The organism is Acinetobacter sp. YH12096 (genome assembly GCF_013419215.1).
Taxonomy (GTDB): domain Bacteria; phylum Pseudomonadota; class Gammaproteobacteria; order Pseudomonadales; family Moraxellaceae; genus Acinetobacter; species Acinetobacter amyesii.
In genome coordinates this window covers 1-57,671 of sequence record NZ_VPAM01000020.1, presented here as the reverse complement: position 1 = coordinate 57,671, position 57,671 = coordinate 1, and the positions used below count along the sequence as shown (strand labels likewise).

Genomic DNA, 57,671 nt, shown 5'->3' with positions numbered 1-57,671 from the left:
TGTGCACAGTTTGGTATTGATCCTTCAGATTGCTTATATATGGGTGATGACTGGCCGGATCTTTCAGCCTTTGCTATTGCAGGGATGAAAGTGACCGTACCAAATGGACATTTAGAAGTACGTCGCCGTGCAGATCTTGTTACTCAGGCGATGGGTGGACGTGGTGCTGTTCGTGAAATCTGCGATATGCTTTTGGTTTCTAAAGGTGTATACCAGGAACTACTTGAAAAATATGCAAGTGCACCTTATTAATAAATTGATGCAGTCATTGGATTGAATCTCCGCTTATGGATACTAAAGTTTTATATGTGACAGCTGTGGTCATTGCTGCAGTAAGCGGTGGTTTTTACTATTTCGGTGGAAAGGGTAATAAGCTTCAGGCAGACTCTTCGAAAAGTATGACTTACTCAGCTGAAAACATTAACCTGACACAGACTGATGAGCAGGGAAAATTGCATATTCGTGCGCAAGTCGATCGACTTGAGCAGGATTTGCAAAAGCAAACGTCTCATTTGGTCAATCTGAAAGCATCGACCTATCAAGATGGTGCTGTCGATGCCACGTTTTTTGCCAAACAAGCCAATGGTATGGACGATAACCAAAAAGTCGTGCTGAGTGACAATGTGGTTGCAACAAAATTGATGCGTGAAGGGCAAATGGAGTTTCGTACTGAGGAACTAACTGCTTTTCCAAAACAGCGTGAAATAGAAACGGACAAGACTGTAACGGTGATTTCACCACAAGCCGAATTTGTCAGCCAAGGTTTAAAAGCAAATTTAAACGACGGTCAATACGAATTTTTTAATATTCGAGGAAAGTATGAACCATAATTTTAATCGAAAAACTGCAAAAACTTTCCTAAAACGTACAGTGCTACTCGGTTCACTGGCGATATGTTCGGTTGCAGCTTTTGCTTTGCCTTCAGATCGTAATCAACCGATTTCATTGGTTGCCGATCGTGCAACATTTAACGAAAAAACCGGGATTACGACGTATACCGGTAATGTCATCATTGAACAGGGTTCGATGAAGCTTCAGGCAAACTCAATCGTTGCGAACTTAAACAGCAAAAAAGAGATCAGTACGATTACAGCAACGGGTGGGCCAGCACATTTCCAACAAAAAACTGACCCTGCCAAAGGCTTTGCAAAAGGTCAAGCGCAAAAGATCGTCTACAATGCTGAAACGGGTATTATCACCATGACGGGCGGTGCTTTGTTGCAACAAGATGGTGCGAGTATTCGTGGTAATAGCCTGAAATACAGTATGAATAAAGGCGATATCGTTGCTGAAGGTACACCAAACAAATCTGGATCTTCTTCAGGTCGTGTTCAAATCGTGATTCCACCGTCAAGCACTAAGTCCTTCCCAGGAGCACGTGATTAATGGAGCAAACCTCGCAAATTCAAACTTTATGTATTAAGCATTTAGCCAAAAACTACAGTAAGCGTTGGGTGGTAAAGGACGTGTCCTTTAGCATGCAAAGTGGTCAAATTGTGGGTTTACTTGGTCCAAATGGTGCAGGTAAAACCACAAGTTTCTATATGGTTGTTGGTCTAGTGCGTATGGATAAAGGTGAGATTCATTTAGATGATCTTGATTTGTCTGACTTGGCAATGCATGAGCGCGCACGTAAAGGTATTGGTTATCTACCTCAAGAAGCATCTATTTTTAGAAAATTAACGATTTCTGAAAATATCATGTCTATTCTAGAAACTCGTAAAGATCTGAATAAGCAACAGCGTCAGCAACGTCTAACAGAATTGCTTGCTGACTTTAAAATCACACACATCAAAGATTCTCTTGGTATGAGTGTGTCGGGTGGTGAGCGTCGTCGTGCGGAAATCGCGCGTGCGTTAGCGGCAGACCCTAAATTTATGTTGCTAGATGAACCTTTTGCAGGGGTCGATCCTATTTCAGTGGGTGATATCAAAGACATTATCCGAACATTGAAAGATCGCGGTATTGGTGTATTAATTACCGACCATAATGTGCGAGAAACCCTTGCGATTTGTGAGCATGCCTATATCGTGAGCGAAGGTTCAGTGATTGCAGAAGGTACTCCAGAAGAAGTCCTTGCGGATGAAACTGTACGTAAAGTTTATCTTGGTGATGATTTTACCGTTTAATTGAATAAAATAAGAAATTGCCCGTTGAATGGCGCTAGTTTGGTTCAGCGGGTTTATCTTATTGTCGGAAATGACAAAAACTGAGTAATTAATCTAAAAATTAACAAAAATATCAGTATACATTAAACTAAAAATACGATCTGCAAAAATCATGCGATTACGAAAGATGAATGGTCTTCAATCAAGCCTCCAGTATTGGGGGCTTTTTTGTGGATGTAAGTCTTTCAAAAAACGCTATAATGTCCTTTGATACAGGATCTAAAGACGATATGCCATTTACACTCGCCGCACAGTTTGAATATGAAGAAGACATTAAAAAAAGTCGTTTTCAAGCCATCGCAGTTCCTGTGGAAAATGAACAAGCCGTTAAAGAATTTCTCGAAGCCAATAAGGATATCTCAACAACACATCAGTGTTGGGCATGGAAAATTGGACATACCGTACGTTTTAATGATGATGGTGAGCCTTCAGGCACAGCAGGTCGGCCCATTCTAGCAACCATAGAAGGGAATGACCTAACCAACGTGTTGGTCTTGGTTAATCGCTGGTATGGTGGAATTAAGCTCGGGACTGGGGGCTTGGTACGTGCCTATGGTGGCTGTGCAGGTCAATGCCTGTTGCAGGCTGAAAAAATTGAACTTATTGAGAAGAAAAAAGTGCAATTTAGTTGTCAGTTTAATGAATGGGCAATTTTCCAATATGAACTCAATCAGCAGCAAATTGAATTTCAGGAAGACTATACAGCGCAGGGCGTAAATGTACTTGCATCATTGCAAATTCATCAAATCCAACCGCTACAGTTAAAGATTCAAGATGTAACTCGCGGACGCGAACAACTGCATATCGTCGAGGCTGATGAAGATGAATGAACAAGATCCATTATTGAAATATCGAGAGCAACATAAGCATCGTCTGAATTATATGCCTTGGTTGTATTGGTCACTTAAACCGAAAAATCGTGGTTGGGCCGAAGCTTGGCAACAGGAATATCAAGACTATCTCAAATCGATGGAAACCGTTGAAATTGGTGAAAACTGTTTTATATCGCCATTGGCTCATATTTTTGCCGAACCGGGACGTAAGATTGTTATTGGAGATAACAGCTTTATTGCGGCGGATTGCACTTTGCATGGCCCAATAGAAATAGGCAATGAAGTGGCGATCAATCATCACTGTATTTTAGATGGTGGGCGAGTGGGCATCAAAATTCACGATCAGGTTCGTATGGCGGCATATTGCCATTTATACGCTTTTGATCATGGAATGGATGTTAATCAACCCATTTATCAGCAGGCTGTACGATCACAAGGGATTGAGATAGAGCGTGATGTTTGGTTAGGGGCGCATGTTGGAATCAAGGATGGCATTCACATTGCTGAGCAGGCTGTGGTCGGTATGAACAGTATGGTGACGAAAAATGTTGAAGCACGTGCCATTATTGTGGGTAATCCTGCAAAATTCATTCGATATCGTGAATAAATAATCACCAAATAGGTCATAAATCATTTTTATGCTTACACAAATGCATGCACAGTGAAACAGAGTTGTGATAAGTTAAAAATAACAAACAACATTTTATAGCCAAGCAATAATAAAACGAGGGCTAATCATGAAACGAGTTATCGCCTGTATCGACTCTTCTCCATGCATTAATGCACTAGCTGATGCTGCTGCTTGGGTTGCTAAACAAACGCACCGTGAGTTGGTTTTACTACAAATACTAGATTACTATCCGGCAAGTTATCACTTAGGTGAAATCAGTGGAGTGATTGGGTTTGAAAGTAATGCTATGCTCTTGAAAGAACTCGCGGAGTTAGAACAAAAACAAAGTGATTTAGCGTTAGATTATAGTAATAACTTGCTCAAACACATTTCTGAAATGATCCAAGATAAGCATGGTATTCAAACCACCCATATTCAGGAAAAGGGCGACTTCTTAGAGCAAAGTTTTAATGTGTTGCAAGATGACGATATTGTTTTAATTGGTCGCGTGGGTGAACGTTCAGCAGAGCGCAATAAGCCGCTTGGTAGTAATGTTGAAAACTTTATACGTGGTGCAAGTTGTACAGTTATGACTGTAGGGCCAACGTTTAAACCACCGACTCGTTTTATTTTTGCCTATGAATATTCGCCTAAATGCGTTGAGTTAATGAAGCGTGTGGCACAAAGTGACCTACTCAAACTTTTACAATGTCATTTGGTCTATGTTGGAGATCACCCACAAATCTTGGATGATCCAAAAAATTATTTAACCAATACGGGGCTCGATGTGGTGACGGAATACCGCTATGGCGATGTTTCGGAAAATATTCTGGACTATCAACAAGAGCATGGCATTCAGTTAATCGTACTCGGGGCGTTTAGTCACAGTAAAATCCATCAGTTCTTCTTGGGCAGTATCACCACCAGTATTTTCAGAAATTCGAGTGTTCCATTGTTGGTTGTAAAATAAGTTGAGCAAACGAACAGAGTTGATTTAAAAACAATCAGAGTTATCCTCATAAATTGTGGATAACTCTGTGTGCAGTGTTTATAAGTAATTGTTTTGAAAATAAAATACTGTATTGATTATTTTTTATACCTTTACTCAAGATGTCTAAAAAACACCTCGATTAAGATTATTTAACGATTGCAATTGCAAAACCATCATGACCTTTACAACCTACAGTTTGAAGTGCCGTGCAGGATAAAATTTTCGGATGATTTTGCATAGCTTTGAACATATCACGAATACCTTCAATGCTTGGTTTATGGTTTTCAGCATTCAGAATCTCACCTGCACGAATCACATTGTCTAAAACAATCACTGTACCTGAATGAGATAAATTTAAGCTTAATTCTAAATATTCAGGGTAGCTCTGTTTGTCTGCATCGACAAAAATAAAGTCAAAAGGTTCGGTATCTTCAGGAAGGGCACGTAAAATATCTGCCGCACGACCACATTTCAGTTCTATCGTTTGTGCAAGCTTTGCATTATCAATATTTTCTTGACCGAGGGCAGCATGTGTATCACGACCTTCAATGGTCAGAATGTAACCATCTTCAGGTAAGGCACGTGCTAACCACATGGTGCTATAGGCTGCAAAAGTTCCAAGTTCTAAAACGCGTTTACACTTGTTCATTTGGATTAACATTTGAAGCAGCATGCCTTGATTAGCCGCTACAGCAAGATGATCAGGAAAGCCACGTTCATCCGTATGTTGAAGTGTTTGGGTCAATATTGGATCTTCAGGAATTAAATGTGAATCGATGTAAGCATCAATGTCTGTCCACATTTGTTGCATGTTGTCGCACCTCGTGATTGATGCAAGCATTTTAAACCTTTCCACCAACATCGCAATTTATTGTTCTATATTTGAATATTTTATGTACAAAAAAGACCTCCGAAGAGGTCTTGATATGACGATGTAATGTTTTAGTAATTACACATTGATGAGCGGCTTGAGTGATCAGGCCCCCAAGTACGGTAGCCTTGAGTATCAATATGAATTTGTCCGCTGGCATATAAACCAAGACCCATATTGAGACTTTGCCCATGTTGTGACCAAAACTGGCATAAACGGAACTTGGTGTTTTCAATATAACTATAGTCTTCGGGCTGCGGGTACGCAGGTCCAATACGGAAATCAATCGCAGAGTTGTATAAGTGACGAGATGAACTTGCACCACCGGCACACTGGTTCAAAGGCAAATCACGATAAACCGATGTCACTTCAAAGTCCGTTAAGATATTGGCAGCTACTAAATATTTAAAGACACGTAAGGTTGCAATTTGGTTTTGCCATAATTCACGGTTAGGTACCATATATTCTGAGCGACCACATTTTTGCCAGTCACGTGCAGTACGCATCAACTCAAATGATGGAATGATATTGCCTACACCATTTTTCTCTAAAAAGACTTCATAGTCTCGAACGCGACGTAAATTATCGACAGACGCGACCCACGAATTGTAGGCATAAGGCACCACTTTAGGCGGGGCTTGTCTGATGGTCGTCACTTTTTCTTGAGGTATGTAAATACGTTTACCGTCGGGAGTTGTAATAGTGTGACCTTGTTTTTGTGGTGTAGTTGTACAACCAATGAAAACAAGAGGGAATATTGCAACGGACAATAATCCCTTGAGTAAATGCTTCATTATAGAAATCAATTATTTATAAACTCGTTCTATTTTAATCCAATTTGATTGAGAAAATTTGAATAATTTGCAATGAAATGTGTGCTTTAAGTATAAAAAAAGATCAGCATGTGCTGATCTTTTCATGAAAGCGTAAAATTACTTTTCAAGATATTGTAATTTATCAGCTTTACCGTTCCATTCTTCACGGTCGGCAGGTTGATCACCAATTTGAGTGATGTTCGGCCATTTTTGAGAAAGTTCAGTATTAAGTTCGATAAATACTTCTTGACCTTCAGGTAACTCATCTTCAGAGAAAATCGCGTTAGCTGGACACTCAGGTTCACATAGCGCACAGTCGATACATTCATCTGGATTAATAACAAGGAAGTTTGGACCTTCATAGAAACAGTCAACAGGGCAAACTTCTACGCAGTCTTGATATTTACATTTAATACAGTTTTCAGTGACAACAAAGGTCATGGCGACAGCTACCTAAAAAATATGGTTCTAATAAACTAATGGTGTATTTTAGGCAAAAAATAGGGTAACTAACAATTCCTTTTATTGATAATTATTATATGCAGTGCTGTTAAAATCACTAAAAACTGAACAATTTATGTAAATTTCACAATGAATGAGAATCATACTCAAAAACTAATTAAATTACATCTGTTTATCGAACAATATTTTTATGTGCATTTTAAGCATGAAACATTTTAGAACATTAATTTTTTATCAATTTATTGCTGAATAGCCGCAGTAGTAGATAGCAAACATTCACTAATTTACGCGTTTGAATGGTGTCAATGCAAAGAACACCTTCATTGGTGTTCTTTGCATATCTCATCTATCGCTTCTGCTCAATTTAGATCTTAAGTAAATCCTTTAAAGCGTAAAGCTGTTGTAATGCTTCACGTGGACTTAAGTTATCGATATCAATATCTGCTAAGGCATCAAGTACGGGCGATGTTTTTTCAACTTCAACTACGCGTTCAATGACTTCAGGCTCTGCGAGTGCCGAGAATAGATCGGTTTGTACAGCCGTATTGAGTTGCTGTTTTTGCTGAGTTTCTAATATATGAAGGCGATTTTGCGCTTCTTTGATCACAGCTGCAGGAATACCTGCAAGCTTTGCCACCTGTAGACCATGACTTTGACTCGCTGGGCCTTGTTGAACTTTATGCAGTAAGATCAGGTTGCCATTTAGCTCACGAGCAGTCACATGATAGTTATCTATATTGGCGTCTTTGCCTAACTCGGTGAGCTCAAAATAATGCGTTGCAAATAGGCATAAACATTTAATGCGACGGGTGAGATCGAGCACACATGCCCACGCCAAAGATAAGCCATCATAGGTACTCGTACCACGTCCGACTTCATCCATCAGTACCAATGATTGATTGGTCGCATGATGTAGAATCTGTGAGGTTTCAGTCATTTCCACCATGAAGGTTGATTTGCCTGTAGACAAGTCGTCGGCAGATCCTATACGGGTAAATATCCGATCGATCGGCCCTAATACGGCAGATTGGGCAGGGACAAAGCTACCACAGTAGGCCAATAAGCTGATTAAGGCAGTTTGGCGCATAAAGGTCGATTTACCGCCCATATTTGGCCCTGTGATAATCGCCATGCGGTGATTAAAGTCCAAACTAGTATCATTTGGAGTAAATGCTGATTTGCTCAGAGATTCCACAACTGGGTGACGTCCGGCTTTGATTTTGATCCCAACTTCAGGGCTATATTCAGGACGTGACCAATTTCGTAATCGAGCTTGATGGGCAAAATTAGCCAGTAAATCAATTTGCGCTATAGCGGCGCTCATCATTTGTAAGTTGCCAATATCTGCACGTAACTCATCAAGTAATAGCTCAAAGAGCATTTTTTCGCGCGCTAATGCACGTGACTCACTCGAAAGCACCTTATCTTCAAAAGATTTCAGCTCAGGGGTAATGTAGCGTTCCGCATTTTTTAGAGTTTGGCGGCGAATATAATGATCAGGTGCTTGCTCAGCCTGTGCTCGAGTCAGTTCAATATAGTAGCCACTGACACGGTTATAGCCAATTTTTAAGGTTGAAATTCCGGTTTGTTCACGCTCTTTGATTTCGAGATCAATGAGGAATTGTCCTGCATGGTCACGAATTTTACGCAGTTCATCGAGTTCAGTGTCGAAGCCCTCGGCAATCACATTACCATCACGTAAAAGCACCGGCGGGTTTTCTACGATGGCAGACATAAGACGCTCATGTAAGCCGTGAAAATCACCCATTTCATCATTTAACTGAGCGATCAGCTTAGATTGATGTGCCTGAATGATCGGTTCAAGTGCATGTCGAAGATAGGGAATTTGTGCACAAGTTTGACGTAACTGAACAAGGTCTCGTGGTCGAGCACTGCCGAGCGCTACACGAGATAGCACTCGTTCAATATCGCCAATTTCCTTGAGAACTAAGCGGATCGGAGACTCATGATAGCCTTGCAGCATCGCTTGTGAAGCATCTAAACGCGCATCCAATAAAGCGGTATCTCGTAAAGGCTGCATTAAGGTACGACTTAATAGACGGCCACCCATCGCAGTTTGGCAATCATTGATCAGTTGGAACAGGGAAGTGCCATGTTCAAATAAAGGATCAATCAGTTCTAAGTTACGACGAGTGACGGGGTCGAGCGCCACGAAATCACTACTTTGTTCAAGTTGAATGCTGCGGATATGTGGTAAAGCAGTTTTTTGAGTGACTTTTGCATAGTGAATCAAAGCCGCAGCGGCAGCTTTCGCCAAAGGTAAATGGTCAATACCAAAACCTGAAAGTGTGGCTACTGCAAATTGGTCACACAGCGTTTTTTGCGCGTTATTTAAATTGAAGTCGACATTTGGACGCTTGGTAACAGGGCAGTCTAATTGACGTTTAATTTGCTCGACAATATTCGGGTCAATGAGATCTTCATCAATCAAAATTTCGCTCGGCATTAAACGTGAAAGTTCGATTGCCAATTGTTCCAGTTGATAGTCCATTTGCTGAACTTTAAAAATACCTGCACTGAGGTCTAGTAAAGCAATCCCGATTTGATTTTGTTGTAAGCAGATTGCGACTAAATTGGAACTTTGATGAGAGGCAATCAGTGCATCGTCTGTTAATGTTCCCGGGGTAATGATACGGACAATTCCTCGCTCAACTGGCCCTTTGCCAGTTACTTCACCAATTTGTTCGCAGATCACCACCGTTTCACCTTTTTTTACAAGGCGGGCTAAATAGCCTTCAGCTGCGTGGTACGGGACGCCAGCCATGGGAATGGGCTCACCATTGGCTTTACCACGATGCGTCAGTGTAATTCCTAAGAGTTTTGCTGCTTTATGCGCATCTTCAAAAAAGAGCTCATAAAAATCACCCATCCGATAAAACATCAGTGAATGCGGATTTTGCATTTTGACTGACATGTACTGTTGCATCATAGGTGTAAGTGATGATAGATCAATACTTGAATTTTCTATGTTCATACAATAAAAATACCTTTAAAAATAATGAGTTCTTCAATGATAATCATCTGCTTACATTCCTATTGCTGCTTAGGGGTAACGAGCAAGTCTTAAGGAATCCAATGCATAAGTATACCTTTTAGTATACCTTTTATTGGTGTATCTTATTTAAATCCTATCAGCATATGCATGCTGAAAAATCTGAGGGTGATTTTAGCAAAATTACCGAGTGCGAAAAGGTTAGAAGAACTATATGACTGTAAAAGATCCTACTTATAAAAAAAAAGTAGCGTTAACTGCTCGAGCTATTGAAAAAATGAAACCTGAAACTTTCTTAGTAGATATTGGTGAAAATGAAGGGTTAAGAGTTAATAAGGGGAAAACAGGTCTGACTTCATTTTCTTATCGCTTCAGAAGTCCTATTGATAACTCGTTAAAGAAAGTAAAAATTGGTATTTACCCAGATATGTCATTGGCTGAAGCTAGATTAGAGCTTCAAAAGATGAAGATCAAACGCAGAGCAGGTATTTGCCCAAGTCAGGAGCTAAAAGATCAGAAGGAACAAAAAAAGATTGAGCAAGAAAAACGAGATGAAACAAATGCCCAATTTACAGTCAAAGAATTGATTGATTTATATTTAACTAATGTAATTGAAGACCGTTATGTTTTAGATAGTAAAACAGGCAGTAAGAAGTTGATTCCAGGAGCGAGAAAACGTAAAGGACAAGATGAAGCTAGAAGAACACTATACGGCGATGCGGTTAGAGTATTAGGACATATAGCAGCTGATCAAGTGACGCGAAAAGATGTCGTAAATATGATTTCTAAAATTATTGAGCGTGGGGCAAATGTTCAAGCTGGGCGTGTACTAGCAGAATTAACGTTGGCTTATGACTACAGTATAGGATTGGAAAAATTTAAGGATGATTTTGCAAATCCGGCACTTTTGGCTAAATCGAGTTTAAAGCAAAGCAGGGTGAAGTTAACACACAAAAAGGGTAGCCGAGTATTATCAGATAAAGAAATTAAAAAAGTATTGGAATGGCTTCCAACATCAGGTTTCTCAGAAAAAGTTAGGCATATTCTTAGAATTACGTTATGGACTGGGTGCCGTACTGGGGAAGTTTGTGAGTTGAAATGGGCGGACATTGATTTTGAAAAAAATACGTGGCATTTAAAAGGAAGCAAGAATGGTACGGATAGGTATGTCCAACTTTCTAAACAATGCCTTGAATATATAAAAGCATTATCTCGTGAGTCGGACTTTCTTTTTGAATCAAGTATTAAAGGTAGGCCAATTACCCAGAAAATTCTTACAGTGTATAAATGGCAAATGCGACATCCTGAAAAACTTTCATACGCATTACAGCCTGAACAATTGTGGTTGTCCGAAATTGAGGATTGGAGTCCGCACGATTTAAGGCGGACTGTACGTACTGGTCTATCTAGGTTAAGTTGTCCTGCAGAAATTGCAGAAGCTGTATTAGGGCATTCAAAAAAAGGAATACAAGGTACTTATAATTTGCACGCGTATGAAAAAGAATGTGCGGAATGGTTACAGAAGTGGGCCGATCATTTGGATGCTTTATAAGATAAAAGAGAGCCTCTGGAAGAGGCTCTTATCTTTATATGTTACAAAAATCTTTTGAAATATTGTTCAATAGAGTTTTCATTGGAAAACCTTTCTTTAGTGAGTAAATTCTCGACCATACTAATATTATTTACCTTAATAGTTTTTGGTGCGTTTTGCCCTAAACTGATCAATTTAATCCAAAGCTGTTGATGTTCTTCATAGCATTTTTCAAGATGGCCGGACAGGGTTGTGATTTTATTGAGGGTAGGATCAAAAAACTGTATTTCATGATCAGGCTTGAGAGATTCCGTGTTTGAGAGAGTTGATCCTTTATTACTTATTAATTTCGTAGATTGATTTGGTTTAGATGAATTGGCGAAGTTCATTAAAGTCATAAAGATAAAGCGAATACCATAAAAAAGCACGCTAATAAAGAAAAAGAATACTGCAATCCAAAAAATAGCTTTTAACACGATTGACCCCTCTAATAAATTGATAAATTTTGTTATGCTACTAAGATGAATAATAAATGAGATTTAAGAAAATGATATCTAATAAGTTTCCAGATGTGATTTTTGTCGCATCAAACGAAATGGTAGAAGAATTATTTAAGAAAAAATATCCTAAACTAGTAAAGGAATCTGAACCAAAAACAGATGGATTCTTTTCTAGATTTAATCAGAAATTTGATGAAAGTACTAGTCTGACACTAGGGTTGATAGGAGCAAGTATTCATAAAGCTACAAATAAAGAAAGCACTAAAGACGTTTTAACACATGCTGAAGAAATTTCAGCAGAGTTGATGAAACGTAACAATAATAAGAAAGTGAAAAATACAAAGCCAGCTCTTGTTTATAGCGTTGAAGATAAAGCAAGTATTATTTTGAAAGGGATGAAACTTCCTACTGAAGTAACTTATGTATCTTTAGAAGGTGCAAAAAAATTAAAAATTCCCAAAGAAGATAAGGTGACTGAAAATAGCTTTTTTATCAAGCATCCTCATATTAAAGACCTTTACATTAGACCAGAAAACTTCCAAATCGAATTAGCAAAAGCAAAAGAAAACGTATATATCCAATTAGCAATAGCTTTTGGTGCTAAAGAAATTCGTTTAGTGACTAATTCCCTTAATCATTCAAATAAAAAAGTAAATTCAAATATTCCTTTACCTCAATACGGGCTACTAAGTGGCTTTGGTGTGTCTTTTAATAGCACTACAAATCAATATCGGTCAAAAGTAATAGCATTTGATCCAACTGATCATGATCCGTATATACCAAGTGATTTACAGGAGTGGGTGGATCAAGATATGGAATTGCAAACTATGTGGGATGGTAGAAAAGATGGTAAACGGCAAAAGACACATACCATGAAATTACATTATTTTAATGAAACGAATGGTAGTGTACAAGTCGCTGCATCTTTACTTAATATTTTGAAACAGGAATTTAATGCGGAAATAACACAACAAAAATTCGAAGCAACAACAGTTTTATTTGAGATTGATTATTATTAATAATGGCTGATATTACCTAACAAGACCCATCATTGATGGGTCTTTTTTTATGCCACCTTTTCTACAGTTTGCCTGAGAGAATTTGATATGGCGTAACCATTTTCTGGATCTGCCGAGTTTTCATCTAGAGGGTAAAACTCATCGATGAGGTCTGAATCTTCTTCAGAATTAATCTCAAATACAGCATTGGCAAAACCCTTCCTTGCTGTAAAGTCCAAAGCCTCCTGATAAAACCCAGCCTGCTTGCTCTGTTCATCAATTTGCTTGGCTTGAGTAATGGCATCATTGAGACTAATCCCATCCCTTAAAATTAGATCCACGTAATACACCGGCTGACGATAGCTTTGTGTGGTGCTTTTGCCTCTTAAAGTCAGTTGCAAAGGCAGGCAAGAGAGTAAACCTCCTGAAGCTGCGTGGTAATAACTCAGCCGTGCAGCCAAAGTCCGAATACTGTTAAAGCCTGTGGTTCTAAAGATGAAGGTGCCAAACTCATCCGAGTCATCTAAATTCACATGCAAGCGTCCATAAGGCTTGCAGTTACCTCCTTGAGCCAACGGACATAAATCTGGTGATGGACAGGGATGTTGCTCTACACCTTGATTAGTTAAACGTTGGCAGGTTTCGCCATTACCGACACAAACTGGGCGCCCAGTCTGACGGTCAAATAGGCTGTATTCTGCACGTAGGTTTAAGTCAGGATCATTGAAGATCATTCTGACGGGGATTGAGCGTAGCTTTTGATTGAGAGTATTGGCTCGAAGCTGTTCATCCAGTGGGTGTTTCACCCATCCTTCTTTGCTTTGAATTTGGGACGTAATGGTGAATTGATCATCTTTTTCAGGTAGGCGTTTGCCATTCTTTTCTACTACCCGACCAATACTGATACGCCCTAGAGCTGGTGGTGTAATCGCTAAACCTTTAATCATTTTATTTTCCTCAATTTGATTTTGTACAGATCATCCAGCTTTATGTAGATCACCTGATTCAAGAAATATGTATATAGCTCGCTACAAAAGCCGCGACCGTTTGCCCTCTATTCCTAGCGAATGGAGGGCGGGGAGCGGTTTTTGCGCCTCGCTATTTGAATGGGCTGAAATAGGCTTAGTCGGTATAGATATTGAAACGACGACTGCCTGGCTTTTGAAGGGGGTAAAGCTCAATGAGTTCAGGCTGGTGCTGAAGCAATGCCTTGGTATTCAGACTGATGGAGTCTTTGGCTTTCTTCCAGACCACAGAGCCATTGGCAAAGGTGGCTCGTTCAGCATCTTTCATCAGCATTTGGATTTGATGCTTCAGCTGGTCAAAGCGTTCCTGCTTGTGCTGAATCTCTTCTTTCATTTTAATGAGTTGATCGAACATCAAATTGGCATTTTCATTTTGCGAGAGATCTTCAACGCTCAGTGGGATATGCGCTGGATAGAGTTGCTGAATCGCTTTGGCTGCGGATTCACTGGCATCGACTGATGGCGGAGTATCCGTTTCCACACATTCCCAGAAATAACGCTCTGCCTGAATGATGTGTTGAATCACTGATTCAGACCGTGTCACTTTGAAGATTTTGGTTTCATGCCCACAGATCAGAACACAGACATGTGCAGCCTGTTTGCCTGTTACCGCAAGTTGGTGTTGCACCTGACACAGCACGTATAAAGGCACACCATCTCGCCACAATTTTGCTCCATGCTCACCTGCGGTTTTGCATTCCAGGATCTGAACGTCCTCACTACCGACCACCGTGTAATCCAGATTGGCTAACATAAAGTGTTTATCAGGATCAGGATGCTGAAGCACGGCATTGACTCGTCTCACTTTATTATTGGTATGCAGGCTGTAGTACTCCGCTACTAGTGGCTCTAGCTGTTTACCCCAATACAACGGTGCAACGCCTGAGCTGTCATCATCAACGTTCTGCTGAGTTCGACCAGTTTTAATCATCCACAGTTCCAGCATCGACATATAGGGATTCAACCCACATGCGGTTGCGGCATCACTACTGCCAATGCCTTGCTTACGCACTTCTAGCCATTCTTGGTAATCCATATTTTTAGTGTTGGCTAAACGTTTGGCTGTCGCTGTTCGTTTAGCTGCGGTATTTGATTCATTCATCTCATTCGAAATCGGGAAATGAGGGAGTTGAGAGGTATTTATCGGTGCAATCTGATTCATGCTTTGATCCTTATAAATAGTGAGGTCTGTAAAATTTTCGGCATAAAAAAAGCCACATCTGGTGATGTGGCAAAAGGGGGGTCACTGGAGAAGGATCATCTGCATGACCCCTTGACCATTATTGTAATAGCATTAGCTTAAATGAAACTTAAACCACTAAGCGAAGTGCTTGTTCCAGTCCACGCTGCTTTAATGCAGCACCTGCACCAAACCAGGCTGAATCGAGGCGGTGATCGGTACTCATGGCACGACGTTCATGGTCAGCAAACTCGGTGATTGAACACAGCAAACCATAGGCAGTATCTTTGGCTGAGCTGAGTTCTGCACCACGTCCTTGCCCATTAAACATATCCATGACTTTGGCCATGGCACGTCCATTCGGTTCAGGCTTTTCTTTGGCTGGAGTTGGAGTAGCCATATTGCGATAGAACTGAATGATGTTCTCTTCCTGATCTGCAACACTCATGCTGGTATTGTTAAACACTGCATCAAAATAAGCAGCCGCTTCGCCTTGGGTGACTTTACGTTGACTCAGCTGTTTCATTTCATACATGTGTTCATCCCATGCACGGACTGAAATACCCAATTGTTGTTTGACCTTGTCCGCATCAAACTTGGTACTGTGCGGGACTTTGACCACACCAGCATTGCTACTTTGTCCACGTAGGGCAATGGCTAAGGTGTTATTGCATACCACTCGGATATTGGTGAATTGTGCCGTGGTAGCCAAAGTACCGTCACAGGCAGTTGCTAGCAGAATATAGCCATTGCTGACATCCTTACCCTTGAGTGCTGTAGATTGCCCGGTACGTGCCAATGCCCAGAACTTCTTACCCCCTTTCAGAACACCTGCGGTTTCCAGTTCAAAACCGGATTGCTCAGTCAGATCCCGGTAGAACTCCAGAATTTCCATCGGCTGCACTTCCTGATAGCGCTGACTCACTACTGACAAAGGTGCATGAGTATCTGAACGATACAGTACCCGCTGTTCTTCATACGGCATGATGATGCTTTGCCCACGTTCATTCTGTGCCATGTAACTGACATTCGAGGATTCGATGCGCCAATCCATGCCTGCCTGTTTTGCCCAAATTTCAATCGGCTGATTCTGTGTCAAGTGATTACCTAAACCATGCCAAGGGGTATCACCGACATAAGCCATTTGTTCAAGTTGATGTGCCATATTTATACCTATTATTGTTAATTGATTTGAAAAGTTAAATTGCAGTCATTACAGGTGTAAGACTTCTCGTTTTGTACGAAAGGAGATCCAGAATGCTTATGTAAATAATAATTAAGTACATAGCCTAAGCTGGCTCCTGTAATTTCTCCAATTACAGGAGGAATTCTGTAAGCTTTAGCTAATTCTTTGCCAATGAAGGTAAGTGTTGATTGTGACCAGAGTGGGCTTGGAGCTTGGTTAGATCCTTTTGGAGCTAATCCAAGAAAAGTTATTTCTTCACTATGACAAGCAGGGCAAGTCGTCATATGGACACCTTTAAAAATGAAAAAGGCCTGCTAAGCAGACCTTATGGGTAATTATCGTTTTTGTGATATATATTTGAAATATATTGGATTTAATTGAAATATTTTAGTTTGAATTTTTTGTACTCATCCATTATGTAGTGCTTCTTTAAGATATATTGAAGCTCCTTATTATTTTTATAATGTGGTCGTAAAGTGATGGAATCTAGCAGCTTTTTTTTTCTCGTAAAATTCGGTTCTAAAACGAGAGGTTGTAGATAGCCTTGATATTTTAATGATACTTCTTGTCCATCAAAATGATCTTCGATATTTGGCTTGCATTGAAAGCGTGAATAATTTGGACAAAGATCACCTAAGGACATCAGTTTTTCCATAACTCTATTATTTAAATTTTCTGAGCATTCGATTTCTAAGTCATAGATGATCAAACATATTAAATTTTTTAGCAGAGCATCATAACGGTCAGAGGTAGCTTTTGCATTATTCAAAGCATCTAGTTGATCAAGAATATTGAAAAGTTCTTTATGTTCTCTGCTTCCAAAAAAAGAAGACTTTTCATCAGAAATGTTTAATCGATTAAGCGTAATTTTCTGATCTAAATATTTAACCATTATTTGCGTTAAAAGCTCACTCCAGTTAATTTCCTTATCCTCAACATTGATCGAGATGTCTAGAGTAGAATGATATTTCTCACCATCTTCTGAGTAGTACATCTCTTCTATGTATGACACAAGGTTATTCATCCCTAATGGTGTGTGATACTTATAAAGTAAATACATTTTGAGATGGGAAATAACCATTTCAATTTTACTATCTTTATTAAAAACAGTAAGATAAGTATAAGTTAACGATATATCTATCACATCTCTTAATAAATTTAACAAGCAGTTTTGTGATAGCAAATCTGTAAAGCTGTACTGGTTGAAGAGTTTAATCAAATCACTTTTTTCTACAGTTCCAGAGAATTTTTTTTTAAACTCGTCTGCGTATGGGGACAAAAAATCCATGAATGCATTTTCATCGATATGATATGTTTTTAGTTTGAGTTGTGAGATTTGTAAAATTCCAGTTTGAAAATAAGTTATTGATACTTCTATTAATTTTAAAAAAACTAACGTTTCTTTAATCATTGTATTTAACGCAGTATCTACAGTTTTTTTATCGATTTTTTGATTCTTATCAATAGGTACTACAAGATGTGAGTAATAATCAAATAGCCAATTCTTTAGTTCATTGGAAAATTTATCTCTAAAAATTAATAACTCACTAAAAAGATATGGATATTTTTTAGCGAATACCCTTTTTTCAATTTCCAATTCAAGAATTTTTCGTATTAAAGGGTGTGCTTGTTTATATAAATGATGCGTGTGATTAGATGGCATAAAAAATTCCGATATTGGTGTGCTTAACATCTGAATCAGATTTCTTCAGACTCTCTCATACCGATTAAAAATGGAGCGGAACAAAAGGTGTTAAGTGATAATATTTTACGTATTGAAGGACTTACGTCTAAAGTTGGCTTAAGCCGGTCAACAATTTATGACAAAATGAATCCAAAGTCACCTCGGTATGATAAGGACTTTCCTAGACCAATCAAACTAAGTTTGAATGCGGTGGGATGGTTTGAACAGGATATCCTTACTTGGTTAAAAACAAGAAGTGTAGCCAACTACTAAAAGGATAACTTTCCAACGAGTTAACTATATAAATCCCCAGCTGTCCAAGCAGTTAAGTCCACCTATGCCTTGTTCAGCCAATGAGCAGACTTTAGGTACTTAATAATATTAAGTAATTAAGGATTAAGGGTTTATATATCTTCTATTAATTATACACATGAGCCTTCTAAGAAATAGGTATAGCCCACAAGCTATACCTTCAGGGAGAACTCATGTCTGGAAAAAGTAATGACTATGAGTAAAAGTGACAAAATCATATCGCAATTTGAAACATCAGACACTGCTTCCTATCTTTTAGAACAAGCGGATAAGGACTACTCTAAACTTGAGACGTTAATTGATCTTATTGTTGACAATAAGATTTCTAGTGCTTTTCCTAAATTACAGACAGGGCGATTTAAAAAAGCGGATCCCTTGGTTAGAAATCTGTTATCTCAATGTCCAGATCCCGATGATTTGACTGAATTAGCGATTAATAATGAATATACTCAAGTGTATATGCGAGCATATGAAGAAATATTAAAACCTATAAATTTTGAACCACGCTATTTTAAAAATTTTCAAGCAAATGATGTTCTCCCTATCGCGGGAGAACCTATTATATTTGCAGATCTAGCAAATGCTTTTGTTTCTAAAATTTATTCAGGCACCCTGGAAGATGAATTTATTCAGGCACAGAGCAATCGATCTGAAAGATTAAAACATCAAGAAGCGCGTGCTATTCAGTTGCTAAACAAGCTTAGAGTTAAATATTCAAAGTTACTAGTCTTGCGTCTTGATTTTGCAATTGCGAAAAAATGTAGAAATCTTTCTGAAGATTTGAATCTGATCAGAAAGATGTTTAAGAAATTTTTGAAATCAAGATTTTCAATAAATCAGCGACCTATTGGTTATATTTGGAAACTAGAATACGGCGTTAATAAAGGCTATCACTATCATACTATTTTTTTCTTAGATGGTAATAAACATCAAAAAGACGAGATTATAGCTGACCAGTTCGGGAAGAAATGGGAACAACTTACTGAGTATAAGGGAAGTTACTACAGCTGTAATGGTTCAAAAGAACGCTATAAACATTTAGCTATTGGAATGTTACATCATGATGATGAAAAAGCTCATAGTGCATTAGAGTCACTAGTTATCAAATATTTGACTAAAGATAAGCAACACGCGTTTATTCCCAGTGGTAGTAGGCTAAAAACATTTGGTACAAGTCAGATGCCAGCAAGTAAACGTAAATCAGGCCGCCCTCGTAGAGGGACATAAATCTACATACCACCGAAGTTATACCTGCTCATTCACCTGATGAGCAGGGCATTAAAAAAATACATATCAGAGCCTATATATGAATACATACGCAGCACTATCGCCACAGACCAAAGTAATTCCAGTTCCTGTAAGTTATGCTTCTCCAGAACAAGCTTTGGTGCTTACAGAAGCACTCAAGCTATTTAAAAAAATCACCTCGCCCTCTGCTCAAGTTTTAAGAGTAAATTCAAATAGTAACAATTGCTTAGGATATCTTTCCACTGACCTGTTGAATCATTTTATGTACGTAGGTCGGCATTACTTTGACTGCTTTGATCCACAGTTAGGAGAAGAGCATGTTTTTGATCCACAAGTACAAAAAGTATTTCAATGTTTCAGAGAATGCTTTGGGCTAATTAGAAGTTTGCCCCTGCGGGCTCACTGTCAAAAAGATGATCTGCATTTCAGAAGTATCATGCTGATTGAGCGATGTTGGAATGAGTTACGTGGTAGGGCATTAGTTGACGAAAAAACGATGACTAAAGCAATTTTAAAAACTTATCAACAGGTAAAAGATCAACAAAACACGGTTAATCGATTTGTTGCCAGACTTTTACGTGAGCATAAACAGATCCGCATTCATCAGGTAGATTTCAAGTTTGATGCCATTTACCGACGTACGAGTATTCCACTACAGCCTAAAGATGAGCAGCAGTTTGCAGTGGTTGTACGGAAGTTTATCAATATGCTGAAAAAAGAGAATTTAGATAATTTACATGGATTTGCCTATCAAATATCTAAAGATCTCAATGGACAGTATTGCGGTAGAGTATTTGCATTTACTGATGTGGGACACCCTTTGAAGCACCCTACTTTAGATAAACCTTTAAGGTTTAACCTTCTTAGTCAAGAACTATGGGTGGATCTGAAAATAGCTCTTATCTGTGAGCAAGCGTTTTTGGTTGAGCCAAATCAAGTGGTAGGCGCTTCTTGCAGCTATCAAGATTGGTCCAAATATTTTAAGTCTATTATTGAACCTATGAAAATGCATCATTACTCTTCGAAAGGAATTAGACCTGACTATAAGCTTATGATTTTTTAATTCTTCAGCAAAAGCACTACTATAAAACTCCCATACTAGAGATGGGAGTTTTATTTTTTATGGCTTTCTGTCCATAAGTTGAAGTAAAGCGACAAATAATGTCCTTTTCCACCTTTTTACTGCTGCATGTTTTAGAATTTTAGGTAAAATCATTTTATTAATGATTTACTTATTTGGACTTCTATAACAATGACCCAAGTACAACTGCAACAACTACAAAAACAACTTTGGAATATTGCCAATACTTTGCGTGGCACCATGGGGGCAGATGAATTCCGTGATTACATTCTGGGTTTTATTTTCTTTAAATATTTATCAGAAAAGTCGGTGAACTTTGCCAATGAATTGCTCGATGGCGAAGACCTCAGCTTTTTAGAATTAGATGAAAATAATGCTGAGCATGTGCCCTACATCGAAGAAATTAAAAAGAATGCCATTGCCGAAGTGGGTTATGCGCTTACACCAAAACAGCTATTCCATACCTTAGCCGAGCGTGGTCGTCAGGGCGAATTCATTCTGGATGATTTAACTGCGACCTTAAAATCAATTGAACAAAGCACGTTAGGCACCGACTCTGCCGATGACTTTGCCAACCTGTTTGAAGATTTGGATCTAAACTCGACCAAGCTTGGCAATAATGCCAGCGACCGTAATGCACTGGTGGCGAAAGTCCTCAGTCATTTAGATGATATTGATTTTGATATTAGTAATACCGAAGCCGATGTACTGGGGGATGCTTACGAATACCTGATTGGTGAATTTGCCTCAGGCGCGGGCAAAAAAGCGGGGGAATTCTATACGCCACAAACGGTATCGACTTTACTGGCGAAGATTGTCACCCAAGGCAAAGAGCGTTTACGTTCAGTCTATGACCCGACTTGTGGTTCAGGTTCATTATTGCTTCGGGTAAAACGTGAAGTGAAAGATGTCGATATGATTTACGGTCAGGAAATGAACCGTACCACCTACAACTTGGCACGCATGAACATGATTTTGCATGATGTGCATTTTGCCAAGTTCGACATCAAGCAGGAAAACACTTTAACCCGTCCGCAGCATTTAGATAAAAAGTTTGATGCGGTGGTGGCGAATCCGCCATTTTCTGCAAAATGGTCAGCCGATCCGTTATTTTTACAAGACGAGCGTTTTGCTGCGTATGGCAAACTGGCACCAAGTTCTAAAGCCGATATGGCTTTTGTACAGCACATGCTGTATCAACTGGATGATAACGGCACTATGGCGGTGGTGTTACCGCATGGCGTATTGTTCCGAGGTTCGAGTGAGGGCGTGATTCGTCAGTATTTGATTGAACAGATGAACGTGGTGGATGCCATTATTGGTTTACCCGCCAATATTTTCTATGGTACGTCTATTCCGACCTGTATTTTGGTGTTGAAGAAAAACCGTGAGCATAGCGGCAATATTTTGTTTATTGATGCCAGCAACGATTTTGAAAAGCAGAAGAATCAAAATAAGTTATTGCCTGAGCATTTGGATAAGATTGTTGCGGCATTTGAAAAGCGTGAAAATATTGAAAAATATGCGCATGTCGCGACTTTGCAAGAAGTCAAAGATAACGATTACAACCTGAATATTCCGCGTTATGTGGATACCTTTGAAGCGGAAGCCGAGATTGATTTAGATGCGATTGCCCAACAGCTTCAAGCTTTGGAAGTTGAGAGCCAAAAGACTGATGCCATCATTGCAGATTTTTGCAAAGAGCTAGGCATTGTTTCACCTTTTGCGGAGGTGAAGTAATGGTTGCGCCGAAGTTACGTTTCAAGGGGTTTAATGACGACTGGGAAGAGGCTTTATTAACTGATATTGTTCATTTTTATAATGGCAAGGGACATGAGGGTGTAGTCGATGAAAATGGTGAATACATACTTATAAACTCAAAATTTATCTCTAGTGATAGAGCTGTTTTTAAACGAGTTAGTGAGTGTCACCAAAAAGTATTTGATGACTCACTTGTAATGGTTATGAGTGATGTCCCGAATGGAAAGGCATTGGCTAAATTTATACATATAGTTGATGGTAAAGAATATGCTTTAAATCAACGAATTGGCATGCTTGTGTTTAAGGAAGAGTTTTCATCAAAGTTTTATCAATATCCGCTTAATAGAAATAAGTATTACTTGGCTTTTGATAGTGGCGTAGGACAAACAAATCTTCGAAAAGATGAGGTTTTGGAGTGTCCTATTTACAAGCTGTCACTCCGAGAACAAACCAAAATCGCCTCTTTTCTTTCTGCAGTGGATGAAAAGATTAGCCAACTCACGGAAAAACATGCGCTGCTGAGCCAATACAAACAAGGCATGATGCAGAAGTTGTTTAGTCAGCAGATTCGTTTTAAGGCGGATGATGGCAGTGAATTTGGGGAGTGGGAAGAGTTAAGTTTAAGTAAAATCTTTAAACTTATAACTGATTATGTGGCAAGTGGTAGCTTTCAAAGTTTGCGAGAAAATGTTTGTCCTTCAGATGATGGTTATGCTTATTACGTTAGACAAGTTGATCTTGCGAATGGATTTAAAAATGCAACGAAATTTGTAGATAAGGCTAGTTATGATTTTTTGAGTAAGTCGAATTTATTTGTAGGGGATATACTTTTTACAAATATCGGGGCTTCTGTAGGTAAAGTATTTATATTACCTGAACTAAATAAGCCTGCTACAGTTGCTCCAAATTTAATATTACTCCGTGTTAATGATTACAATAATAATCTGTTTATATATCAATTCTTAAATAGTGAATACGCGCAAAACGCAATACAAAAAATTGTGGGAGGAACTGGTATGCCCAAGATTAGTAAGACTGATTTAAAGAGTTTATCCTTTAGCTTACCTAGCTTAGAAGAACAAACCAAAATCGCTAATTTCCTTTCTGCCATCGACCAAAAAATTGAAGTCGTGGCACAGCAAATTGAACAAGCGAAACAATGGAAAAAAGGCTTGTTGCAGCAGATGTTTGTTTGATTAGGAATTTAAAATGACTGAATATATTAAAAATCTTGTTCAGCAACTTGTGAATGAGCCTAATGAACAAGAATGGCTAGAATTTAAAGAAAACTATCATAGTGCAGAAGAAATAGGTGAGCGTATTTCTGCATTAGCGAATGGCGCATGCCTGTGTAATAAGCGGAACGGTTATCTCATTTTTGGTGTCAAAGACAGTGATCAAAGTATAGTAGGAACGAATTTTGATCCAAAAAAACAAAAAGCCAAAGGCAATGAAGACCTAGAGTTTTGGTTATCATCACGCTTGAATCCACGCCTTGATTTCAAAATTTATGATGTGGAGATAGATGGTAAAAAAGTTATTGTGTTCGAAATTCCTGCTACAAGCCATACGCCTGTAACCTTTTTGCATGAAGCCTATATTCGTGTAGGTAGTATTACAAAAAAATTAAAAGACTATCCAGAAAAAGCTAAAAAGATCTGGCAAAGCATGTCTACAGATTGGAGTGCAGAAATTTGCCAAGATGCAACCATTGAAGATCTAGACCCAATTGCAATTGCTAAAGCACGGCAATTATTTATAAGAAAAAATCCAAGGTTAGCAGAAGAAGTGCCAAATTGGGATGATGTCACCTTCTTAAATAAAGCACGTTTGACTATTAAGGGGAAAATTACAAATACAGCAATTGTGTTGCTAGGCTTACCTGAGTCTGCTCATTTTATAAATCCTGCTGTTGCTCAAATTACGTGGATTTTGAAAAGTGCTGATGGTATTGAAAAAGACTATGAGCATTTCTACACACCATTTTTGCTGGCTGTAGATGAGGTCTATCATAAAATTCGAAACTTGAAGTATCGTTATTTAATGAGTGGGACATTATTTCCCGAAGAAGTAGATCAATATGATCCTTATATCATTCGAGAAGCATTAAGCAATGCAATTGCTCATCAGGATTACCGTTTGGGTGGGCGTATTACCATTGTTGAAAAGGAAGATTCCACACTAACTTTCCAAAATTACGGAAGCTTTTTACCAGTATCAATTGAACATGTTATTTTATCGGACTCACCAGAACAAAAGTACCGTAATACATTTTTGGTCAATGCCATGATGCAGTTGAATCTAATTGATACCATTGGTAGTGGCATTCGAAGAATGTTTTTAAAACAACGGGAAAAGTTTTTTCCTATGCCTGACTATGATCTTGAGAATAATAGAGTGCAGGTTAAGATTACGGGTAAAGTTTTAAACATGGATTACGCAAGAAAACTTGCTGAATTACCTGATTTATCTTTAAGTAATATTATTGCTTTAGATCAAGTACAAAAAAATCTACCTATTCAAGATACCGATGCTTCAGAACTGCGTAAAAAGGGCTTAATTGAGGGTAGAAAGCCAAACTTTTGTATTTCAGCCAATGTAGCAGAACAAACAGATTTACAAGCTGAATATTTAGATATGCGTGGATTAGATGATCAGCATTATCAAGGATTAATTTTGGAATATCTTAAAAAATTTGGTCAAGCTAAACGTGCGGAACTAGAAAAACTTTTAGTTGATAAATTACCTCAGGTTCTAGATCAGGATAAAAAGATAAATAGAATTAGGAACTTAATGCAGAAAATGCGTGTAAATGGTTTGATTGAAACTGAAGGGAAGACATGGAAAATAGCTAAAAAATAGCTAACGTTAGTTATTTCTAGTTATTTCTAGTTATTTTGTTAATTAAGTTATTGTTAAATATTGATTTAAAGTGATAGTGAAATGACAGTACAAAGTGAATATCAACTTGAAAACGAACTGATTGGCCAGCTACAACAATTAGGTTATGCCTCAGTGACGCTCAAGGACGAAAGCCAACTACTGTCTAACCTGAAAACCCAGATTGAACGCGCCAATGGACTTGCGCCACTGTCAGAAACGGAATGGAAACAAGTCATCAGTTTTTTAAACACAGGCACAGTGTTTGAGCGAGCCAAGAATCTGCGTGATCTGTTCCCAGTCAAATTTGATGACGGCACTAGCAAACATATTTTTTTCCTGTCAGATGACCCAAGCAAAAACATCTATCAGGTGACCAATCAAATCACCATTGACCACCGAGACTACAATGGACGTACCAGCCGTTTTGATGTAACCCTGTTGGTCAATGGATTGCCATTGGTGCAGATCGAGCTAAAAAAACGCGGCATGGAAATTGCCGAAGCCTTTAATCAAACGCAACGCTATATTCGTGAAGCCTATTGGGCAGGGCAAGGGCTGTTTGGTTTTATTCAGCTGTTTGTGATCAGTAATGGCGCCAATACCCGTTACTACTCCAGTGGTACGACAGGCATTGAGTTTGCCTTTCCTTGGGCTGATGTGAGTAACAAACACATCAATGAAATTGTCGACTTTGCCGATGCTTTTCTGAATCAGCAGCATCTGACCCAAATGCTGACCCAGTACATGGTGCTGCTAGAAACCACCAAAAGCCTGATGGTGCTACGTCCCTATCAGATTTATGCAGTACAGAAAATTGTGGAGCATGTGCAAAACTCCGATCACAACGGCTATATTTGGCACACTACAGGTTCAGGCAAAACCCTGACCTCATTTAAAGCCAGTCAGATCATCATGCAAATGCCCGATGTTGAAAAGGTCTTGTTTGTGGTCGATCGTAACGACCTCGATACGCAAACCTCACGCGAATTTAATGCTTTTAAAGCCGACAGCGTCGACAGCACCGATAACACATCGACCTTGGTAAAACAGCTCGATCAACGTCATGACAAACTGATTGTGACCACCATCCAAAAACTCAATCGGGCCATCAGCACAGACCGTTATTTAGAATCGATTGATTATCTTAAAAATAAAAAAGTGGTCTTTATTTTTGATGAATGTCATCGCAGTCAATTTGGTGAGACTCATCAGAACATCAAAAAATTCTTCAGCAATGCACAAATGTTTGGTTTTACCGGTACGCCTATTTTTGAAAAGAACAGCCAAAGCAAAGCAGGTTTAAAACTCACCACAGACTACCTGTTTAATGAGTGTTTGCATAAATACGTGATTGTCGATGCGATCCGCGACCGTAACGTCTTACAGTTCCAGATTGATTATCGTGGCAAATACACCGCCAAAGGCATGGCGACCAATGAAAGTTATGAGGAAGATGTAGAAGGCATCGATACCAAAGAACTGTATGACAACCCACAACGCTTAGAAATGATTGCCCGCTACATTGTTAATATTCACGATACCAAAACCCGTAATCGTGAATTTACCGCAATGTTCTGTGTCAGTTCGGTCGAAACACTGACCCAATATTACGACCTCTTTGAAAAGGTGCAGGCTGAAAAGCAAATTGAAGATGAAGCACAAGGTCGGATATTTAAACCGTTGACCATTGCCACCATCTTTTCCTATGCGGCAAATGAGGCTGTACCGACTGATGACTTAACTGGCTTGATTCATGAAGAAGCCGCAGATATTCCAACTCAGGTCAATTCATCCAGTCGGGATAAGCTGGATCGCTACATTGCCAATTACAACCGACAGTTTAAAACCAACTACAATTCTGGTGATCAATTTTATGCGTACTACCGCGACATTGCACAGCGCGTAAAAAACAGACAGATTGATATTCTAATCGTGGTCAATATGTTCCTCACGGGCTTTGACTCTAAGCCGCTAAATACCTTGTATGTCGATAAAAACCTAAAATATCATGGCTTGATTCAAGCATTCTCTCGTACCAACCGTGTCTACAACGATAAAAAACCATTTGGCAATATCATCTGTTTCCGTAACCTAAAACGCGCTACAGATGAGGCGCTGGCACTATTTTCCAATAAAGAAACGACCAAGATCGTCCTTGTTCCCAGCTATGCGGAAATCGAACAGGATTACCAAGCAGCGGTGAGCAAATTGTTTGCCTTAACGCCCAATTACCAATCAGTCGATGATCTTGTTACTGAAGAACAGCAACTGGAATTTATTAAAGCTTTCCGTGAAGTGATGCGCTACAACGCGCAATTACAGACTTTTATTGAGTACGATCAAGACCAAACACAACTCGATAAGCAGCACTTTGCGAATTTCGCCTCTAAGTATGCTGACCTATGCCGTGCCGTTAGAAAGACTACCAAGAAAGACAAAGTGTCGGTATTGGATGATGTCGATTTTCAGCTGGATTTACTGCACAGTGACCGCATTAATGTGGGTTATATCATCAACCTGCTACAACTGGTCGTGGACACAGACTCAGAGGACAAGCGTCAGAAGTACCAAGCGCAAATTTACGATTTAATCAGTAGCGATATTAGCTTGCACGATAAGCAAGACCTGATTCAAAAATTCATTGAAGAAAACATGCCGAAGATGATCAATGGTCAAAGCGTCCAAACGGCTTTTGCTGCATTCTGGGATGCTGAAAAAGAACAAGCCTATCAGCATCTTTGTGCCGAGGAAAACCTGAAACCAGAAGCGATGAAGCAGGTTCTGGAGCATTATGAGTTCACCAAACGCCTACCACGTAAAGAAGAGTTGAAGGACTTACCAAACTATAAGGTTAAGCTGTTTGAGCGGGAGAACGTGTTTAGCAATTTGCTGGTCAAGACACGCCAGTTGATTGAGAAGTTTTATGTAAGCATATGATTTTGTTTTTATTTATTAAGAATTTACTTTTCATGAAGATATACTTGAAAGCAATATAAATGAATAAACGAAAAAAAATACTGTTAGTACAAGAGGATATCACTAAGCTTGCTGTGGATGCTATTGTGAACTCTGCGAATAAGTCGCTACTAGGTGGAGGTGGTTTAGATTACGTAATCCATCAGAAAGCAGGACTACTGATGAAGCAAGCCTGTATAGAGTTAAACAAGCTAAAAGGTGGATGTCCTACGGGACAGGCAGAGGTGACGATCGCAGGTGACTTGCCGGCACAATATATTATTCATGCCGTTGGACCAAGATGGTTGAATGGTGATCATAATGAAGCAGATTTGCTGTGTACTACATATTCAAATGCTTTGATCAAAGCAAATGAAGTGCGAGCTAAAAAAGTTTCATTCCCCTCCATCTCTACAGGTGTTTATGCTTTCCCAAAGCAATTGGCAGCAGAAATAGCCATAGGAACAGTATTGTCCACTTTGCCAGATTATTCGTTCATTGATGAGGTGGTCTTTGTCATAAAGGATTCTGACAATTATCAAATTTATCAGAATATTTTGAGCAATCTGCATGACGAACATTTAGAAATTAAGATTGAAAAAACATGACCATAGTAACTTTAGAGTCGAGAGTTATCTCATTAAAAGAACTTTACCAACAAGCTTTAAGTATTCCTGATTATCAACGTCCTTATAAGTGGACAGAGAAGCATGTCAGAACGCTGTTTGATGACCTGGATTATTTTGTTGCGGGAATCACAGCAAAGAATCGTGATGATGAGCGTTATAAGTATCGTTTAGGGACAATTGTTTTACATAAAGGCTCTGTAGAAGCAAAAAGCGATATCGTAGATGGTCAGCAACGTACACTCACTTTTTATTTGATTTGGCATGCTTTGCAGGCGAGGAAGGCTCAACTTAACAAGTTGGGCTTACCTGAGTTCAGTTTAGGGATTCCTAAATGCCGTATCACCCAAGAAAACTTACGGCGAAATTATGAAGTTGTTGAAAAGCTGATTGATAAGCCTCGCTCAAGGTCCTTAGAAGAATATATTGATATTCTTCTAAGTAAATGTGAGTTCGTGGTTGTTGAACTAAGCAAACTTTCTGAAGCATTCCAATTTTTTGACTCGCAGAATTCGAGAGGATTAGATCTTCATCCACATGATTTGTTGAAGGCATACCACCTGAGAGAATTTGATCCATCAGAATCTGAGTTGAAAACGAAAGCTGTTCAGCAATGGGAGCAGAGGGATGAGAAGGAAGTTAATCGGATATTTTCTCATCTGCTATATCCCATCAGACAATGGACGAAAGGGGAAAAGGCATTCTACTTTGGTAAAGAGCAGGTGGAAGGTTTTAAAGGTTTGTCACTGCATCAGGAAGATCAGTTTCCACTGAGCCAATCATATCGTATCTTGCACAGTATGGTTGATGAGTACAACAATGATCGCTTCCGCAAGGTAGATAATATACATTTGGCTTATCCATTTCAAATCACTCAAACCATGATCAATGGGCGACGTTTTTTTGAGTGGTTTAGCCATTATGAGAGTAAAGCTTTAGGATTGCTTAATCCACCAGATTATGGTGATTGGGTCATGCCATTATTAACCACAGCAATATCGAAAAAAATTTGGCAAGTCATCAATGGCACCGAGCCTTCTAAAGGCTATGAGTATACGGGTAGGAACAGAACAGGTGATGGCTATGTCCAGAAAGTGCTCAATGCTTTTCTATTGGCTTACTATGATCGCTTTGGTGAAGCGGAGTTTTCAAGTGCTTTGGAAATAGGATTTATTTGGGCATATCGTTTGAGATTGACACAATCAAGCATTTACGAGTCCAGTATTGAGAACTATGTGATGGATCACAATCTCTTTAAGCGTTTGGATCAATCACTAAGACCAAAAGATTTCTTTAATTTTTCCTTGGATATTTATATCGGTTTAAATGAGACAAGTGAGAAAAGTCGTAAAAGTAAAGTTGAAGGCATTAAAAAGCTGTTTAGAGAAATGAAATACATGGCGGAGCAATAATAATGTCTATAGAGCAATCAAAGCCATTTACCATCTTGCAACTATTGAGCGAAGATGTTGACTACCAAATTCCTGTATATCAACGGAACTATGCTTGGGGAAGACCACAGATTTCAGCAATGATACAGGATGTCTACGACTATTATCTAAAGTCACTGACTAGTCCTGAAAACTATTATATCGGTAGTTTGGTGGTCGCAAAAAAAGAGCATTATTTTGAAGTGCTAGATGGACAGCAACGCTTTACAACCTTAAATCTTTTAGCTTTATTCTTAAAATCTAAACTTAAAAATGCAAAGCTAGATCAATTCAATTGTATACGCTTAAAATTTGAAAGTCGTGAAAAGTCTGCAATTCTTTTAAGCGCATTATGGAGGTTTGCGAATGATCAATCTATTGAACAAGAATTGGATAGATTAAACGCACAACATGGGGATCACGCTATTCTCAGAGGGTATCGCATTATTCAGCAAGAATGCCTCAATATTGTCCAAGAAGATAAACTTGCAGAGTTTACAGACTATCTATTGGATCAGGTTGTAATTTTACGCACGATCATTCCAGAGCTTGCTGATGTGACACATTATTTTGATGCACTGAATAACCGTGGGGAGCAGTTAGAAGCGCATGAAGTGATTAAGGCTCATTTCCTGAGTTTGTTAAGTGCTGAAGATAAAGACCGTCATATTGTTCATCAAGTTTGGTCAGCGTGTCAGGATATGTACAAATATGTTGCCTATGGTTTTAACCCCACTGATAGAAAGCAAATATTTGGTAGTTCATATCATGAATGGTGTGTCGAAGACTACGAAAAATTGAAGTCATGCCTACCTCTCGAAACGCAATCGAAAGATGTAAGTACAGAAGGTAATAGCTCTTATGGGGATAAGCTGACTTTAGAAGGAATTCTAAAGCTTAATCCTGTCCCTATGAGCCAGAAGCCCAATGAAGAATCGAGTGAGCGTTTTGCAAGCATCATTGATTATCCAAACTTCCTGATGCAAGTTTTGAAAATTTATGTCAAAACGCAGTTGAAAGATAGCGATGCTAGCAAGATTGCACTTGATGACAAAACTTTATTGGAAAGCTTTAAAAAAACGATTATAGATGCAAGTCATGCAAAAGCCTTTATCTACCTTCTTTTGAAAACACGATATTTATTCGATCTATATATCATTAAACGGGAGAATAGCCCTCAGCACAAAGGTTGGTCACTCAAGAAACCTAAATACTATAGTTCTGGTAATGTGAGCTATGTGAATACCTTTTCACAATCTGAAGTGGAGGGAGAAAATGAATTAGCATTAGAAGGTGGTCAAAGAAACCTCGTGATGCTTCTATCTGCATTTCATGTTTCCTATCCGACACATTCACGTAAGAACTGGTTGTTAAGCGTTTTATATTGGCTCACAGTTCATAGTGACAAAGAAATTAGCTTAATTGCCTATTTTGAATTTGTGGAAAATTTGGCGCGTACTTTGATTAAGAAGCGTTACTTAAGTGCTGACAAGGAAGACTATGAAAATTTTATGTATGGCGACGAAGCTGATCGTAACAATGTGGTCACTGCAGAAGATATAAAAACCCATTTGACTTATCAGAAAATCTCAAATTTTTGTTTGAACTATCTAGATTATCTTTTGTTAAAAAAGGAAAAAGGAAGCCCTACTAAGTTTTACTTTAGCTATAAGGATTCGATTGAGCATTTTTATCCGCAGAATCCGAAGGTGGGTGAGCCTTTACCTGAACAAGTTTTAGATAGTCTAGGTAATTTAGGGTTATTGAACCAAAGTGAAAATTCTTCACTCACCAATGACATGCCGATTCAAAAAGCCAATTGGCTAGACGAGCATAAGAAAGTGCCAATCAGTTTGAAGTTAGAGTTGATGATGCAGGTTGCTAAAAAGAAAGGATCTGAGTGGAATGAAGATAGTATAGAAAAACATCAGCATGATATGATAGAGTTGCTCTTAGAAGATTTAAACCGAAAAGCATGCTCTTAGGAGCATGCTTTTTTTATTATGTATACCTTTTGGTATGCTAAATCCTAATTTGATATAAAAAATATAGTAAAATCAATAATAAGATACTAATGCATCATCGGGGTCAGGGTTGAAAGGTCAACTTTGGAATTATCAGCTTGCATGAAACGAAATACCTTAAAATAAAAATTTGTGCGCTGCTAAACGAATGACACTGTTTTGATGAAAATTGGATTTAGAAAAAGTCCTTATATTTATATTGTCTCTTCATTCAAAACCACAGGTGTACGTTAACAAATCGTGTTGCTGATTCTAGCAAAAAAAGTGACAAGAAAATGCCAGAAAAGGTTTGTCTGCATGTAAAAAAAGCAGTCAAAATTTTATTTATAAACGCTAAAAAGTCTATGTGTAAATTCAATAATCGATACATTTACAAAGCGATAGACTGACTCAAACATCTAACTGCGCTTCAGCCTGAGCTAATCGATATTGGTTACGACCACTGCCTTTTGCAAGGCAAAGTGCTTGATCGGCAGCCAATATAAATTTTTGAATTTGATCAGATTCAGATGGAATGATCGTTGCCGTACCGATGCTAATCGTCACAAATTTTGAAATATGGCTGGCTGGATGTGGAAGTTCGAGAGATTGAATACGGTGTAATAAATCTGCTGCCAAAGGCTCAATCTCAGCTTCAGTTAACATTGGAAAGAGGAGTAAAAACTCTTCTCCACCGTAGCGCGCAGCTAACTCACCACTTCGATTGGTAATTTGAGATAAGACCTCTGCAATTTGGGTCAGGCAGATATCACCCGCCTGATGTCCTAAATGATCATTATAATTTTTAAAAAAATCGATATCGATCATCATGATGCTTAACGGTTGTTGATGACGTAGGGCATAACGCCATTGCTGTTCTAATGCTTCAGATAACTGACGACGGTTTGCAAGCCCAGTCAATGGGTCATGCTCTGTCATTTTTTTCAATTGTTCAGATTGCTTTTGCATCTCATTTTGATGCAGTTCAATAATGCAATTTTGCAAGAAATTTTCACGGTGTTGACGGTCGATTACATAGGCAATCGCCATACCCAGAAAGCTACTATAGGTATAGGTACGATTTAAGAACGTCCAGTCAATTTGAAAATCAAAAGCTTTGGTAATGATGTATCCAATCAAGCCACCGCACCAACCCGCAACCACGGCAGTATAAAAACGCATACCAACAAAGGCGTAGAGGATGACCACGGCATACATCATGGCAGCATGTAATAGCGCATCATTGTGATAATTACCAATCATAGTAATGATGATAAATGTGATCGCAACAGCGCACATCGAACCTAGACAAGTATAAGCATCAAAATAAGGGTTTAAACGCGGAATAAAAGATAAAACCCATGCACTCAGAATGATAATCCCCACCCAAATGTACAGAGAAATCCATAAAACTGCGTCATGACCCGCAGGGATCACTTGATAAATCCCCGAACATAACAGGGCATACAGGAGAAAAATAATGATCCCGCGAAAACGAAATTCTTTCGCCGCTTCATCACGGTAGAGCGGCTGATAAATGGATTCTAAATTTGGCGTAAAATAAACTTTATTTAATCGAGTTTTGATTAAACCCTCAATTTCATCCCGATGAAGTAACTTTGAGCCTTTTAATTTCATAATTCGATATGCTCATAAAAAATTTAGGATATGTGCACAACTTTTTTGTCTATATTTAACCCGTATTTATCTCTAATATAAGATTTGTATAAAATTTAACAAGTGATTTTTAGTTTTAAAATGATTAAAAAATAAAGGCTTATATAATAATTATGTGAATATTGGCATATTCAAGTAAATGCAGAAATGAAAAAAACCGATCCTGAGATCGGTTTTAAAATATGTAGATCAAATTAAATGCTGTATTGGATTATGGTTTATAGAGGCCAAGTTCAATCAAATGCAATCGTAGTATACGGCGCAGTTCGAGTACAGCTTCTGGGGTTTCTTGAATTGAATGACCACCTTTAATGATCTTTTCTGAAACAGCACCCTCTAAATGCGCACTGGTGTATGGCACGACATCATCTGAGATTACATTTTTATCTTGGCTGTTTGTGTTATTTCCCATAATTGAGTGAAACTTCAAGCCTTTACGCGGTTGAATATCTTCAGTGAGCGCAATAAATTTAGATTGATGGCTTAAGTCACTTGGTCCATTTTGGATTAAGCCATGGTCGATTTCACGGAATAAATCTTTCAGGTCTTCTTCTTGGGTTAAGACATCACCCATGGCCGATAAGAAAGCGCCTGGAAGTTTAATGATTTTTCGAGCAGCTTTGGTAAACCAACGATCTGCGTATTCAGTACCACGATGCGGTGCAGCCAAGAATATCGCACGGCTGAAATTTGGAATTTCGTCAATCACCATACGCTGCTTCACGACTGGAATATTGCGGTACTGATTTAATTGACGTGAGTTCATCATTTTTAAAGCAGATTGTGTGGTATCGGCTTGGCTAACCAGTAGTCGTGCAATAATTCCGCCCATACTATGACCAACTAAAACCGCATCTTTTTTAGCTGCAGCATTGGCGTCGACTTTATTAAAAGTTTGAGTCAATATGGAATAAATTTGGAAGCGGCTTTCAATAATCGGCATGTTGGTTGAGTAGAACACTTGCCACACTTGATAGTGCTCACGTAGCACTGAATCGCCCATAATATCGTTGGTGAGACGAATCCATGCTTCAGGGCTACTAGCAAGACCATGTACCAAAACGATGACTTTTTTGTCAGGATTATATGGTTCAAGCATGTATAAATGTGGCATCGTGAGTTTTTCATCACGGTCAATCAGGGATAAATACGCTGCCTTGCCCAAGTTGTTTTGTGCTAACCAAAGACCATAAGGTGCAGAAAAATTGGCTGCAAGGGCATAGTTTTTATTGGCAATATTGACCTGTTCATATTTGTACGGGTCGTAAGCCTTAATTTGAAACTCATGCTGATTTAAAATTTGATCAACTGAAGTTGTGGTGCTTACAGGTTCCGCTGTTAAGGTTGCAGCTAAATAGCGCGCTTGATGGATATTAGGGTTTGAACCAGACGGATATTTAAAATCTATTGGGTTGATAATGTATTTGGCTTTGCCTGTTTCAACTGTATGTTCTTCGGGTAAAACCACAAGGAATTCGGAACCAAAACCATCTCGGCGGGTAATTGAACGTAAACCTGAGAAGTTGAGGTTATAGGTTGACATCAATTGTTCAATTTTACGATTTTTGAGTTCTGGGTAATGGCTGAAGTCAATATGATAGGTGGTTTGTCCGACTTTGATCTGTTGGGTGACTTCTTGCGGTTTATAACGTAGTGCATAGCTGCTAACCAGTTTAGCAATCCCTTGATTATAGAAATCTCGGATTTGAACTTGGCGGTTATCAAAAATACGGTCAGCAGGCGCACGTTTGGTTTTAAACATATAGGCATAGCTATAGCGAATACTTTTATCCAGTAGCGTCAGCTGTTGATCTAAACATTTGTTATAAGTGTCTTGTTCAATTTTTTGTTTTTCTTCTGATTTGTGGCTACTCAGTAAACCTAATTTACAGGCAGAAGAAGACTCATATTCAATGGCTTTTGCTAAATATAATTCACTTGCCGTAGACAGTAACTGTTCGTCTTGAATTTGTGGGATTTGTTGTAGTTCATCAACACAGGCTTTCGGGTCTTCTATACACGCTTTGGCTTCACGACCTGTCATCGACAAGACATTTAAACTGGCTTCGCTGAGTTTGTTTCGAGAAATAATACTTTCACGTTCATTGGCAATAGAAACGTTGAGTTTTTGGTTTTTGACACTGACGACCTGACATCCACTCAGGACGCTGGTACTCATGATTCCAAGGAGCAGTATTGTTTTAGTATTTAGCTGCATAAAGGGGTCGCACATTGGGTTAAATATTTTCAAATCATACGATAATTGTCAGGATTTTCAATTCGCCTTAAATGAAAAAAGACCGTTAAAACGGTCTTTTTTCAAAAGAATTTTCTAAATCGTTACAATTAAGACGCAGCTTTAGGCGGATTTAAAACTTGCCAAACATTCCAACGGCCTTGTTTTTCAATTTCTTGAATTAAGCGGTCAGCGACTTCGCCTTCTTGTGGGTATTTGACTTTATAGTTCTTTAAGACCTGAATTGCGTTCTTTTTTTGTTCCATTGCAATGTAGTTATTTGCTGCAGATAGATACGCTTCTTGAACACCCGCTTTCATCGCTTTGTCTAGGTATGGAATCGCTTCACGTTGACCACCACCTTCAGACAAACCAAAACCGAACCAGAAGTTTGCTTCAGCATCATCTTGGTTGATTTTTAAAATACGCTGTGCGTAAGTCAATGATTTAGTAGTGTATACAGAACCTAAGTCGAGGTTACGTGCCATCACACTGGCTTTAAATGCACGTACTAAAACATCAAAAGAAGCGTTGTCTTTAGATGCAAGGGTATCTAATTTTTGCGTCACTTCTTTAAGTTTAAGTTCAAACCCTTTACGTTCTTGGCGTTGAACAAAACGTGGTGGATAGTGACGTGCTTTACCTTCAACGAGCTGTAAGAAATCATCAATTTCAGTAATGTCGATTTCATTATCACCCGCTAAAGCAGCAAATTTCATTGAACGTTCTTTGCTGTCTACAATTGGAATAATCAGACGGTTTTCTTCAAGTGTCAGTTGTTTAGATGGGTCGGTCGGGCTAGTTACCACCATCTTAGTCACAGGTTGTGCTGCAGCTTTTTGTAAATTTAATTCAAAAGGAGGTGGTGCATCGTAGTTAAATGGGTTGAGTGCGTAGAACGGTGGAGTCAGTTCAGGCTCTACAAAAATCATGGCATCTTTAGGTGCATTATTTTTAGTTGGGGCGCTTCCACAAGCGGCAAGGGTCAAAGCAATACAAGCAACTGCCAAGGGCTTAAGCGTCATATGATTCATCCATTAATTTATTTTATACAAAAAAGCATGTTGGTCAGTCTAAAAAAACTCTGAACAACATGCAAGTTAAAGGCAACTTATTCTGATTGCTTTTGGTTAAGCTTTAGATTGATTACTTTGAGCTTCGCATTCGCGGCGCACATCTTCAATGATTTTAAGTTCTTCCTGACTAAAAGGTTGTTCATTGAGCTGTTGCTTTTTGAACGTTGGGTCAAGGAGAGACAAACGCTGACACAAATTATTCATACGTTTTTCATTGTGCTGAATACGATCTAACAACACACGCATACCTTCTAACATTGGGTCAGTTTGGTCTTGTGTTGCAGCATACGGTTGGAAACCAATACTTTCTGCATAATCGCGACGACGGCTTTCAGCTTCATCTTTTGGCTTATCTTTCGTGATAAAGCGTGCTGGATTACCTACAGCGGTAGTATCCGCAGGAACTTCTTTAGTCACCACGGCATTTGAGCCGACTTTGGCATTTTTACCTACCGTAAATGGGCCTAAGATCTTTGCACCAGCGCCAACCACTACGCCATCTTCCAAGGTGGGGTGACGTTTGCCTTTATTCCAAGTTGTGCCCCCTAAGGTCACACCATGGTAAAGGGTGACATCATCACCAATTTCAGCTGTTTCACCAATCACCACACCCATACCGTGGTCAATGAAGAAACGACGACCGATTTTCGCACCCGGATGAATCTCAATGCCTGTGGCAAAGCGGCTAAAAGAAGATAATAGACGAGCTGAGCCTTTACACTCTTTTTTCCAAAGTTCATGTGCCATACGATGCATGATTAAGGCATGAATTCCTGGATAAGTCGTTAAGACTTCGAGCGTATTTCGTGCAGCAGGATCGCGCGCGAATACAGCTTGTATATCTTCTTTGAGCTGCTTAAGCATTAGATTGATCCTCATTGTCTGTAGATTTTTTCCATGTTCCGTTATTTAAAGCCTGTACTCGGCTAAAGATGCCACGTAATAAGTGGTATTCCATACGATCTAATTGTATACGTCCAAATAAGCGACGCAAGCGTAAAGGTAATAATCTTGGATTTTTTGGATCCATAAATTCAATCTCTGCCAGCATTTTTTCAATATGCGGGTAGAACTGTTCCATCATTTCATGGGTCACCAAAGGCTCATCCCATTCCATATCGATGTCATTGGTAACATGCATCTTGGCATCAGGATTTGCAGTTAACTCAGTATGTGCAAGGGCGGCCATGCGCATTTCATAGCAAATGACTTGAATCGCTTGGGCAACGTTTAAGACGCCATATTCAGTATTTACTGGAATAGTGACATGGTAGTTGGCCATTGCCAATTCTTCATTGGTCAAACCACGGTCTTCACGGCCAAACACCACGGCAATTTCTTGTTGTTGTTCACAGACCGCTTTGAGAGACATTTCAGCAGCAGGGCGAGCATCAAGTAAAGGCCATGGGATGGTACGACTACGCGCACTAGTACCAAAGACAATATGACAATCTTTAATGGCATCTTCTAATGATTCAACGATTTCAATTTGATCAATTAAATCGACAGCACCGGCAGCCAAGGCATTAATGTCTGGATGCGGGTAAGTCTTAGGTGCAACTAAGACCAACTTTGAAAGTCCCATGGTTTTCATGGCACGTAATGCACTACCAATATTTGCGGGTAATGTTGTGTTCACCATGACAATACGCACATGGGAGAGATGTGCTGAAACCGCAGCATTGTCAGTTTGATTCATGATATTTCCAATATGTTTATTTAAAAAAGCAGTTCAAACAGCGTTTAAACTTTAAGAAAATTGATTGGCTTCTGCTTGGTATAAATCCATGGCATCATCCATGCTCATCCCATCTGGCGGTGGCGGAACCTGCGCAGGAATAGAAGCTTGTTCATAACTTACCGCTTTGGCTGCTTTGGATTTGACATGATATTCGACATGCAAAGATTCTTTACCGAAGTAGTCACGCAGCTTAGACAGTAATTCATCTAGTGGGGCAACTTTCCAGTTTAAGCCCAAATGAATGTCGGCCGTCGCATATGGATAGTCAATATATAACTGCACTGGTATATGCGTACACATATCGACATTGCAGAAAGGCAGTAAAATATTTTGGATGTCGCGTGATAGCGTTTTACTAAAATGTTCAGGTGTTAATTTAATTTGAATGGCATTGGCACGTTTTTGACGGATTTCATTCAGACTGAAGGCTTTGGTTAAGCGACCCATTGGGCGGTCAAAACCTTCACGTTCATAAATTTCACCTTCAATCACCACCACTTTTTCGTTTTGAATCACGTCTTTGAAGCGGTTAAAACGTTCGTGATTCGCAGACACTTCAATACGTGCAGTACCATCATCGAGCGTCACCATCATACGGTTCGGGAAGTTGGCTACATCGACGACTAGGCCTGCAAATACTGTAGTGACACCACGTCGTGTAGGCGTAAGCTCATTAATGCGCTGTGAAATAAAGGCTTTTAACTCTGGGCGATACACATCAATCGGGTGACCTGTTAAATAAAGGCCGAGTGTGTCTTTTTCACCTTTGAGACGAACTTCATCTGACCACGGTTTGACTGGTTTGGCAGGTTTACGTTGAACTTCTTCCACTTCGCCAAACAGGTCCATCATCCCTGTTTCGCGGTTTGTACGGGCTTGGTCAGCCGCTTGTACAGCTTCTGGCAATTGCGCCATCAAGTCAGCGCGTTCTAATCCTAAACAATCCAATGCGCCACCACGAATCAATGCTTCAAGCGTGCGCTTATTGATTTTTTTTAGGTCAATACGATGACAGAAGTCAAAAAGATCTTTATATGGGCCATCTTGGATACGTGAGTCAATCACAGACTGCATGGCAGCTTCACCGACACCCTTGATCGCACCTAAACCATAGACGATGGTTTTTGGATCGCTGGCATGGAAATTATATAAAGACATATTGACCGAAGGTGGCAAGACTTCAAGACCATTAATACGACAGTCATCGATTAAGAATACCACGTTATCGGTATTCTGCATTTCCGAGGTCATCACTGCTGACATAAATTCAGCAGGGAAATGTGCTTTTAACCAAGCGGTTTGATATGCAACAAGGGCATAGGCTGCGGCATGGGATTTGTTAAAACCATAGCCTGCGAATTTTTCCATATAGTCGAAGATATGGTTGGCCGTATCCGCATCAATACCTTTGGTTGCAGCACCTTCAGTAAAGATCTGACGGTGCTTAATCATTTCTTCGACTTTCTTTTTACCCATGGCACGACGAAGTAAATCCGCACCACCCAAGCTATAGCCAGCACAGAATTGCGCTGCCTGCATTACCTGTTCCTGATACACCATAATGCCGTACGTCGGTTCAAGGACACTTTCCAGTAATGGATGTAAGTATTCAAACTCGCCACCATGCATACGGAAAATAAAGTCAGGAATTAGATCCATCGGGCCCGGACGGTATAACGATACGAAGGCAATAATTTCTTCGAACTTACTTGGACGAGCCTCTTTCAGCATTTTTTTCATGCCGACGGATTCAAACTGGAAGACCGCTGTGGTATTCGCATCTGCGAACACGGCATAGGCAGGTTTGTCATCCAAAGGAATCAGGGAAATATCGACAGGTGTAGTGATATCTGGACGGGCATTGATGTGCTTAATGGCATCTTCAATTACCGTTAAGTTACGTAAGCCCAAGAAGTCGAATTTGACTAGGCCGGCTGCTTCCACATCGTCTTTATCGAATTGGGCGACACGGTTAGTTCCATCTGCATCACAGAGTACTGCCGAATAGTCGGTTAACTTGGTTGGTGCAATGACCACACCACCGGCGTGCTTACCTGTATTACGGGTAATGCCTTCAAGTTTGAGTGCCATTTCCCAAATTTCGGCTGCATCGTCGTTATCAGGATTCGATGGGTTAGTGACAATATCTTTGAGTTGTGGTTCGGCCTCAATCGATTCTTCCAAACTTAAACCTAAAGGCTTGGTTGGAATCATTTTAGAAATTCGGTCAGCTAAACCATAAGATTTACCCAAGACACGGGCAACGTCACGAATCGCACCTTTTGCCGCCATGGTCCCGAAAGTTGCAATCTGAGATACCGCATCACGACCGTATGTTCGTGCAACATAGTCAATAACACGGTCACGACCTGCAATACAGAAATCGACATCAAAGTCGGGCATCGATACACGTTCTGGGTTTAAGAAACGTTCGAAAAGTAGGTCATAACGCAGTGGATCAAGGTCGGTAATTTTTAAACTATAGGCAACCAATGAACCTGCACCCGAACCACGGCCTGGACCGACAGGGACGCCATTACCTTTAGACCATTGAATAAAGTCCATGACAATCAGGAAGTAACCCGGGAATTGCATGGTCAGGATGATCCCGACTTCATAAGCCAAACGTTCATCATAAGGCTTACGAATTTCTGGCCAGTCGTCACCACGCTGTTCGACAGGATATAAATGCGCTAAGCGTTCTTCTAAACCTTCTTTTGATAAATGTTCAAAATAGGTGTCAATGGTATGACCTTCAGGGATTGGATAATCAGGAAGGTCATGGAAGCCTAAGCGTAATGACACATTACAACGTCGTGCAATGTGATAGGTGTTTTCAATAGCTGTTGGAATGTCTGAAAAGAGCTCAGTCATTTCCGCAGCAGTTTTGAAATACTGTTCAGGGCTATAATTTTTAGGACGACGATTGTCACCGAGGACATATCCATCGGCAATACAAACACGTGCTTCATGCGCTTCGAAGTCTTCTTTACGCACAAAGTGCACATCATTATGTGCAACAACACCTATGTTAAATTTCTTCGCAAGTTTTACAGCTTCGTGAATGAAGTCTTCTTCACCTGAGCGTTCAGTTCGGGTAATAGCCAAGTAAACACGATTGCCAAATTTTTCGACCCAGTCGGCTAACAATGGTTCAGCTTTTTGCGGGTTGGACGAGCAAAGCATTTTGCCGACATCACTTTGCATACCCAGTAAAACAATCAAGTCTTGATGTTGATTTAAAATCCAATCTTTTTTTACGCAAGGAATATCAAGCTGTTGACCTGAAATATAACCTTCAGAAACCAACTCTGTTAGACTGCGCCAACCTTTATTGGTCATCGCTAGAAGAGTAGCTTTGTGTTCAGCATCATTCAAACGAATGGTTGAACCAAATATGGGTTTAATGCCTTTATCTAAGCACTTTTTATAGAATTTTACAGCAGCATGAAGATTTGAAAGGTCAGTAATGGCCAGAGCGGGCATTTCATCTGCAGCTGCAGCTTTTACAAGATCAGGTATACGTACAATAGATTCAGTAATGGAAAATTCTGTAAAAATACCAAGATGTACAAAGTGCATAGATGAGTCCCTGCGAAAACAGCTGCTGATTTTAGCATGCTCTGAGATCAAACTTGCGTTTATTGCATGGCTTTATGCAGATTTATAAATTCACTGTTTAATCAATAAACGCTGTATGACAAGCACCATTTAGCAAGCAATACCTTGATTCACTGAAAAGGCAGGTAATTTGCCATTTTTAAAGTTGAAGGCTAGGTTACCAATATAGGGTAAATCATAATTTTGCGGCTCTTTCAGCAGGGATTTGGCATGAGTAGGTGAGAGTAAAATCACATAAGCCACTTCATTTGGATTGGCCAATTTTGCACTTTTGATAAAGTCTTTTACAAATTGTTGATAGTCACATTGGCTTATCAGATGTTTCGACCCAATTTGAATTTTATCGCGTATTTGAGTGGATTTATCCCATTCCATCCAAACATCCCCTTTGGTCTGTCCAAGTTGGACGAAGCTGCTTTTATTTTTATAGAATGAATCATTTTTAACTTGAGGATTGTCCTCAGCATAAATTTCAAATTTTAGAAATTTACCTTTTGATGTGATATGAAATTCAGTATTGCCGTTACATTCTGAATATTCAAATTTTAAGCTTTACTGGATTTTTGCTGATTAATGCATTTGCTTTAGATGCAGGCAAGGGTGAGGCTAAGTCAACATCATTTGCTTTAATACTAGTTACATAGTCATAATCAGCAATGGATGCAGATGCTGCTGAAGTGATCAATATCGCTGTTGTGAAAAAAGTTATGCGGAAAATTTTTGCTGTCAGTGTAGTTTCCATGGGGAATATAAAATCCTGTTCTTTTGATATTTTGTACTCATTCAAGTTTTTTGTAAACGTAATATTGAAGGTTATATTTTAAATTTTATGGTGTTGCTAATTTGCCGTCAAAATAATTTAGGGTCAAAGAAATCTTGGTTTTAGTTCTGCATTAAAAACTAAATTTTAAACACTAAAAAGCCCTCCGAAGAGAGCTTATATAAATCGTGATGGCTCAACGTAACTTCGATAACCAATCGCCAAGACTTTGTACAATTTGCACCAAAATCAATAAGACAATCACGGTCATGATCACCACGCTACTATCAAAACGTTGATAACCATAAGAAATAGCAAGGTCACCGATTCCGCCTGCTCCAACTGCACCCGCCATGGCTGTTGCGCCAATTAAGCTAATGGTTGCAGTCGTTAAGTTTAAAATTAAAGAGCTACGAGACTCTGGTAGGACAAATTTAGTAATGATTTGCAGCGGAGATGCACCCATCGCTTGAGCAGACTCAATGATGCCGTCATTCACTTCAAGCAACGAAGTTTCAATCAGACGACCAATGTAAGGACCAACATAGATTGTGAGAGGAACAATTGCAGCCCAAGTCCCGATGGAAGTCCCTACAATGACTTTGGTCAAAGGGATGACCGCAATCAGGAGGATAATAAATGGCAATGAACGCAGCGCATTCACTATCGGGTTCAAACCATGGTAGATGACACGGTTAGGCAAAATACCTTGTGGACGTGAGACATATAAAATCACGGCCTGGATAAAACCCCAAATACAGCCAAAGAGCATGGCAAAGAACACCATGTGAAAAGTTTCTTGTAGGGCAGTGACGAACTGATCCATAGACAAAGAACTTTTCCAAAAGGGTGCTGTAATTTGAGTCAGCCATTGAACAATTAAATCTCTCATTGCTGAACTCCTGCTTGAGTGACTTCAACGCCATGTTGTTCTAAGAACGCCACTGCTTGTTGAATCAATGCTGCATCACCTAATAGCTGAACGAACATTTGTCCAATCACCGCACCATTAATTTCAGTCATATTGGCAAACAAAATATTCAGGCTAATATCAAACTGTTTAATTACCGCCTGAATGACAGTTTCTTGTGCCGAACTGCCGAGGAATTTTAAACAATAAATACTGTTATGATTTTGATTTTCTAGATTATTTAAAATATTAACAGGCAGCTGTTGCTGCAATACAGTTTGAATAAAGTTTTTGGTTGTATTGTGTTTTGGCTGACTAAAAATCTCTAAGGTTGAGCCATGTTCGATGACTTTCCCTTGTTCCATTACCGCGACATAATCACAAACGGATTCAATCACATCCATTTCATGGGTGACCATCACAATAGTAATGCCTTGTTCTTGATTGATTTTCTTTAATAACGCCAATACCGATTTGGTGGTTTGCGGATCGAGAGCAGATGTTGCTTCATCACACAGTAAAATTTTAGGATGATTGGCTAGCGCACGGGCAATCCCGACACGTTGTTTTTGACCACCAGAGAGCTCATCTGGATAAGCATTTTTCTTATGTTTTAAGTCAATAAATTCGAGCAACTCTTCTAAACGTTTTTGGCGTTCAGCTTTAGACACACCTAAAAGTTTAAGTGGCATTTCAATATTTTCTGCAACTGTTTTGGTTTGTAGTAAATTGAAGTGCTGGAAGATCATGCCAATATTGGTTCTTTCTTGACGAAGCTCTGCCGAATTTAAAGCAGTAAAGTCTTTATCATGAATAATAATTTGCCCTTCACTCGGACGTTCTAGCAAATTAATTAAACGGATTAAGGTACTTTTGCCTGCACCACTGTAGCCAATTAGACCGAAAATACAGCCATCTGGAATGTCCAGATTAATCTGATCCAGTGCTGTAACGGTTTGGCCTTTAAGCTCAAAATGCTTGGAGATATTTTTAAATTGGATCATAGCGTCAAAAAAGGTTCAGAAATGAAAAAACAGGCAAAGTAAACTTTGCCTGTTTATTTGAAGAAATTATATTACTATTTTGCTTCAGTGAGGTAGCTAGTTGGTTTGTTTACATCAATTTTAGTACCACCAAAATGTTCATCGATGTAAGCTTTAACTGCTGGAGTGTGATAAAGCGCGCCTACTTTTTGTAGAACTGGGTCATTTTGACGGTCAGCAGCAACAGCAAGAATGTTCACGTTCATTTTTGTACTTTGGTCGATTGGCTCATAGTAAACCGCATCTTTCAGTACGTTTAAACCACCTTCCATCGCAAGGGTATTACCCAAAACAATCGCATCAACTTCGTCTTTAACACGAACAGCAGTCGCCATTTGAATTGGTTTGATTACGATTTTCTTCGCATTTTCAGTTACGTCAGCAGGTGTGCCTTTTACATCGTCAAAATCAGCTTTAAGTTTGATTAAGCCAGCAGATTGAAGTAGTAACAATGCACGTGATTCGTTTGCGCCATCATTTGGAATCGCGATTGTTGCACCTGTTTTGAACTCTTCAAGTTTTTTGACTTTGCTTGAATAGATACCCATTGGCTCTAAATAAGTAGTCGAAAGCGGTGCGATTTTATCTTTATTATTGTCATTAAACGCAACCATATAGGCATATGACTGGAATGCATTAACATCAATTTCTTTGTTCGCTACAGCAGTGTTCATAGACACATAGTCAGTAAAGTTTTTCACTTCAAGTTTAATGCCAGCTTCTTTGGTTTCAGGAAGCGTAGCAATATAGCGCCAAATATCAGCATCTGAACCAGTCGAAGCCATGGTAACAGTTTGGACTTCTGCAGTGTCTTTTTGTTGTGCGGCGTCAGTTGCAGGAGCTTCTTGTTTACCACAGCCTGAAAGGCCCACAGATAAACCGAGAACTAATCCTAGGAGCTTTTTCATATATTCACCCGAGTAAATTTATAAAATTAATAAATTCACAAATCATATTATGGAGAGATTTACTTAAGTCTTTTATCAGACAGGCTGATAGATGCTTAATAATTTAAAATGCTACACAGACTTATACAATTAGATCTGAGTCTATTTCCAAATGGGAAAAGATAGCCATTGCAAGCTGCTGTAAACAAAAGATTTAATAAAGCAAATCTCTATATTTCGCTAGGCATCATATCAATTTTTTATTATTCAATATAGTGATTTAAAAAGTTATGCTTAGCACCAAAAATGTATATGGAATATGTTTAATTAAATAATTTAATAAGTAAAAACAATATATTATTTATAATTAAACTATTTAAGTACGTCATTTGTATAAGTTTAGGTCTATATAACAAATTTTAAAATGTATTGCTGAAAAAATGATAAAAATGAAATAAGTCCTGTCATACACAAAATTGGTAACATTCATATGTGAAAATAACGGAGAGTTTCAATCTAAGCTGAGTTGAAATATTTATTGGTATATTTGAAGTTCAACTCTGATTCATGGTTTTTCAAAATTTTAGATCTAAATCTGATGAAGATTGAATCCACTATATTGTTTAATATAAACTGCTTAATAATTGATCATAATAAATTGCTATGTGAGGCACGCTATGTTAAATCAGTTTGATTTCGTCTCAATTGTAAAAAAGCCTACGGTTCATTATGGCGGTAGATCGGTGAGCCATGTTTTAAAAATGGAAGATGGTAGTCAAAAAACCATCGGTGTATTTTTGCCATCAGAACAACCCATGACGTTTGAGGCGCATGTGAAAGAACGTGTTGAAATCACATCGGAGCAGTGTGTTGTGCAAATTGGAGAGCAGGGCGAGTTTGTTCAATATACGTCTGGCGAAAGCTTTATTGTTCCTCAAGATTCTATTTTTAAAGTTCAATGCACCGATGTTGTCGATTATGTATGCCATTTTGATTAAGCATGCTTAAACAGGTTGGAGTTGCTTTAGCATTGTGACTTATGATTTTTACTTCCAAAGCCATAGCAATTGATATTTTTATTGCTTAAACCCCGCACTTAGCGTGTTTTTATATATGATTCAATGAATAATTTAGTTTTCTTATACGAAATCCTGCGGTAACTAAAATTAAAGTATTTAACATCACCTATAACCACTGTTTGGCAGAGTTAATGTGCTTTGGTTTTGCTGTGAATAAATATTCAATTAGCAAAATGGAATGTGTAAATAGTCACTACGCTGTATTTCATAGAGTACATGACGGTTTAATGGGTGATCCGCAGCTACACGTGGATGATTAAATTCACGGATTTTTTGTATACCAATGCGTTGCATCACACGTTCAGATGGAGTGTTTAAACTCGCTGTGAATGATATGACCTTGTCTAATCTTAGGTTTCTAAATGCATGTTTGAGTACAGCTTTTGCACCTTCGGTGGCATAACCTTGATGCCAATATTGCGGCAGTAAACGCCAGCCAATTTCGGGTGCATCGGCTATTTCAAATTCAGCAGGATGTACATGCAAGCCAATAAAACCAATAAATTCGCCTGTGGCTTTAAGCTCGACGGCATATAAACCCCAACCGCGTGTTTCGATTGCATCACGTAGGCGTTGCATAAATGCTGTAGCTTCTGACGCATCGAGTTTTTTTAGAAAATAACGCATAACGTCATCATCTGCACACAGTTGGACAAATGGGGCAGTGTCGGAATCTTGCCATTGGCGGAGGATCAGGCGAGGGGTTTGGATAAAAATATGCATATTAAATATTAATTTGTATGGGTGTTTTCTTACTGAGACTAATGTAAATAATTTATAGTGTACATGATGATGGAATTGATATAAGTGAATAGTATTTGGGGGAGATGTAATTTGATTTGATGAACTAATCTTAATAGGCTTTTACATATATTTAGTTGATAAGGAGTAAATATGGAGTTGCAATACAAATTTTCAGAGGATGAATTTCTCGTATTATGCCAAGAAAATCTTGGGCGGGAAAAAACAACAGTTTTTGAAGATTTATATGAAGCTCTTATTCACTTTTTTAGTACTCCGGATTCAATCTCAATAACTGAAATAAAGCAGAATTACACATTTGGATACTATGATGATCACTTATCACTGAAAGAGTATATAGACAAAGGGAAAATGATAATCCCTTATCTTCAATTTGAGCTAATCAGTGATAAGGACATAGATCTGGATGTTACGGAAGTTAAACTACCTTCATTTATTATATTGTGTGATTTCCTTTATGGAGGAGGAATAACTAGGAAGTACAATATTAAAAATACAAAAATGAAAACCAAAAACAAAACATCAATACAGCTTCTTTCCGTTGAATTTCCACAAGCATTATTAACTAAGCTTTATTCACGAATGACACCACCAAAAAGTTTATTACCATCAAAATTAGGCTTTTATGAGTGGCGGCAGACTTTCTATAACAAAATGACAGGAGAAAGTTTCTTTTGCTCATGTTTTAAGGATGCTCTTGCCCAAAATCAGATTGGGTTGGCTGTACGCCACACTCACCTTAAAAATGCGTTAGAACATAAATCTGTTAAAGTTTCGATTTGCCATATCTGCACCAATACCAATTCAGATTTAATCTATTGCCACAAAATGTATGGCTCGGCTTTTAAAGCTAAATATGGCGCTTACATTGCTAAATACGCATTTCAGGAAGGTATCAGTGAAAGGGATGCGGAAAACCATATTAGAGAGTTAAAAGGTGTTGCACGTATAGGTGAAAGGTGGGTTAATGAAACCTTATTATTTAACTATATCAATCTGCTATTTCCTCAATACACGGTTCAAAGAGAAGCATCACCAAGTTGGTTGAATAGACAAAGGTTTGATGTTTATATCCCTGAGCTAAATTTAGCGATTGAGTACCAAGGGCAACAACACTATCTTGCTGTCAACTTATTTGGTGGAGAAGAAGGTTTAAAAAGAACAAAGCAAAGGGATAAGGAAAAGCTTCAACTCAGTAAAGCAAATGGAGTGGATATTATCTATTTTAGCTACAAAGATAATTTAACTGAAAAATTAGTACAAAATAGACTTAAAAACTATCTTAAAGAACCTCTATAAACGTGTATTTTTAATCATGGATATAGATGATAAAAGCCGTTATTTGAGCTATTTATTTATAAAAAACCCCGCACTAAGCGGGGTTTTTATTTTAATCAAATGAATGATTAAGCATTTTCACGTGCAATTGCACGGTAGCCAATATCTTTACGGTATTGAACACCATCAAAAGTCACTTTTTGGCAAAGCTCTAAAGCTTTAGCTTGTGCTTCACCAATTGTATTACCAAGTGCAGTCACGCACAGTACACGGCCGCCAGCAGTCACAATATCACCATTCTCAAGTGCTTTAGTGCCTGCATGGAAAACTTTAGCATCAGCCATTTCTGTGTCTAAGCCAGAAATCACGTCACCATTGCTAGAAGTTTCAGGGTAGCCCTTAGACGCAAGTACGATACCTACAGTCTTACGCTCATCCCATTCAGCTTCTGCAGGTAAGTTACCCGCAATACCTGCTTCAACTAGGTCAACTAAAGATGATTTTAAACGCATCATAATGGGTTGAGTTTCAGGGTCGCCAAAACGACAGTTGAACTCGATCACTTTAGGTTGACCTTGCTCATCAATCATTAAACCTGCGTATAAGAAACCTGTATAAACATGACCGTCTTTTTTCATACCTTCAACGGTAGGACGCATCACTTCATTCATGGTTTTTTCAAATACGTCAGCAGTCACAACAGGAGCAGGAGAGTAAGCACCCATACCGCCAGTGTTTGGGCCTTGGTCGCCTTCAAAGATACGCTTGTGATCTTGAGACGTTGCCATTGGCAAAATGTTGTCGCCATCAATCATACAAATGAAAGACGCTTCTTCACCTGCAAGAAATTCTTCGATTACTACACGTGAGCCAGCATCACCAAATTTGTTGCCTGCAAGCATGTCATCAATCGCATCAAATGCTTCTTGATTGGTCATTGCAACGATTACGCCTTTACCTGCAGCAAGACCATCAGCCTTGATTACAATTGGCGCACCATTTTTTTCAACAAATGCTTTAGCCGCATCTACTTCTGTAAATACATCATAGAAAGCAGTTGGAATGTTGTGGCGTTTTAAGAAGTGCTTTGCAAATGCTTTAGAGCCTTCAAGCTGTGCAGCAAATTGAGTTGGACCCCAAATTTTTACACCTGCTTCACGGCAAGCATCCACAACGCCATTTACAAGCGGTGCTTCAGGACCAACCACGATTAAATCAACTGCATTGTTTTTTGCAAAGTCGATAATCGCTGCATTGTCTAAAATGTTAAGCGCAACATTTTCGCATTTATTTTCAGTTGCAGAACCCGCATTACCCGGTGCTACAAATACTTTTGCGACTTTGTCATCTTGTGCGATTTTCCATGCCAATGCATGTTCACGACCGCCATTACCCAAAACTAAAATATTCATCGGTTCATACTCCATGAATCGAAAATGACATAAAGTCCTCAACCTGAAAGCAGGAGAGGACTTTATGCAAGATTAGAAATCTAGTGTATTAAGCAAAAAAATGTGCTTAATTGTCATGATCAAGTTGCCAACTTAGTGACGGAAATGACGCATGCCAGTGAAGACCATTGCAATACCAGCTTCATCAGCTGCAGCAATTGTTTCGTCATCACGCATAGAACCACCCGGTTGGATAATGCATTTGATGCCCGCTTTTGCAGCGTTATCAATGCCATCACGGAATGGGAAGAATGCGTCAGATGCCATTACCGCACCTTCAACCACTAAACCAGCATGTTCAGCTTTAATTGCAGCAATACGAGCAGAGTTAACGCGGCTCATTTGACCTGCGCCAACACCAATGGTTTGACGACCTTTTGCATAAACAATAGCGTTAGACTTAACGTATTTCGCAACTTTCCAAGCAAAGATCAAGTCATCAATTTCTGCTTCAGTTGGCGCACGTTTAGTCACAACTTTAAGGTCATCTTTCGTGATCATGCCTAAGTCTTGGTCTTGAACCAACAAACCGCCATTCACACGTTTGTAATCTAACTGAGCTTTACGTTCAGTAATTGCAGGAAGCTCGCCGCATACCAGTACACGTACGTTTTTCTTCGCGCCAGTCACTTCAAGCACGCCTTCAGCAACGCTTGGAGCAATGATCACTTCAACAAATTGACGGTCAACAATGGCTTGCGCAGTTGCAACATCTAATTCGCGGTTAAATGCAATGATGCCGCCGAATGCAGATTCAGGGTCAGTTGCATAAGCAAGGTCATAAGCCGCTTGGATGCCGTCTAAAGATACTGCTACGCCACATGGGTTTGCGTGTTTTACGATGACACATGCAGGCTTAGCAAATGATTTTACACATTCAAGTGCTGCGTCAGTGTCTGCGATGTTGTTATAAGATAATTCTTTACCTTGAAGTTGTTTCGCAGTAGAAACAGATGCTTCAGTTGCTGTGTCTTCTACATAGAAAGCAGCAGATTGATGCGGGTTTTCACCGTAACGTAAGTCTTGAACTTTGTTCAATTGAGTATTGAAAGTACGCGCAAATTTATCTGCTTGACCTTCTTCCTTACCTACGCGAGCGCCTAAGTAAGATGCAATCATGCCGTCATACTGTGCAGTATGTTCAAATGCTTTAACCGCAAGGTCAAAACGAGTTGCATGTGATAATGCGCTTTCAGCTTTTAACTCTTCAACAACAGTTGCATAGTCAGATGCATTTACTACGATACCTACAGATGCATGGTTTTTCGCAGCAGCACGAACCATAGTCGGACCACCGATGTCGATATTTTCAATCGCATCAGCAAGTGAGCAGTTCGGTTTTGCAACAGTTGCAGCAAACGGATAAAGGTTAACAACAACTAAATCGATTGCATCGATGTTGTGTTCAGCCATCACAGCTTCGTCTAGACCGCGACGAGCTAAGATACCACCATGAATTTTCGGATGTAGCGTTTTTACACGGCCGTCCATCATCTCTGGGAAACCTGTGTGCTCTGAAACTTCAACTACGGCAACATTATTGTCTTTCAACAATTTGTATGTTCCGCCAGTAGATAAAATTTCTACCCCTAGAGCAGCAAGTTCTTGTGCAAATTCAACAATTCCAGTCTTGTCAGACACAGAGATTAAAGCGCGTTTAATAGTCATGATCTTCGTCACAGTTTTCAAGGAACAGATTAAAACAAAATTAGCAAAATGCAGGTTAAAAAAAATGCCTGCGGAAGCCGCAAGCATTTTATCATTTATTCACTCATTAAACCGTGAGCTTTCAACTTTTTACGTAAAGTACCACGGTTTAAGCCGAGAATCTCAGCAGCGCGGGTTTGATTACCACGTGTATATTCAAGAACTACAGATAGAAGAGGCTTCTCCATTTCCGCCAGCACCATATCGTATACCTGAGATGGTTGCTCGCCTTGCAATTGTGCAAAGTAATGGCGAACTGCGCGATCTACGTGAATACGAAGAGCGACATCAGATTGTGCAGTAAAAATAGGAGATTTGCTATTCATGCGAATTAATCCGAAAAATCAAATATCACTTGGGTAAAGTGATTTGTTAAAAGTGGTCTATAAACTTGAATGAACTCCGTTTTAGTTCCTAATGCGGAGTTCTAAAACTTGTACATTACTTGTAGCTTGACACAACTCGCAAAATTGTTCGAAAAATAAGCGTAACAATAGATTAATAATTGTTACAGCCTAAAAAACAAACAAAAAATCTACTCAATACGCAATAAATATTAAAGCGCACGGTTGGGATTGTATTTGTTGTGAAAAATTAGCGAGGAGTTTGCAGCACAAAGCTTTCGTGGCGCGTATCATACCATTGTCTAGGAAAAAGTGAGCAAGAAAACTGCATTTTTTTTATGTTTTTTTTACTTTTTTAATAGTTTTTTCCAATATTAGGGGCGAATCAACTCAATTGAATAATTATCGAAGCTTTTGCGTGCAATTGGTAGGCTAAATTGGAATTTAAAAGGACTACTTTTTGGGATCCGTTGGATGCCATGCAGACTTTTGTCCAAATACTCTTCAGGTAAAAGCGTATAGTTTGCTATTTCAGCACCATTTTCTTTTAGTGAAATTTTCATATTGGGTAAGGCAAGGCTACGGTCATGAAAATTGATCATTTCACCAGTAAAACGTGTTTCATTATTTCCAATGCTACGAATTTTGACTTTTTTGGTACTAATTAAACTGTAGTGTTCTTCGAGACGTGAACAATTGAATACATCACACACTGCTGTGAATGCAGCACCCATTACTGGGCTGTTTTTTAAATATTGAGGATTGAACCAGAAAAACTGGAATATCAGTGCACCAAATAAGAAGGCATTAATACAGAACCACATAAAATAGTTCAGTGGGGTACGTTTTTTATCTTTTTCAGCCTGTTCTGCCCAATTTACAGCAGGCAGGTTGCCGATTGGTTCGGTGCTGAAATAATTTAAGTTATTTAAATAAGTTTTTAGATCGATATTAGAGTTTTCGACTTTTTGATCAAATAGTTTTAATAAATGGTGGGTTGGTGTTTCTTCAACAGTCACTGGTGTAAGCGTATTATTAAATTCGCTGACATTAATAATAGTATTGGAGTTTTTTTGCGGTGCATTTTCTTGCTCAGGGGTAGAAAAAGACAACGCTTTATCTACCACCAAATGAGACAGTGCATTAAAAGATGTAGAGCACTTTGGGCAACAAACCATGCCCTGAGCGACAGTAAGCTGCGGAACAGTTACTTTATATGTTGTAAAACAAGTTGGGCAGTTAGTTAATTTGTCGCTCATAAGTACACATTTTAAATTTTAATACTGTTGGCGTTTACCCGAAATTCGGCACCATGTTTCGTCACGTTTTTCTACGTCTAATATATCAAAAAATTCAGAATAAACACTAGAAACATCAGAAACTTGCTCTTCAATTACACCTGCAAGTGCGAACTCGCCCTCAGATTTAATTAAAGTTGAGAATTCTGCAGCCAAGGCCATTAGAGGGCCTGCAAGAATATTAGCAACAAACACATCGGCTTTTTGTCCAGCGAGTTCTTGGTTGAACTCTTCAGGTAGGCCTACATACAGATTTTCCAGTACACCATTTAATTCGGCATTTTGTTGTGTTGCTAAAACGGCTTGTGGGTCAATATCAGTGGCATAAACTTTTTTTGCACCCAAAAGTAAAGCGGCAACACCTAAAATACCAGAACCACAACCGTAGTCGATTACGATCTTATCCTTAAGATCAACTTTACCTAACCATTGTAGACATAAGAATGTTGATGCATGGTTACCAGTACCAAATGCCAGACCTGGGTCTAGTTTGATGTTTACGGCGTCTGCTTCTGGCGCTTCCATCCATTCTGGTACGATCCAGTATTTTTCACCAATTTGAATAGGCTCGTAAGCATCCATCCATGTGCGTTCCCATTCTTGGTCTTCGATGAATTCGCTACGCATTGGAGCATCAGGAAGTTGAGCTTTAATAAATGTTTCTAATGCAGCAACATCAATTTCTTCATCATCTTCTTGTGCATAGATACCAGTAACGATCACTTTATTCCAAAGTGGTGTTTCACCTGGAAGTGGTTCAAGTAAATCCTGATTTTCTGCATCATCTAGCGTGACACTGACTGCACCTAAAGAACTGAGCAGCGTTTCAGTGTAATCAACTTGAGCTTTTTCAACAGTAATATGAATTTGTAACCACTTCACGGACATAACCTAAATGAGTTTTATAAAAAGCTATTGTAACGGAACTCGGCAACTTGCAGCTAGCGATTATCAAAATTGACAAAAAATAAAAGGATGCACTTGGCATCCTTTTAAGTTTTTAGCGCCTTAACTTTTAATTGTTTCTGTTGTAGTTGTCGAGATCGGTGCAAAGCGTGTAATTAGGAAGCCAAATACAGCGGCAAAGATGTACATAAAGATTGAATATACCGCCGCAGGCATTGCTACAGCAGAGCTAGCCATCACCGTTAAGGCGATGGTCATGGCTAACGTACTGTTATGAATACCGATTTCAAATGCACAAGCACGTGCCTGAGCACTATTGATGCCGAACAGTCTTGGAACAAAATAACCGATACATAAGCTAAAGATGCAGAATAGAACCGTAGCTAAGCCAACTTGGGTTAGATAAGCCGCAATATTATGTCGTTCAGAGTAAATAGCACCGATAATAATTAAGATGAGAAAGACCACAGCAAAGATGCGGAGTGGTTTATGCAGTTTCTCAGTCAGTTTAGGTGCATAGTGACGAAGCAGCATGCCTATACAGACGGGGATGATAATGATGCTGAAAACTTGGAGGATTTTTCCAAACTGCAGACTGATTTGTTGCCCTTCTTGCATGAAGTGCATGATCGAAAAATTCACGATCAATGGAAGGGTTAATGCTGCAATGACTGAGTTGATGGCGGTCAGGGTAATATTTAAAGCCAAGTCACCTTTAAATAGATAGCTAAATAAGTTCGCTGTACTACCACCAGGTGAGGCTGCAAGTAGCATCAAGCCGACAGCAAGCAGTGGTGGTAATGCTAGCAGTTTACATAGTAGAAAGGCGATACCGACAAGCAACACGAGCTGGCAAAATAATGCGATCAACACGGCTTTAGGGTGCTTGGTGACACGTGCGAAATCTTTGGGGGTAAGTTCTAGCCCAAGCCCGATCATAATAAAGGCCAGTGCTAATGGCAAAAGAACCGTAATAATTCCAGAATCCATCGTATTTATTCTCCTTGAGCATATTTAATGGTTTTTCACCAAAGTCCTTATGGTGATTGCGTTAGAAAAAATAGTTTAGGTTTTCACTTGTTGAATCAGGTGGCTGCCACGGCGCGTCAAAATAAAACCAAATAAGGTCGCCAATAAATACATAAAAATAGAATAAACACCGGCAGGTATCGCCACTGTGGTGTTTTCAAGCACACTCAGTGCGATGGTTAGGGCGATACTGGTGTTATGAATGCCAATCTCAAAGGTACACGCACGTGCCTGCTTTTCCGGGACACCCGCGAGGAATGGAATTAAGTAGCCCAAAAATAATCCACTGAAACAGAGCAAACAGGTTGCAATGCCGACGCTGGCAAAATACGTAATAATGTTGGATTGTTCACGCAAAACTGCGAGTGTAAAGATGAGAATTAATAAGAAAATAGATAACATTCTCATCGGCTTGTTGATGTGATATGCGATAGTCGGTAAGGAGTTGCGAATAAACATACCGAAACATACCGGTATTAAAATAATCAGAAATACATGGGTGATCTTATCTATAGGCATACCAATGCTGGTACTTTCACCAACAAAATGCAAAATGGATAGGTTGACAATAAAAGGCAGCGTAAAGCACGATACAACTGAGTTAATGGCCGTTAAGCTAATGTTTAATGCAACATCACCTTTATATAGGTAGCTAAAAAGGTTTGCGGTGGGGCCGCCGGGTGAAGCCGCAAGCAACATGAGCCCGACCGAGAGCAAAGGGGGTAACTCCAGTAATTTACACAGGAAAAACGCAATACTGGTCAGTAGAATAAGTTGAGTAAATAAAGCGATGAAAATAACTTTTGGATAGCGTCCAACGCGTAAAAAGTCTTTGACTGAAAGTTCGAGCCCCAAACCCATCATCATAATAGCTAAAGCAATGGGCAGAAAAAATGCAAATAATCCCGAATCCATGGAATTTCCTGATATTTTTATCCTTATAGTATTTTTTGAGTTTATCTCAGTTTAATAAATAAGCAATAAATAAAAGCGAGTAAAAACTGATGTTTTACCCGCTTTATTTTTGATCTGTTAATTGGTCGATATTTTCATTGACAACTGTTTATTTAGGACGAGGGGGAGTGAACCCTAAAACACATTTTCCTTTAATTTCTTGTCCATTAATCGTTGCAGTAGTGGCTTTTGCATCTGCACTACATGTGCTTAATAATTCTGCTTCTTCGCCATGCAGATTTGCATTTTTGGAAGAGCTAAAAAATTGTGGTTCGCAGGTACCATTCCAGATAATACCGCGATAGGCAAATGATACTTGAGCGCCTTGGCTTTTACCTTTACAGACTTGTTGATATCGCTGTGCATCATACACTTTCTCAACTTTATCATTGGCTGAGGCAGCAAGTGGTGATAAACATAAACCGCATAAAACCGTGGATAGCAAAATATTCTTATTCATGCTTATAGTCCTTATGATTCTCATGGGATCTATAACAGAATAAAAAATCATCAGAATAAAACAACAATCTTCGAGTAACATTTGCTTGAGAAATGTATATTTTTATATGGAATATGCAAAGTATGTATGTTCATAAAGAAATATATAGGCATAAAACAGTAGGGTCTGTTGACATTTGTTGATTAAAAAAATAGCGAGATAGTAAAATTAAATCGCCAAACCCAATTTTACACTCGCTATGCCTCGAACAATGCTAAATGATCAACACTGGTCCAAGTTACTTGCT

Annotated in this window: 51 protein-coding genes (1 of these 51 running past the window's edge); 21 read left to right on the top strand and 30 right to left on the bottom strand. The window is 39.1% G+C overall.

What is annotated here, in order from left to right; translation table 11 throughout:
• The 7 genes from FTU36_RS09940 to FTU36_RS09910 form a co-directional block, all read left to right on the top strand.
• Positions 1-252: the end of an HAD family hydrolase gene (locus FTU36_RS09940; protein ID WP_078188762.1), read on the top strand. It extends 288 nt beyond the left edge of the window; 252 of the gene's 540 nt are visible here — the last part of the coding sequence; its start codon lies off the left edge, out of view; its stop codon occupies positions 250-252.
• 35 nt (positions 253-287) lie between these two features.
• On the top strand, positions 288-830 hold the full coding sequence (gene lptC / locus FTU36_RS09935; protein ID WP_078188761.1) for an LPS export ABC transporter periplasmic protein LptC: 543 nt from the start codon (positions 288-290) through the stop codon (positions 828-830).
• On the top strand, positions 820-1,386 hold the full coding sequence (gene lptA / locus FTU36_RS09930; protein WP_180117687.1) for a lipopolysaccharide transport periplasmic protein LptA: 567 nt from the start codon (positions 820-822) through the stop codon (positions 1,384-1,386). The genes lptC and lptA overlap by 11 nt, the downstream gene beginning before the upstream one ends.
• Positions 1,386-2,129 carry an LPS export ABC transporter ATP-binding protein gene (gene lptB / locus FTU36_RS09925; RefSeq protein WP_180027056.1) on the top strand — a complete coding sequence of 248 codons (744 nt, stop codon included), beginning with the start codon at positions 1,386-1,388 and terminating at the stop codon, positions 2,127-2,129. Before lptA ends, lptB begins: the two co-directional genes overlap by 1 nt.
• Positions 2,130-2,398: 269 nt before the next feature.
• Positions 2,399-2,998, top strand: a complete 600-nt coding sequence (locus FTU36_RS09920; protein ID WP_180117695.1) for a YigZ family protein — start codon at positions 2,399-2,401, stop codon at positions 2,996-2,998.
• Positions 2,991-3,608 carry a DapH/DapD/GlmU-related protein gene (locus FTU36_RS09915; RefSeq protein WP_180054460.1) on the top strand — a complete coding sequence of 206 codons (618 nt, stop codon included), beginning with the start codon at positions 2,991-2,993 and terminating at the stop codon, positions 3,606-3,608. Before FTU36_RS09920 ends, FTU36_RS09915 begins: the two co-directional genes overlap by 8 nt.
• Positions 3,609-3,738: 130 nt before the next feature.
• Positions 3,739-4,581 carry a universal stress protein gene (locus FTU36_RS09910; RefSeq protein ID WP_180109141.1) on the top strand — a complete coding sequence of 281 codons (843 nt, stop codon included), beginning with the start codon at positions 3,739-3,741 and terminating at the stop codon, positions 4,579-4,581.
• A gap of 166 nt (positions 4,582-4,747) precedes the next feature.
• On the opposite strand, the gene FTU36_RS09905 is transcribed toward FTU36_RS09910, so the two are convergent.
• From FTU36_RS09905 to mutS, 4 genes are all read right to left on the bottom strand, one after another.
• Positions 4,748-5,413: an O-methyltransferase gene (locus tag FTU36_RS09905; RefSeq protein ID WP_078193558.1), complete on the bottom strand. Its 666-nt coding sequence runs from the start codon at positions 5,411-5,413 to the stop codon at positions 4,748-4,750.
• A gap of 131 nt (positions 5,414-5,544) precedes the next feature.
• Positions 5,545-6,267, bottom strand: a complete 723-nt coding sequence (locus FTU36_RS09900) for a D-Ala-D-Ala carboxypeptidase family metallohydrolase (protein WP_078188751.1) — start codon at positions 6,265-6,267, stop codon at positions 5,545-5,547.
• A gap of 138 nt (positions 6,268-6,405) precedes the next feature.
• Positions 6,406-6,729: a ferredoxin FdxA gene (fdxA, locus tag FTU36_RS09895; protein ID WP_004651686.1), complete on the bottom strand. Its 324-nt coding sequence runs from the start codon at positions 6,727-6,729 to the stop codon at positions 6,406-6,408.
• 385 nt (positions 6,730-7,114) lie between these two features.
• The gene (gene mutS, locus FTU36_RS09890) at positions 7,115-9,745 is read right to left on the bottom strand and encodes a DNA mismatch repair protein MutS (RefSeq protein WP_180117685.1); all 2,631 of its coding nucleotides are present in this window, start codon (positions 9,743-9,745) and stop codon (positions 7,115-7,117) included.
• A 232-nt stretch (positions 9,746-9,977) separates the two neighbouring features.
• Between mutS and FTU36_RS09885 the strand changes: the two genes are divergently transcribed.
• Positions 9,978-11,315: a site-specific integrase gene (locus tag FTU36_RS09885; protein WP_180117683.1), complete on the top strand. Its 1,338-nt coding sequence runs from the start codon at positions 9,978-9,980 to the stop codon at positions 11,313-11,315.
• 41 nt (positions 11,316-11,356) lie between these two features.
• Here the strand turns inward: FTU36_RS09885 and FTU36_RS09880 are convergent, their stop codons facing one another.
• Positions 11,357-11,770, bottom strand: a complete 414-nt coding sequence (locus FTU36_RS09880) for a hypothetical protein (RefSeq protein ID WP_180117681.1) — start codon at positions 11,768-11,770, stop codon at positions 11,357-11,359.
• A 56-nt stretch (positions 11,771-11,826) separates the two neighbouring features.
• Between FTU36_RS09880 and FTU36_RS09875 the strand changes: the two genes are divergently transcribed.
• Positions 11,827-12,813, top strand: coding sequence for a hypothetical protein (locus FTU36_RS09875; RefSeq protein ID WP_180117679.1), 987 nt, complete (start codon positions 11,827-11,829; stop codon positions 12,811-12,813).
• Positions 12,814-12,860: 47 nt separating this feature from the next.
• Here the strand turns inward: FTU36_RS09875 and FTU36_RS09870 are convergent, their stop codons facing one another.
• The 5 genes from FTU36_RS09870 to FTU36_RS09850 all read right to left on the bottom strand — a co-directional run bounded on the left by FTU36_RS09870 (position 12,861) and on the right by FTU36_RS09850 (position 17,846).
• The gene (locus tag FTU36_RS09870; RefSeq protein ID WP_180117677.1) at positions 12,861-13,739 is read right to left on the bottom strand and encodes a hydrolase or metal-binding protein; all 879 of its coding nucleotides are present in this window, start codon (positions 13,737-13,739) and stop codon (positions 12,861-12,863) included.
• Positions 13,740-13,914: 175 nt separating this feature from the next.
• Positions 13,915-14,979, bottom strand: coding sequence for a lambda-exonuclease family protein (locus FTU36_RS09865; RefSeq protein ID WP_180117675.1), 1,065 nt, complete (start codon positions 14,977-14,979; stop codon positions 13,915-13,917).
• 148 nt (positions 14,980-15,127) lie between these two features.
• On the bottom strand, positions 15,128-16,162 hold the full coding sequence (locus tag FTU36_RS09860; RefSeq protein ID WP_180117673.1) for a DUF932 domain-containing protein: 1,035 nt from the start codon (positions 16,160-16,162) through the stop codon (positions 15,128-15,130).
• Between the two features lie 17 nt (positions 16,163-16,179).
• A complete protein-coding gene (locus FTU36_RS09855) occupies positions 16,180-16,467 on the bottom strand; it encodes a hypothetical protein (RefSeq protein WP_158660386.1) in 288 nt (95 codons plus the stop codon).
• Positions 16,468-16,556: 89 nt separating this feature from the next.
• Positions 16,557-17,846, bottom strand: a complete 1,290-nt coding sequence (locus tag FTU36_RS09850; protein WP_180117671.1) for a hypothetical protein — start codon at positions 17,844-17,846, stop codon at positions 16,557-16,559.
• Positions 17,847-17,933: 87 nt separating this feature from the next.
• Here FTU36_RS09850 and FTU36_RS09845 point away from each other — a divergent pair, with 87 nt between their 5' ends.
• The 10 genes from FTU36_RS09845 to FTU36_RS09800 all read left to right on the top strand — a co-directional run bounded on the left by FTU36_RS09845 (position 17,934) and on the right by FTU36_RS09800 (position 32,148).
• On the top strand, positions 17,934-18,140 hold the full coding sequence (locus tag FTU36_RS09845; RefSeq protein WP_180117668.1) for an AlpA family transcriptional regulator: 207 nt from the start codon (positions 17,934-17,936) through the stop codon (positions 18,138-18,140).
• A 228-nt stretch (positions 18,141-18,368) separates the two neighbouring features.
• A complete protein-coding gene (locus tag FTU36_RS09840; protein ID WP_180117666.1) occupies positions 18,369-19,406 on the top strand; it encodes an inovirus-type Gp2 protein in 1,038 nt (345 codons plus the stop codon).
• Positions 19,407-19,485: 79 nt separating this feature from the next.
• Positions 19,486-20,490 (top strand): hypothetical protein, encoded by a 1,005-nt coding sequence (locus tag FTU36_RS09835; RefSeq protein WP_180117664.1) that lies wholly within the window; start codon positions 19,486-19,488, stop codon positions 20,488-20,490.
• A 189-nt stretch (positions 20,491-20,679) separates the two neighbouring features.
• Positions 20,680-22,248, top strand: coding sequence for a type I restriction-modification system subunit M (locus tag FTU36_RS09830; RefSeq protein ID WP_180117662.1), 1,569 nt, complete (start codon positions 20,680-20,682; stop codon positions 22,246-22,248).
• The gene (locus FTU36_RS09825) at positions 22,248-23,465 is read left to right on the top strand and encodes a restriction endonuclease subunit S (RefSeq protein WP_180117660.1); all 1,218 of its coding nucleotides are present in this window, start codon (positions 22,248-22,250) and stop codon (positions 23,463-23,465) included. Before FTU36_RS09830 ends, FTU36_RS09825 begins: the two co-directional genes overlap by 1 nt.
• Before the next feature lie 13 nt (positions 23,466-23,478).
• A complete protein-coding gene (locus FTU36_RS09820) occupies positions 23,479-25,131 on the top strand; it encodes an RNA-binding domain-containing protein (RefSeq protein ID WP_104852142.1) in 1,653 nt (550 codons plus the stop codon).
• Between the two features lie 81 nt (positions 25,132-25,212).
• A complete protein-coding gene (locus FTU36_RS09815; RefSeq protein ID WP_180117658.1) occupies positions 25,213-28,089 on the top strand; it encodes a type I restriction endonuclease subunit R in 2,877 nt (958 codons plus the stop codon).
• Between the two features lie 59 nt (positions 28,090-28,148).
• On the top strand, positions 28,149-28,715 hold the full coding sequence (locus FTU36_RS09810; RefSeq protein WP_180117656.1) for a macro domain-containing protein: 567 nt from the start codon (positions 28,149-28,151) through the stop codon (positions 28,713-28,715).
• Positions 28,712-30,145 (top strand): DUF262 domain-containing protein, encoded by a 1,434-nt coding sequence (locus FTU36_RS09805; RefSeq protein WP_180117654.1) that lies wholly within the window; start codon positions 28,712-28,714, stop codon positions 30,143-30,145. The genes FTU36_RS09810 and FTU36_RS09805 overlap by 4 nt, the downstream gene beginning before the upstream one ends.
• A 2-nt stretch (positions 30,146-30,147) precedes the next feature.
• A complete protein-coding gene (locus tag FTU36_RS09800; protein ID WP_180117652.1) occupies positions 30,148-32,148 on the top strand; it encodes a DUF262 domain-containing protein in 2,001 nt (666 codons plus the stop codon).
• 429 nt (positions 32,149-32,577) lie between these two features.
• Here the strand turns inward: FTU36_RS09800 and FTU36_RS09795 are convergent, their stop codons facing one another.
• The 11 genes from FTU36_RS09795 to FTU36_RS09750 all read right to left on the bottom strand — a co-directional run bounded on the left by FTU36_RS09795 (position 32,578) and on the right by FTU36_RS09750 (position 46,138).
• The gene (locus FTU36_RS09795; RefSeq protein WP_180117650.1) at positions 32,578-33,804 is read right to left on the bottom strand and encodes a diguanylate cyclase; all 1,227 of its coding nucleotides are present in this window, start codon (positions 33,802-33,804) and stop codon (positions 32,578-32,580) included.
• A 250-nt stretch (positions 33,805-34,054) separates the two neighbouring features.
• Positions 34,055-36,022 carry an esterase/lipase family protein gene (locus FTU36_RS09790; protein WP_373686355.1) on the bottom strand — a complete coding sequence of 656 codons (1,968 nt, stop codon included), beginning with the start codon at positions 36,020-36,022 and terminating at the stop codon, positions 34,055-34,057.
• Between the two features lie 167 nt (positions 36,023-36,189).
• Entirely contained in the window at positions 36,190-37,104 is a 915-nt protein-coding gene (locus FTU36_RS09785) for an ABUW_2363 family tetratricopeptide repeat lipoprotein (protein WP_078188747.1), read from the bottom strand.
• 105 nt (positions 37,105-37,209) lie between these two features.
• A complete protein-coding gene (cysE, locus tag FTU36_RS09780) occupies positions 37,210-38,019 on the bottom strand; it encodes a serine O-acetyltransferase (protein ID WP_180003858.1) in 810 nt (269 codons plus the stop codon).
• On the bottom strand, positions 38,012-38,854 hold the full coding sequence (locus FTU36_RS09775) for an RNA methyltransferase (protein ID WP_180117646.1): 843 nt from the start codon (positions 38,852-38,854) through the stop codon (positions 38,012-38,014). The genes cysE and FTU36_RS09775 overlap by 8 nt, the downstream gene beginning before the upstream one ends.
• A gap of 51 nt (positions 38,855-38,905) precedes the next feature.
• Positions 38,906-42,478 (bottom strand): DNA polymerase III subunit alpha, encoded by a 3,573-nt coding sequence (dnaE, locus tag FTU36_RS09770; protein ID WP_180117644.1) that lies wholly within the window; start codon positions 42,476-42,478, stop codon positions 38,906-38,908.
• 129 nt (positions 42,479-42,607) lie between these two features.
• Positions 42,608-42,892, bottom strand: a complete 285-nt coding sequence (locus FTU36_RS16745) for a hypothetical protein (protein ID WP_257224825.1) — start codon at positions 42,890-42,892, stop codon at positions 42,608-42,610.
• A gap of 163 nt (positions 42,893-43,055) precedes the next feature.
• Positions 43,056-43,259, bottom strand: a complete 204-nt coding sequence (locus tag FTU36_RS16740; RefSeq protein WP_257224824.1) for a hypothetical protein — start codon at positions 43,257-43,259, stop codon at positions 43,056-43,058.
• 214 nt (positions 43,260-43,473) lie between these two features.
• Complete coding sequence (locus FTU36_RS09760) at positions 43,474-44,169, bottom strand: methionine ABC transporter permease (protein ID WP_078188742.1); 696 nt, start codon at positions 44,167-44,169, stop codon at positions 43,474-43,476.
• Positions 44,166-45,191 carry a methionine ABC transporter ATP-binding protein gene (locus FTU36_RS09755; RefSeq protein WP_180117642.1) on the bottom strand — a complete coding sequence of 342 codons (1,026 nt, stop codon included), beginning with the start codon at positions 45,189-45,191 and terminating at the stop codon, positions 44,166-44,168. Before FTU36_RS09755 ends, FTU36_RS09760 begins: the two co-directional genes overlap by 4 nt.
• A gap of 74 nt (positions 45,192-45,265) precedes the next feature.
• Positions 45,266-46,138, bottom strand: coding sequence for a MetQ/NlpA family ABC transporter substrate-binding protein (locus FTU36_RS09750; RefSeq protein WP_180007758.1), 873 nt, complete (start codon positions 46,136-46,138; stop codon positions 45,266-45,268).
• A 656-nt stretch (positions 46,139-46,794) separates the two neighbouring features.
• On the opposite strand from FTU36_RS09750, the gene FTU36_RS09745 reads away from it, so the two are divergent.
• A complete protein-coding gene (locus tag FTU36_RS09745) occupies positions 46,795-47,115 on the top strand; it encodes a pyrimidine/purine nucleoside phosphorylase (protein ID WP_180117640.1) in 321 nt (106 codons plus the stop codon).
• A 246-nt stretch (positions 47,116-47,361) separates the two neighbouring features.
• On the opposite strand, the gene FTU36_RS09740 is transcribed toward FTU36_RS09745, so the two are convergent.
• Positions 47,362-47,919, bottom strand: a complete 558-nt coding sequence (locus FTU36_RS09740; protein WP_180117638.1) for a GNAT family N-acetyltransferase — start codon at positions 47,917-47,919, stop codon at positions 47,362-47,364.
• A gap of 171 nt (positions 47,920-48,090) precedes the next feature.
• Here FTU36_RS09740 and FTU36_RS09735 point away from each other — a divergent pair, with 171 nt between their 5' ends.
• Entirely contained in the window at positions 48,091-49,257 is a 1,167-nt protein-coding gene (locus FTU36_RS09735; protein WP_180010138.1) for a hypothetical protein, read from the top strand.
• A gap of 107 nt (positions 49,258-49,364) precedes the next feature.
• Here the strand turns inward: FTU36_RS09735 and purD are convergent, their stop codons facing one another.
• The 8 genes from purD to FTU36_RS09695 form a co-directional block, all read right to left on the bottom strand.
• Entirely contained in the window at positions 49,365-50,648 is a 1,284-nt protein-coding gene (gene purD / locus FTU36_RS09730; protein ID WP_120365368.1) for a phosphoribosylamine--glycine ligase, read from the bottom strand.
• A 132-nt stretch (positions 50,649-50,780) separates the two neighbouring features.
• Positions 50,781-52,355, bottom strand: coding sequence for a bifunctional phosphoribosylaminoimidazolecarboxamide formyltransferase/IMP cyclohydrolase (gene purH / locus FTU36_RS09725; protein WP_180117636.1), 1,575 nt, complete (start codon positions 52,353-52,355; stop codon positions 50,781-50,783).
• A 95-nt stretch (positions 52,356-52,450) separates the two neighbouring features.
• Positions 52,451-52,720, bottom strand: a complete 270-nt coding sequence (gene fis / locus FTU36_RS09720; protein WP_001086304.1) for a DNA-binding transcriptional regulator Fis — start codon at positions 52,718-52,720, stop codon at positions 52,451-52,453.
• Positions 52,721-53,112: 392 nt separating this feature from the next.
• The gene (locus FTU36_RS09715) at positions 53,113-53,997 is read right to left on the bottom strand and encodes a DUF3426 domain-containing protein (RefSeq protein WP_180054446.1); all 885 of its coding nucleotides are present in this window, start codon (positions 53,995-53,997) and stop codon (positions 53,113-53,115) included.
• Between the two features lie 18 nt (positions 53,998-54,015).
• The gene (gene prmA, locus FTU36_RS09710; protein WP_180021694.1) at positions 54,016-54,918 is read right to left on the bottom strand and encodes a 50S ribosomal protein L11 methyltransferase; all 903 of its coding nucleotides are present in this window, start codon (positions 54,916-54,918) and stop codon (positions 54,016-54,018) included.
• Positions 54,919-55,044: 126 nt separating this feature from the next.
• Complete coding sequence (locus FTU36_RS09705; RefSeq protein ID WP_180117634.1) at positions 55,045-55,932, bottom strand: bile acid:sodium symporter family protein; 888 nt, start codon at positions 55,930-55,932, stop codon at positions 55,045-55,047.
• A 75-nt stretch (positions 55,933-56,007) separates the two neighbouring features.
• Positions 56,008-56,886 (bottom strand): bile acid:sodium symporter family protein, encoded by an 879-nt coding sequence (locus tag FTU36_RS09700; RefSeq protein ID WP_180117632.1) that lies wholly within the window; start codon positions 56,884-56,886, stop codon positions 56,008-56,010.
• Positions 56,887-57,034: 148 nt separating this feature from the next.
• Positions 57,035-57,385, bottom strand: a complete 351-nt coding sequence (locus FTU36_RS09695; protein ID WP_180117630.1) for a hypothetical protein — start codon at positions 57,383-57,385, stop codon at positions 57,035-57,037.
• Positions 57,386-57,671 lie beyond the last annotated feature (286 nt).

What these genes read in the sequence shown, in the direction of transcription:
- lptC (WP_078188761.1), top strand. Translation starts at nt 288, where the DNA reads ATGGATACTAAAGTTTTATATGTGACAGCTGTGGTCATTGCTGCAGTA.
- lptA (WP_180117687.1), top strand. Translation starts at nt 820, where the DNA reads ATGAACCATAATTTTAATCGAAAAACTGCAAAAACTTTCCTAAAACGT.
- lptB (WP_180027056.1), top strand. Translation starts at nt 1,386, where the DNA reads ATGGAGCAAACCTCGCAAATTCAAACTTTATGTATTAAGCATTTAGCC.
- FTU36_RS09920 (WP_180117695.1), top strand. Translation starts at nt 2,399, where the DNA reads ATGCCATTTACACTCGCCGCACAGTTTGAATATGAAGAAGACATTAAA.
- FTU36_RS09915 (WP_180054460.1), top strand. Translation starts at nt 2,991, where the DNA reads ATGAATGAACAAGATCCATTATTGAAATATCGAGAGCAACATAAGCAT.
- FTU36_RS09910 (WP_180109141.1), top strand. Translation starts at nt 3,739, where the DNA reads ATGAAACGAGTTATCGCCTGTATCGACTCTTCTCCATGCATTAATGCA.
- FTU36_RS09905 (WP_078193558.1), bottom strand. Translation starts at nt 5,413, where the DNA reads ATGCAACAAATGTGGACAGACATTGATGCTTACATCGATTCACATTTA.
- FTU36_RS09900 (WP_078188751.1), bottom strand. Translation starts at nt 6,267, where the DNA reads ATGAAGCATTTACTCAAGGGATTATTGTCCGTTGCAATATTCCCTCTT.
- fdxA (WP_004651686.1), bottom strand. Translation starts at nt 6,729, where the DNA reads ATGACCTTTGTTGTCACTGAAAACTGTATTAAATGTAAATATCAAGAC.
- mutS (WP_180117685.1), bottom strand. Translation starts at nt 9,745, where the DNA reads ATGAACATAGAAAATTCAAGTATTGATCTATCATCACTTACACCTATG.
- FTU36_RS09885 (WP_180117683.1), top strand. Translation starts at nt 9,978, where the DNA reads ATGACTGTAAAAGATCCTACTTATAAAAAAAAAGTAGCGTTAACTGCT.
- FTU36_RS09875 (WP_180117679.1), top strand. Translation starts at nt 11,827, where the DNA reads ATGAGATTTAAGAAAATGATATCTAATAAGTTTCCAGATGTGATTTTT.
- FTU36_RS09870 (WP_180117677.1), bottom strand. Translation starts at nt 13,739, where the DNA reads ATGATTAAAGGTTTAGCGATTACACCACCAGCTCTAGGGCGTATCAGT.
- FTU36_RS09865 (WP_180117675.1), bottom strand. Translation starts at nt 14,979, where the DNA reads ATGAATCAGATTGCACCGATAAATACCTCTCAACTCCCTCATTTCCCG.
- FTU36_RS09860 (WP_180117673.1), bottom strand. Translation starts at nt 16,162, where the DNA reads ATGGCACATCAACTTGAACAAATGGCTTATGTCGGTGATACCCCTTGG.
- FTU36_RS09855 (WP_158660386.1), bottom strand. Translation starts at nt 16,467, where the DNA reads ATGACGACTTGCCCTGCTTGTCATAGTGAAGAAATAACTTTTCTTGGA.
- FTU36_RS09850 (WP_180117671.1), bottom strand. Translation starts at nt 17,846, where the DNA reads ATGCCATCTAATCACACGCATCATTTATATAAACAAGCACACCCTTTA.
- FTU36_RS09840 (WP_180117666.1), top strand. Translation starts at nt 18,369, where the DNA reads ATGACTATGAGTAAAAGTGACAAAATCATATCGCAATTTGAAACATCA.
- FTU36_RS09835 (WP_180117664.1), top strand. Translation starts at nt 19,486, where the DNA reads ATGAATACATACGCAGCACTATCGCCACAGACCAAAGTAATTCCAGTT.
- FTU36_RS09830 (WP_180117662.1), top strand. Translation starts at nt 20,680, where the DNA reads ATGACCCAAGTACAACTGCAACAACTACAAAAACAACTTTGGAATATT.
- FTU36_RS09825 (WP_180117660.1), top strand. Translation starts at nt 22,248, where the DNA reads ATGGTTGCGCCGAAGTTACGTTTCAAGGGGTTTAATGACGACTGGGAA.
- FTU36_RS09820 (WP_104852142.1), top strand. Translation starts at nt 23,479, where the DNA reads ATGACTGAATATATTAAAAATCTTGTTCAGCAACTTGTGAATGAGCCT.
- FTU36_RS09815 (WP_180117658.1), top strand. Translation starts at nt 25,213, where the DNA reads ATGACAGTACAAAGTGAATATCAACTTGAAAACGAACTGATTGGCCAG.
- FTU36_RS09810 (WP_180117656.1), top strand. Translation starts at nt 28,149, where the DNA reads ATGAATAAACGAAAAAAAATACTGTTAGTACAAGAGGATATCACTAAG.
- FTU36_RS09805 (WP_180117654.1), top strand. Translation starts at nt 28,712, where the DNA reads ATGACCATAGTAACTTTAGAGTCGAGAGTTATCTCATTAAAAGAACTT.
- FTU36_RS09800 (WP_180117652.1), top strand. Translation starts at nt 30,148, where the DNA reads ATGTCTATAGAGCAATCAAAGCCATTTACCATCTTGCAACTATTGAGC.
- FTU36_RS09795 (WP_180117650.1), bottom strand. Translation starts at nt 33,804, where the DNA reads ATGAAATTAAAAGGCTCAAAGTTACTTCATCGGGATGAAATTGAGGGT.
- FTU36_RS09790 (WP_373686355.1), bottom strand. Translation starts at nt 36,022, where the DNA reads ATGAGTACCAGCGTCCTGAGTGGATGTCAGGTCGTCAGTGTCAAAAAC.
- FTU36_RS09785 (WP_078188747.1), bottom strand. Translation starts at nt 37,104, where the DNA reads ATGACGCTTAAGCCCTTGGCAGTTGCTTGTATTGCTTTGACCCTTGCC.
- cysE (WP_180003858.1), bottom strand. Translation starts at nt 38,019, where the DNA reads ATGCTTAAGCAGCTCAAAGAAGATATACAAGCTGTATTCGCGCGCGAT.
- FTU36_RS09775 (WP_180117646.1), bottom strand. Translation starts at nt 38,854, where the DNA reads ATGAATCAAACTGACAATGCTGCGGTTTCAGCACATCTCTCCCATGTG.
- dnaE (WP_180117644.1), bottom strand. Translation starts at nt 42,478, where the DNA reads ATGCACTTTGTACATCTTGGTATTTTTACAGAATTTTCCATTACTGAA.
- FTU36_RS16745 (WP_257224825.1), bottom strand. Translation starts at nt 42,892, where the DNA reads ATGGAATGGGATAAATCCACTCAAATACGCGATAAAATTCAAATTGGG.
- FTU36_RS16740 (WP_257224824.1), bottom strand. Translation starts at nt 43,259, where the DNA reads ATGGAAACTACACTGACAGCAAAAATTTTCCGCATAACTTTTTTCACA.
- FTU36_RS09760 (WP_078188742.1), bottom strand. Translation starts at nt 44,169, where the DNA reads ATGAGAGATTTAATTGTTCAATGGCTGACTCAAATTACAGCACCCTTT.
- FTU36_RS09755 (WP_180117642.1), bottom strand. Translation starts at nt 45,191, where the DNA reads ATGATCCAATTTAAAAATATCTCCAAGCATTTTGAGCTTAAAGGCCAA.
- FTU36_RS09750 (WP_180007758.1), bottom strand. Translation starts at nt 46,138, where the DNA reads ATGAAAAAGCTCCTAGGATTAGTTCTCGGTTTATCTGTGGGCCTTTCA.
- FTU36_RS09745 (WP_180117640.1), top strand. Translation starts at nt 46,795, where the DNA reads ATGTTAAATCAGTTTGATTTCGTCTCAATTGTAAAAAAGCCTACGGTT.
- FTU36_RS09740 (WP_180117638.1), bottom strand. Translation starts at nt 47,919, where the DNA reads ATGCATATTTTTATCCAAACCCCTCGCCTGATCCTCCGCCAATGGCAA.
- FTU36_RS09735 (WP_180010138.1), top strand. Translation starts at nt 48,091, where the DNA reads ATGGAGTTGCAATACAAATTTTCAGAGGATGAATTTCTCGTATTATGC.
- purD (WP_120365368.1), bottom strand. Translation starts at nt 50,648, where the DNA reads ATGAATATTTTAGTTTTGGGTAATGGCGGTCGTGAACATGCATTGGCA.
- purH (WP_180117636.1), bottom strand. Translation starts at nt 52,355, where the DNA reads ATGACTATTAAACGCGCTTTAATCTCTGTGTCTGACAAGACTGGAATT.
- fis (WP_001086304.1), bottom strand. Translation starts at nt 52,720, where the DNA reads ATGAATAGCAAATCTCCTATTTTTACTGCACAATCTGATGTCGCTCTT.
- FTU36_RS09715 (WP_180054446.1), bottom strand. Translation starts at nt 53,997, where the DNA reads ATGAGCGACAAATTAACTAACTGCCCAACTTGTTTTACAACATATAAA.
- FTU36_RS09705 (WP_180117634.1), bottom strand. Translation starts at nt 55,932, where the DNA reads ATGGATTCTGGAATTATTACGGTTCTTTTGCCATTAGCACTGGCCTTT.
- FTU36_RS09700 (WP_180117632.1), bottom strand. Translation starts at nt 56,886, where the DNA reads ATGGATTCGGGATTATTTGCATTTTTTCTGCCCATTGCTTTAGCTATT.
- FTU36_RS09695 (WP_180117630.1), bottom strand. Translation starts at nt 57,385, where the DNA reads ATGAATAAGAATATTTTGCTATCCACGGTTTTATGCGGTTTATGTTTA.